The following is a 56322-nucleotide window of genomic DNA, read 5'->3' as shown; positions in this document are numbered from 1 at the left end:
TCACGGCCGCCCTCCGCCATCAGCCGCTCGCGCAGCTCCGCGGCGGCGGCGCCCAGGGTCGGCGGGTGCACGACCAGAACCTTGCGCACTGCGGGATCCAGCGCGGCACCGACCAGGTCGAGGATGCCGCGCCCGATGGTGATGTCGTAGCCTGCGTCCCCGGACACGGAGATGGTGGTCGTTTCGGTCATGCGTCCTCCTCGGCGCTCTGCGTGTTCTGCGCCCACGCCGCGATCGCGGCGACGACGGCGGCCAGCGGACCCGAGGAGGTGTCGAAGGTGACGTCGGCGACCTCCTCGTACAGGCCGCGGCGTTCGGCGAAGATCCGCTGCCAGCGGGCGAGCGGATCGGCGTCGGCCAGCAGGGGCCGGTCGCTGCCGTGCAGGCGGGCGGCCACGATGTGCGGCGAGACCGTCAACAGCACGACCCGATGCGCGGACAGATCCGCCCGGGTGTCGGCGTCCAGGATGGCGCCACCGCCGAGGGCGACCACGCCGCCGTGGGCCAGGGCTTCCGAGACGGCCGTCCGCTCGATCTCACGGAAGCGCGCCTCGCCGAAGCGGTCGAAGAGCTCAGGGATCGGCCCGTGGTCGCGCACGATCGCCTTGTCCGTGTCGGTGAAGGTCTGCCCCAGCGCGCGTGCCACCCGGCGGCCCACGCTGGTCTTGCCCGCACCCATCGGTCCGATCAGGACGATCGCGCTATCGGGCGAGGTCATGCTCGATGAGCGCGGGATCGCTCGTGCTGCGCGTGCGCAGGGTCTCCGGGATGGCGGCCAGGTATCCCTCGAGGTTGCGTCGCGTCTCGGCGACGCTGTCCCCGCCGAACTTCTCCAGCACCACTTCTGCCAGGACGAGGGCGGCCATCGCCTCGGCGACGACGCCCGCAGCCGGAACCGCGCAGACATCGGATCGCTGGTGATGGGCCGAAGCGCTCTCGCCGGTGGCGACGTCGATGGTGCGCAGCGAATGCGGCACCGTGGCGATCGGCTTCATACCGGCGCGGATGCGCAGGACGGTGCCGGTGGACATGCCGCCTTCGATGCCGCCGGCGCGGTCGCTGGAGCGGGTGATGCCCCGCTCGGTGGCGAACAGCTCGTCGTGGGCGGCGGATCCGCGCCGCGTGGTGGTGAGGAATCCGTCCCCGACTTCGACGCCCTTGATCGCCTGGATGCTCATCAGCGCCTGCGACAGCTTGGCGTCCAGGCGGCGGTCCCAGTGCACGTGCGAGCCCAGCCCGGGCGGGAGGCCGTAGGCGAGCACCTCCACGATGCCGCCGAGCGTGTCGCCGTCCTTGCGCGCGTCGTCGACCTCTTCGACCATGAGGGCGGAAGTGGCCGGGTCGAAGCAGCGCAGCGGGTCGGCGTCGAGCTGCCCGACGTCGTCGGGGGTGGGCAGCGGCGCGTCTTCGGGGACGCGGACCGGACCGATGGAGAGCGTGTGACTGACCAGCCGGATGCCCAGTTCGGCCAGGAATGCCCGCGCGATCGCTCCCAGCGCGACGCGCGCGGCGGTCTCCCGGGCGCTGGCGCGCTCGAGGATCGGACGCGCCTCGTCGAATCCGTACTTCTGCATGCCGACCAGGTCGGCGTGGCCGGGCCGGGGCCTGGTCAGGGGGGCGCCGCGTCCGCGGGACATGTCGGTCAGATCGACCGGATCGGGATTCATCACCTCGACCCACTTGGGCCACTCGGTGTTGCCGATCCGCAGCGCGATGGGGCTGCCCAGGCTGGACCCGTGCCGGACGCCGCCGGAGATCGTGAGTTCGTCCTCTTCGAACTTCATGCGCGAGCCGCGGCCGTAGCCGAGCTTCCTGCGGGCGAGGTCGGCTTGGATCGCGGTGCGCGACACGGGGACGCCGGCGGGCAGACCCTCCATGATGGCGACCAGTTCGGGGCCGTGGGATTCACCGGCCGTGAGCACGCGGAGCATTCCCCTAGTCTCCCACGACGGCCGAGTGCATTTCGGCGAGCACCAGGCTCTCGCCCTCGAGGGCGTCCTCGGTGCCCCCGGTGACGAAGACGCGCACCTGAAGGAGGGCCTGATGCAGCAGCATCCCCAGCCCGGAGGTCGCCGGACGGCCGGCGCGCTCCCACGCGGACGCCAGGACGGTGGGCCAGTGGCCGTACACGACGTCGAACAGGAGGCCGCCGGACCGGGCCAGCGCGTCCGCAGCGGCGAGGGGCACCTCGGCGTCGCCGGGGAGGGTGGCGATCGTGACCGTCGCGTCGGTGTGGACGGGCGCGTCGAAGGACACGCCGATGACCTCGAGGCCGAGCGTCGTCCCGAGCCGGGCGAGCGGCGCAACCGCTGCGGGGCGCCGCGCGACGACCTCGACACGGTCTGCGCCGAGCTCGCTGAGCGCGACGAGAGCCGACATCGCCGTGGCTCCGGCGCCGACGATGCGGCCGCGGTCCACCTCGTGGACGCCGTCGTCGCCGAGCGCGCGCACGATCCCGCCGACGTCCGTGTTGAATCCGCGGGGCACGTCGTCGGTCAGCAGCAGCGTGTTGACCGCTCCGGTCAGTTCCGCGCGGCGGTCTCGCTGGGCGGAGGCGTGGAAGGCCTGCCCTTTCAGCGGCATCGTCAGCGACAGGCCCCGCCAGCGGTCGGAGAGCCCGGCCAGCTCTCCGGTGAAGGCTGCGGCGGTGACGCGGCGCCGCTCGTAGGTCCAGTTCAGCCCGAGTGCGCGGTAGGCCGCTGCGTGCAGCTGAGGCGAGCGGCTGTGGGCGACGGGGTCGCCCCATACCTCCAGGCGTGTGGCGTCGGGTGTCAGCATCCCGAATCGGGGTTCTCGCTGCACCACGCCTGCCACTGGGCGACCGCACGGTTGTGATCCGCGAGGTTCGACGTGAAGACCGTCTCACCCGTGTCGAGGTTGACCGTCACGAAGTACAGCCAGTCGCCGTCGGCCGGGTGCATCGCGGCGTCGATGGCCGTGTCACCCGGGTTGGAGATCGGTCCGATCGGCAGGCCGGGGTGCACATACGTGTTCCACGGGTTGTCGTTGAACTGCGCTTCCTCGGACGTGCTGGCCGTGCCGTCCGCCTCGCCGTACCCGTACTGGGCGGTCGAGTCCATCTCGAGCTTTCCGAAGGTCTGCTGGTTGTCCGGGGACAGACGGTTCTGGATCACGCGGGAGACCTTGTAGAAGTCCGCCTCGAAGCGCGCCTCGCGCTGGATGATCGAGGCGATCGTCAGCACCCGCTGCCGGTCATCGACGGGCACCGCCGCGGCATCCAGGGATTGCACGGTGCGATCGACCAGCGTCCTGACGATCTCGGGCGCGCTGGCACCGGGGTCGAACGTGTACGTCGCGGGGAACAGCCATCCTTCGAGGCTGTCCGCCGCAACGCCGTAGTCCGCGGGGTTGGCCACCGCCGCCTGGAAGTCCTCGACGGGCAGCCCGGTGCCTTCGGCCAGGATCGGCAGCGACTGCTCCACGGTCAGCCCCTCGCGGAGCTGGGCGCTGTTCTCCAGCTTGTTCGCGGGATTCAGCAGCGCTTCCAGCGCGGCGGCCGAGGTCATCTGCTTCTGCAGCTTGAACACGCCCGGGACGAAGGGCGGATTCTGGCCGGTGTCGATCAGGTAGTCGTAGAAGGCGCCGGGTGTCTTGGTCACGCCCGCGTCGAACAGGCTCTGGGAGATCGGCGCACCGGTGTCGCCGGAGGCGATCGTCACGAACGCCTCGCCGTCGGCCAGGCCGGGGTCGAAGTCCTTCGGTTCCTGCCAGCCCATCACCTCGCGGATCTGCGGCTCATACGTGTTCCAGACCCACAGCCCTGCTCCGGCGATACCGCCCAGCAGGACCAGGACGACCCCGAGCGCGATCCATGCGCCGGTGCGGCGCTTGCGCCGCTTGCCCGACGGCGGCTCCTGCCCGAGGCTGTCGGTTCTCTGCTCGCCGGTGAAGAGGTCCTCCAATGTCGCGGTCGCCGCCGGGCGGGGGGCAGCGGACTCGCCGCTCCGGCTGTACGGCGGCGGGGATGCCGCGCCGGCGGCGACGGGCCAGTCGTCCGCGTCGTCGACCGGCAGCACGGACGGGGAGGAGAGGGCGGACGCTGCCGGCACGGACCGCGCTGCCGGCGCGGCGGCCGATGGTGCCGCGGGGGCGGGAGCTTTCGCGGGGGTCGCGGTCCGTGAGTCCTCCGCGGGAACCTTGTGCGCAGCGGCCTGGCGTGCGGCTGCCTCGCGGGCCTCGCGGCGAGAGAGCGGGCGACCCCCTGCCGGGGTGCGTCCGCCGGTCGGCGTCAGGGGTTCGGAGGTGCCGCGCGGGGCGTCCTCGCCCGACGCACGTCGCTCACGCGGATCGGGGAGTTTGCCGAACAGGTCCGCGAACGGATCATCGAACGGCGATTTCGCTTCGGGCATGTCAGGTGGGCTCCTGGGCCGGGGGAACGGGTGATCCGGCCGGTCGTCCCGTGCTCTTCTCGACATCGAGTGCTTGCTGGAGGAGAACGACGGCGGCGACCTGGTCAACAATGCTACGAGATGAACGCTGGGTTCTACCCGAGTCTCTCAGCGCAGCGTGCGCGGAGACCGTGCTCAGCCGTTCGTCGACCAGGCGGACCGGCAGGCCGGATGCCGCGGCCAGGTCCGCCGCGAAGGCTCGCGCGTCCGTGGTCGAGGCGGTGTCCTCGCCGCGCATGTTCAGCGGTAGCCCGACCAGGAGTTCGCGCGCCTCGTGCTCCCCGGCAAGCGCGACGATCCGCGGAATCGACGCCTCGTTGCGGGGAACGGTCTCCACCGGAGTCGCGAGCATCCCGTCCGGGTCGCAGCGTGCCACACCGACCCGCGCGCGGCCGACATCGATGCCGAGCCGCACCCCCCGCCTGAAGTCCGTCACCGGGAACCGAGCGCGGCCTTGACGGCGTTCAGTGCGGCCGGCAGGGCCGTCGCGTCCGTGCCGCCGCCCTGGGCGACGTCATCGCGGCCACCCCCACCGCCGCCGAGAGCGGTCGCGGCGACCTTGGCCAGCGCTCCGGCGCGTGCACCGGCCTGGCGGGCCGCCTCGTTGGTGGCCACGAGCACCACAGGCCGGCCGCCGACCTCGGCGCCGATCGCGACGATGCCGGGTTCGGTGCCGAGCCGGTCGCGCACGCCGAGGGCCAACGACCGCACGTCATCGGCCGAGGAGGCTGTGCCGATCGTCTCGGCGACCACCCGATGCGGCCCCACCGTCTCGGCGTTGGCGGCCAGGGCGGGGATGCGCTCGGTCAGTGCACGGGACTCGAAGGCGGCGATCCGCTTCTCCGCCGCCTTGAGGCTGGCGGTCAGCTCGGCGATGCGCGCGGGCAGCTGGTCGCGCGGGGTCTTCAGCGTGGAGGTGAGCTGCGAGACGATGGCCCGCTCGGCGGCGAGGTCGCGGAACGCATCCAGCCCGACCAACGCCTCGACGCGACGGTTCGAGGCGCCGACCGAGGATTCGCCGACGAGGTTCACCAGCCCGATCTCTGCGCTGGAGGAGACGTGGGTTCCCGCGCACAGCTCACGCGACCAGGGGCCGCCGATGTCCACCATGCGCACCGTGTCACCGTACTTCTCGCCGAACAGGGCCATCGCGCCGAGGGACTTCGCCTCGTCGAGGGACACCACCCGCGTGGTCACCTCGAGGTTGTCGCGGACGGCGTTGTTCGCGATCTCCTCGATCTCGGTGCGCGTCTCCGGCGACAGGGCCTGGCCCCAGGTGAAGTCCAGGCGCATGTACCCGGCGCGGTTGAGAGAGCCGGCCTGCGTGGCGCTCTTGCCGAGCGTGTCCCGCAGGGCGGCGTGGACCAGATGGGTCGCGGAGTGCGCCTGACGCGCGGCCCGGCGGTTGACCGCATCCACGACGGATGTCGCCGGCTGGCCGACGCCCACGTCGCCGGAGGTGACCTGGACGGTGTGACTGATCAGGCCGGGCACCGGCTTCTGCACGTCGAGCACTTCCAGCTCGTACCCCGGGCCGACGATGATGCCCTTGTCGGCGACCTGGCCGCCGGATTCCGCGTACAGCGCCGTGTCGGCGAGGATCACCTCGGCGATCTGGCCGGCCGTCGCGCGGTCCACGGACACGCCGTCGACGAGCAGCCCGAGGATCGTGGACTCGGTCTCCAGGTCGGTGTACCCGGTGAAGACCGTCTCGCCCTTGGCGCGGAACTCCCGGTAGACGCCGTGGTCGGCCAGAGCCCGCTTGCGGGAACGGGCATCCGCCTTGGCCCGCGTACGCTGCTCCAGCATGAGCGTGTCGAACGCGGCGCGGTCGACCGTGAGTCCGGCCTCTTCGGCGATCTCGAGGGTGAGGTCGATCGGGAAGCCGTAGGTGTCGTGCAGGAGAAAGGCTTCGGAGCCTGCGATCGTGGTGCCGCCGGACTTCTTGGTCTCGGCGACCGAGAGGTCCAGGGTCGTGGTTCCCGCCGCCAGGGTGCGCAGGAAGGTCTCCTCCTCGGCGATCGCGTACGCGGACAGCCGCGGATACTCCGTCTCCAGCTCGGGGTACACGTCCTTCATCGCGTCGCGCGACGCGGCGAACAGCTCCGGGAAGGTCGGCCCGTCCACGCCGAGCAGGCGCATCGAGCGGATGCCGCGGCGCATCAGACGGCGCAGGATGTAGCCGCGCCCCTCGTTGGTGGGGGTCACGCCGTCGGCGAGCAGCATCAGCGAGGAACGGACGTGGTCGGCGATGATGCGCATGCGCACGTCGTCCCCGTGGTCCGCTCCGTAGCGCCGCCCGCTCAGTTCGGATGCCAGATCGAGCACCGGCCGCACCTGGTCGGTCTCGTACATGTTCTGCACGCCCTGCTTGATGAACGCGATCCGCTCGAGCCCCATGCCGGTGTCGATGTTCTTCTGCGGGAGCTCGCCGACGATGCGGAAGTCGTATTTCGAGGTGACGTCGTCGATCGCGTACTGCATGAAGACGAGGTTCCAGATCTCCACGTACCGGTCATCGTCGGTGGCGGGACCTCCGTCCACGCCGTAGGCGGGACCCTGGTCGAAGAAGATCTCCGAGCACGGGCCGGCCGGCCCCGGAAGCCCGGTGCTCCAGTAGTTGGTGTCCTTGTCCAGCCGCTGGATCCGCTCCTCGGGCAGGCCGGCGATCGTGCGCCACAGCCGGGCGGCCTCGTCGTCGTCCTTGTAGACGGTGACCCAGAGGTCCTTCGGGTCGAATCCGAGTCCGCCGTCCGACTCGGAGGAGGTCAGCAGCTCCCACGCGTACGTGATCGCGCCCTCCTTGAAGTAGTCGCCGAACGACCAGTTGCCGAGCATCTGGAAGAACGTGCCGTGGCGCGGAGTCTTGCCGACCTCTTCGATGTCGTTGGTGCGGATGCACTTCTGGATATCCGCAGCACGCGGGTACGGCGCCGGAACCACACCGCTCAGGTACGGGATGAACGGGACCATGCCGGCCACCGTGAACAGCAGCGCAGGGTCATCGGTGACCAGCGACGCCGAGGGCACGATGGTGTGGTCGCGCTTCTCGAAATAGCGGAGGAAACGGTCGGCGAGCTCTGCGGTTTTCATGGGAATCCTCGAACAAGGGCGGCGTCCCCCATCGGGGGACACCGCCGGGCGGGTCGATCAGTCGGTGAGCTTCTTGGCGGCGGACTCGCCCGCATCAACGGTGCGGGATGCCGCATCCGCAGAGGCTGCGACCGCATCCGTCGCGCCGTCCTTCACCGCGTCCACTGCGTCAGCCGCGGATGCCTTCGCGGCGCCGTACGCGTCGCTCGCGGCATCCTTGACCTCGTCCACGATCCCGGAGAAGCGCGCTTCCTGCTCGCGATAGGCGTCGCCGATCCGGTCGGTGAACTCCGTGATGCGAGCGTCCACATCGGCGAGGACTTCGTGGCCGCGGGGGTCCTTGTTCATGAGGTGTGCGGCGACGAAACCGCCGATCACGCCGAACAGGAACCACAGCAGGCTTTTCATGTCACCACTTTCCTCGTCCGCAGGGCGCGGCACTCCCCCATCGTAGGGGTGCGCCGGTACGCTCGCAGGCTCGATCTTCGAGAACCGAGTGTACGCGCACGCATGCAGAAGGGCGCCGGGTCTCCCCGGCGCCCTTCTGCAGAAACGCGCTATCGCGCGGCGTAGTACTCCACGACGAGCTGGACGTCACCGGTGACCGGGACCTCAGCGCGCTTGGGACGACGCAGCAGACGTGCGTGCAGCTTGTCCAGCTCGACCTCGAGGTAGCCCGGAACCGGGGGCAGGACCTCGGCGTGACCGCCGGCGGCTGCGACCTGGAAGGGCTCGGTGCCCTCGCTCTTGGCCTTGACGTGGATGAGCTGTCCCGGCTTGACGCGGAACGACGGGCGGTCGACGAGCTGGCCGTCGACGAGGATGTGGCGGTGCACGACGAGCTGGCGGGCCTGAGCCGTGGTGCGGGCGAAACCGGCACGCAGCACGAGCGCGTCCAGACGCATCTCGAGGAGCTCGACCAGGTTCTCACCGGTCAGGCCCTGGGTGCGGCGGGCCTCGTTGAAGGTGTTGCGCATCTGCTTCTCGCGGATGCCGTACTGCTCGCGCAGACGCTGCTTCTCGCGCAGACGCACGGCGTAGTCGCTGTCCTGCTTGCGCTTGGTGCGGCCGTGCTCGCCGGGCGCGTACGGGCGCTTCTCGAGGTACTTGGCGGCTTTCGGCGTCAGCGGGATGCCGAGCGCGCGCGACAGGCGGACCTTGCGGCGGTCCTGGGACTTCGTGGGCACGGATGTGTCCTTCCAAAATGACATGGCCGCGTCTTTCGCGACTCATGGACGTATCTGCTGCCCTTCCCATCCGGGGCGCACGTCGGGGCGCACCGAAGGTGTGTTGGGGGCAGGAGATACCCGAAAACTGGGTTTCGAGCCGGTCCAGCTTAGCAGGTGCGGGCTGTGGACCCGCTCAGGAGCCGGACCCCAGGATGCGGCGGATCTTGTCCAGGCGTGCCTGGACCTCGCGTTCCTGACCGTGGTTGGTGGGCTCGTAGTAGCGCCGCCCGGCCAGTTCCTCGGGAAGGTACTGCTGTGCGACCACACCCACGTCCGAGTCGTGCGGATATCGGTAGCCCTTGCCGTGGCCGAGCCGTTTGGCGCCGGGGTAGTGCGCGTCGCGCAGCGGCGGGGGCACGCGGCCGAAACCTCCGGCTCGGACGTCCGCGATCGCCTTGTCGATCGCCAGGTACGCGGCGTTCGACTTCGCGGTGGTGGCCAGGTATGCGGTCGCCTCGGCCAGCGGGATGCGTCCCTCCGGCATCCCGACGAACTGCACCGCGTCGGCGGCCGCGACCGCGAGCGGCAGAGCCTGCGGGTCGGCGAGCCCGATGTCCTCTGCTGCGGAGATGATCAGCCGTCGTGCGATGAACCGCGGATCCTCCCCCGCCTCGATCATGCGCGCGAGGTAGTGCAGCGAGGCATCCACGTCCGATCCGCGGATGGACTTGATGAAGGCGCTGATCACGTCGTAGTGCTCGTCCCCCTGCCGGTCGTAGCGGAGCAGGGCCCGGTCCACCGCATTGGACACGTCGTCGGCCGTGATCTCCGGGGGCGCGACGGCCTCGTGCGGCTCGTCCCCCGGCTCGGCGCCCTCGTCGCTGACGGGTTCGGCGAGGGATGCCGCCGCCTCGAGCGCCGTCAGCGCGCGGCGGGCATCGCCCGACGCAAGTCGCACGAGAGCGTCACGGGCCCCCGGCAGCAGCGTCACGGCCCCGCCGAGGCCCCGGGGATCGGCCACGGCGCGGTCAAGCAGCATCCCGAGGTCATCGTCGGTGAGCGGCTGCAAGGTCAGCAGCAGCGACCGGGACAGCAGCGGAGAGATCACCGAGAAGGACGGATTCTCGGTGGTGGCGGCGATCAGCACCACCCAGCCGTTCTCGACACCAGGCAGGAGCGCGTCCTGCTGAGCCTTCGTGAAGCGGTGGATCTCGTCCAGGAACAGGATGGTGGACTGTCCGTACAGGTCGCGTTGGGTCAGCGCCTCCTGCATGACCTCGCGGACGTCGCGGACGCCGGCGGTCACGGCCGACAGCTCGACGAAGCGGCGTCCGGAAGAGCGGGCGATGGCCTGGGCGAGGGTGGTCTTGCCGGTTCCGGGCGGTCCCCACAGGATCACCGAGGACGCGGCCCCCGTGGACACATCCGGCCGCGCCAGCAGCACGAGCGGGGAGCCGGGGCGCAGGAGGTGCGACTGACCGGCCACTTCGTCGAGGGAGGTCGGTCTCATGCGCACCGCGAGCGGGGTCTGCCCTTGGAAGAGCGCGGTGGAGGTCACCGATCAAGGCTAACCGGCCCCTGCGACTCCGGCGCGGTGGTTGGTTTGGCGGCGCTCCGGCCCGCGCCGTAGGATCAAGCCGGCCGGGACGACCCGGGAACGAGGGAGGTCCCGTGGCGCCGGGTGGAAAGCAGCGTGACACGCGTGCGGAGCGGGAACGCGCCCGTGTCTACCAGGCACGCCGGGCGTTCCACGAGGGGCGGGCGCGGCGACGCACGCGCGACAACCTCATCGCCGGCATCGGCGGCGCAGTCCTGATCCTCGCGGTCATCGCCGGTCAGGCCGCGTACTTCATGTCCGGGCCGGGAGCTCCCACTCCGACCCCCTCTTCCTCGACCTCGCCGGCGCCGACGTCGACTCCGGCGCCGGGCGGTTCGCCGGCCGTGACGCCGGCCCCGAGCGACTCGTCCGTGCCCGTCCCCACACCCACCACAGCTCCCTGACGAGTGCGAGCCGGGCGCCCGCGCTCTCGGTTGCCCGGCCCCGCCGTACTAGGCTGGGGCCGTCCATCCCCCACAGGCGGCGAGAGCCGCGATGAGGTGCATCCCGTGACTGCCGCAGCAGAGTCCACTCCCCCGTCCACCACCGATTCCGAGCCGGAGAACGATCCCGGCGCCGAAGCGGACCAGACCGCGGCGCCCGCCGACGCCACACCGGCCGACGCGCCACCGGCAGACGCCGCGCCCACCGACGTGACGCCCACCGACGTGACGCCCACCGACGTGACGCCCACCGACGTGACACCCACCGACGTGACACCCACCGACGTGACACCCGCCGGCGCACCTGCGGTCCCCGCACCCGGCAAGGCCATGCCCTCCCCGGCGAAGGCCATGCCGTCGCCCGCGGACGCCGCACCGCCGGAGGCCGAGACGGAACCGTGGGGCCGCGTCGAGGACGACGGCACCGTCTCGGTGCGCGAGGCGGACGGCTGGCGCGTGGTCGGACAGTATCCGGACGGATCCGCCGAAGAGGCGCTCGCGTACTACCGGCGCAAGTTCTCCGACCTGGCAAGCGAGGTCGCGCTGCTCGAGGTGCGCTCCCGTCGTGGCGGTGTATCGCCGTCCGACCTGCGCGCGACTGCGCGCGCCCTGCACGCCAAGCTGCAGGACGCGGCGGCGGTGGGCAACCTGGCGGCGCTGGACGCGCGTGTGCTCGCGCTCACCGGTACGCTCGCCGCAGCATCCGAATCCGAGGCCGCCGCATCCCGGCAGGCCGTGGAGGAGGCCGTGCGCGTTCGCACCGAACTCGTGGAGAAGGCCGAGGCCCTCGCCGCGCGCGACCCGCGCACCGTGCAGTGGAAGCAGGCCTCGGTCGACCTCGCGTCGATGTTCGACGAGTGGCAGTCGCAGCAGCAGAACGGCCCACGCCTGCCGAAGTCGACCGGTCAGCAGCTGTGGAAGCGATTCCGCGACGCTCGCGCGACCGTGGACAAGCACCGCCGCGAGTTCTACGCCGAGCTGGACGAGGCGCACAAGACGGTGCGGGACCAGAAGGCCAAGCTCGTCGAGAAGGCCGAAGCGCTCGCCCCGAAGGGCGAGGACGGCATCACCGCCTACCGCGAGCTGCTGGATCAGTGGAAGTCCGCCGGTCGCGCCGGCAAGAAGGCCGACGACGCGCTGTGGGCGCGGTTCAAAGCCGCCGGCGATGCCCTCTACAGCGCGCGCGGCGCGCGCGAGGCCGCGGACGAAGAGGAATCCCGCGAGAAGATCGACGCCAAGCGGGCGCTGTTGGAGCAGGCACGCAGCATCGCTGACGAACGCGACCTGGTCCAGGCGCGAAGTGCCCTCACCGCCATCCAGCGCCAGTGGGATGACATCGGCCGGATCTTCCCCCGCGACAAGGAACGCGTCCTGGACGACGATCTGCGCAGGATCGAGACCGCGCTGCGCAGTCGCGAGGAGACGGATTGGAAGCGCAACAACCCCGAGACCAAAGCGCGCGCCAACGACATGACGCGACAGCTCACCGAAGCAATCGCGAAGCTCGAGGACGAACTCGCGAAGGCGCAGAAGTCGGGCAACGAGGCGGCCATCGCGAAGGCGACCGAGGCGCTCCAGGCGCGCCGGGCGTGGCTCAACGCGCTCGGCGGCTGAGCGCTCCTCCCTGCTGATCGGACGGACGGGTTCTCCACAGAGTCCGCGGCTCGCCACCCGCGGTTCACCGGCATGAGCCACAGTGGCTGCCATGTCCTCGCCGTTCCTCTACTTCGCGGACGGGCGTCTGTCGCAGGCTGAGTTGTCGGCGGCGCGTCTGGACGGCCACCTCGTCGAACTCGGGGACGCGTACATCCCCGCCGACGCCGTCGAGACACGGGAACTGCGTGCCGGATCGCTGCGGGCAATCCTCGGAGACACCCTCGCCGCGACGCACCTGAGCGCAGCATGGGTCCACGGCGGCCTCCATGTCCCGCCGGCCCGCCATACCGTGCAACGGGCTGTGCCGCGCCGGCTGCACCAGGTGATGGGCCGCCGGCTGCTCTACCGCGACCTCAACGTCGACCCGGTCGATCTGATGCGCATCAGCGGCGTGTGGGTCACCGACCCGGTGCGCACTCTCGCAGATCTGTCACGAGTCGTCGACGACGAGCACGCGCGCGCCGCGCGGCTGCTGGCCGATGCCGTTCCCGGACTGCCCGCGCGGGCGATCGCCTGGATGGCAGCGCACGGCGCGCTGCCGAACAAGCGATCTGCGCTGGCATTCCTGCGGGGCCTGGCGGCGCGGGGTGCGGTGGATCAGGAGGAGGTGACGCGGTAGACGTCGTAGACGGCGTCGATGCGTCGCACCGCGTTCAGGACCCGCTCGAGGTGGACGATGTCCCCCATCTCGAAGACGAACCGGCTCAGCGCCAGTCGATCGTTGGTCGTGGAGACGGTGGCAGAGAGGATGTTCACATGATGCTCGCTCAGCACGCGCGTGACGTCACTGAGCAGACCTGACCGGTCCAGCGCTTCGATCTGGATCTGAACCAGGAACACGCTCTTGCTCGTCGGCGCCCACTCGACCTCGATCAGCCGCTCCGGATCCTGCATCAGGGAGCTGATGTTGGTGCAGTCGGTGCGGTGCACCGAGACGCCGCTGCCGCGTGTGACGAACCCGACCACTTCGTCGCCGGGCACGGGGGTGCAGCATTTGGCGAGCTTGACCAGGATGTCCGGCGCTCCGCGCACCAGCACACCGGAGTCGCCGCCGCGCTGGGCTCGCGACCGGCCCACCTGCGGAAGGTCGATCGGTCCGGTCGAGGTGTCGTCCGCGCTGACCAGCGCCGTCACCTTCTCGATCACGGACTGCGTGGAGACGTGGCCCTCGCCCACTGCGGCGTACAGCGCCGAGACGTCCTCGTACTTCAGGGACTGCGCGACCTCGGCGAACGAGTCCTGGCTCATCAGCCTCTGCAGGGGCAGATTCTGACGGCGCATCGCGCGGGCGATCGCCTCCTTGCCCTGCTCGATCGCCTCCTCGCGCCGCTCCTTGGTGAACCAGCCACGGATCTTGCTGCGCGCACGCGTGCTCTTGACGAAGGTCAGCCAGTCCTGACTGGGTCCGGCATCCGGGTTCTTCGAGGTGAAGACCTCGACCACGTCGCCGCTTTGCAGTTCGGTCTCCAGCGGCACCAGCCGGCCGTTGACCTTCGAGCCCATCGTGCGGTGCCCGATCTCGGTGTGCACCGCGTACGCGAAGTCCACCGGCGTGGCGCCGCTGGGCAGGCCGATGACCCGGCCCTTCGGCGTGAAGACGTAGACCTCTTTCGCGCCGATCTCGAAGCGGAGCGAGTCCAGGAACTCTCCCGGGTCCGCCGTCTCGGCCTGCCAGTCGGAGATGTGGGCCAGCCACGCCATGTCGGTGTCCATCGACTTCGCGTCCGGCTTGCCGCCGATCAGGCGTTCCTTGTACTTCCAGTGCGCGGCCACGCCGTACTCGGCCTGCTGGTGCATCTCGTTGGTGCGGATCTGGATCTCCACCGTCCGCCCACCCGGGCCCATCACCGTGGTGTGCAGCGACTGGTAGAGATTGAACTTCGGCGTCGCGATGTAGTCCTTGAACCGGCCGGGCAGAGGAGTCCAGCGCGCGTGGATCGCGCCGAGGACCGCGTAGCAGTCCCGGACGCTGCCGACCAGGACCCGGATGCCGATGAGGTCGTAGATGTCGTCGAACTCGCGGCCGCGGACCACCATCTTCTGGTAGACGGAGTACAGCTGCTTGGGCCGTCCCAGCACGCGTCCGCGGATGCGCAGCTCACGCAGGTCGCTGTCCACCGCCTCGATGACGTTCTGCACGTATTGCTCGCGCTGGGGTGTGCGCTGCTTGACGAGACTTTCGATCTCGGCGTACAGCTTGGGATGCATGACCGCGAAGGACAGATCCTCGAGTTCGGATTTGATGGTCTGGATGCCGAGCCGGTGCGCCAGCGGAGCGTAGATCTCCAGCGTCTCGGTCGCCTTCTTGCGCGCCTTCTCCGGGGGTACGAAACCCCACGTCCGAGCGTTGTGGAGGCGGTCGGCGAGCTTGATCAGCAGCACCCGGATGTCGCGGGACATCGCGACGATCATCTTGCGGACGGTCTCAGCCTGCGCGCTCTCGCCGTACTTGACCTTGTCGAGCTTGGTGACCCCGTCCACCAGCATCGACACTTCGTCGCCGAACTCGGCCGTCAGCGTGTCCAGTGCGTATGCGGTGTCCTCGACCGTGTCGTGCAGCAGCGCGGCGGCGATCGCCTTGGGACCCAGCCCCAGGTCGGCGAGGATCTGGGCGACCGCGAGCGGGTGGGTGATGTACGGCTCGCCGCTCTGGCGGGTCTGCCCGGAGTGGGCCTGATCGGCAACGGTGTACGCACGCTCGATGATCGACAGATCGCCCTTGGGGTGGTGCGTGCGCACCGTGCGAAGCAGCTGCTCGACGTCGTCGCGCCGGGCCGAGCGGGAGAAGATGCGCGGTACGAGCCGTCGCAGCGACGAGGACTGGGCGGGGGGAACGGTCTCGGTCATCGATTCCTCCCCTCCCCCGATCCGTCAATCCTATGCCCGTGGCCAGCAGCGGCAGCCGCGCCGGGAGGCCGGTCTAGACCGGCTGCCCGGCACGTTCGCGCGCCGCCAGCACGCGGGCGTCGCGTGTCTTGATGTTCGGCTCGTTCTCGCGCAGCAGCGAATACAGCGGTGCGGCCACGAACACGGTCGAGTAGGCCGCCACGATGGTGCCGACGAAGATCGCCAGCGAGATGTCGGTGAGGGTCTGCGCGCCGAGCCACAGCGCGCCGATGAACAGGATCGCACCGGTCGGCAGGATCGCCACCACGGTCGTGTTGATCGAGCGGATCAGCGTCTGGTTCACCGCGAGGTTCACGGACTCCCCGAAGGTGCGGCCGGACACTTCGCCGTCCTCGGTCGTGTTCTCCCGGATCTTGTCGAACACGACAGTCGTGTCATAGAGCGCGTACGAGAGGATCGTCAGGAAGCCGATGACCGCCGCCGGGGAGATCTCGAATCCGCAGAGGGCGTAGACGCCGACCGTGATGACGAGCACGTCGAGCAGGCCGATGATCGAGGCGGCCGACATCTTCCACGTCCGGAAGTACAGGGCGAGGATCAGGAAGGTCAGCGCGAGGAAGATCGCCAGACCCCACAGCGACTGCCGGGTGACATCGGCGCCCCAGCTGGGCCCGATGAAGGACGAGGTCACCTCGGTGACCGGAACGGCGTAGATCTCAGCCAGCGCGTCGGTCACCTGCTGGGTCTCGCCGGGCGTCAGCTGGTCGGTCTGGACGCGGACGTTGCTGTCCCCGACCGTGGTGACCTTCGTCGTCGCATCGGGCACCACGGAGTGGACAGCCTCGGTGGCCAGCTGCTGGTCCGGGGCGGTGACGTTGGTCACCGTGAACTGGGACCCGCCGGTGAATTCGATCGAGAACTGGATGGGCCGCACGAGCGGAACCAGCGCCGAGCCGATCACCAGGATCGCCGCGATGATGAACCACAGACGGCGACGCCCGACGAACGGGAAAGAGGTCTTGCCGGTGTAGAGGTCGTTTCCGAGCTGACTCATGGAACGCATCAGAGCTCTCCCTCCTTCTCGCGCGGGGACGGTTTGCCGCTGGCCGGAAGCTCGGCCAGCTCCGCCTGTTTGCGCTCGGCGATGGTCTGACGCCGTTCGGCCTCACCGCGTGAGCGGGACGCTCGTCGTTCCGCCGCGGTCTTGGTCGACGCGACCGCCGGTGCGCGGAACTGCGCGCGCCCTCGGTACACCGCTCCCAGTGCTGCCGGATCCATGCCGGAGAGCGGGTGACCGGAACCGAAGAACCGCGTGCGGGCGAGCAGCTGCATCACCGGGTGCGTGAACAGGATGAAGATCAGCACGTCGATGACGGTGGTCAGACCGAGGGTGAACGCGAAGCCCTTCACGGTGGCGTCGGCCAGGATGTACAGCACGACGGCGGCGAGCACGTTGATCGACTTCGAGATGTAGATGGTGCGCTTGGCGCGGCTCCAGCCGTCCTCGACCGCCCCGGTGATGGACTTGCCGTCGCGCAGTTCGTCCCGTATTCGTTCGAAGTAGACGATGAACGAGTCGGCGGTGAAGCCGATGGAGACGATCAGGCCGGCGACGCCGGCGAGCGAGAGGCGGAAGCCCATGCGCCAGGCCAGGATGCAGATGGTGACGTACGTCAGCACACCCATCACGATCAGGGAGGCGATGATCACCATCCCGAGGGCGCGGTAGACGATCAGGGAGTAGATGGCCACGAGTGCCAGGCCGATCAGCCCCGCGATCAAGCCGATCTGCAGCTGTTGCGATCCGAGGGTCGCCGAGATCGTGTCCGAGCTGACCACTTCGAAGCTGAGCGGCAGCGCCCCGTACTTGAGCTGGTCGGCGAGCGTCTTGGCGGTCTCCTGAGTGAAGCTGCCGGTGATGCTCGGGTCGCCGCCGAGGATGATGGCGTTCATCGAGGGGGCCGAGAGCACACTGCCGTCCAGGACGAACGCGAACTGGTTCAGCGGCGTGTTCGCGCCGAACAGCCGCTGACTGATCTGACCGAACGTCTTGGTGCCCGCGTCGTCGAACTTGATGTTGACGGCCCAGCGACCGGTCGTCTGCTCCAGCCCGAACGTCGCGTCCGAGATGGACGAACCGTCCAGCTCCACCGGTCCGAGGATGTACTTGACGGTGCCGTCCACGTCGCAGGTGATCAGCGGCTGGTCCTTGGGAGCGTTCGCCGGATCGTTGTCGGGGTTCGCGCAGTCGTAGGCCTGGAACTGCGCGAACAGCGCCTCGGTGATCCACGCGGGATCGCTCCCGTTCGTCGGCTCGGTCGTCGGCGTCGCGTTCAGCGAAGGATCGGGCGTCGGGAACGGCGTGGACGTGCCGTCCGGGCCGACGAATGTCGTCGCCGGCTGACCGGTGTAAAGGACCCCGCGCAGCTGGAGCTGGGCCGAGGCCTCGATCCGCTGGCGGGTCTGCTCATCGGCCTGGCCGGGGATCTGGACGACGATGTTCCGGCCGCCCTCGGTCGTCACGTCGGCCTCGCCGACACCGGACGCGTCCACCCGCTGGCGGATGATCGTGACCGCCTGGTTCAGCTGCTCGTTCGAGGGCGCCGCCCCGTCGGCGGTCTGCGCCTCGAGGATGATCTGCGTCCCGCCCTGGAGGTCGAGCGCGAGCTCGGGGGTCCACGAGCTGGCTTTGAAGACATGGACGCCGAGCGCGTTGATGCCGAACAGCACCGCGGTGACGATCAGAAGACCGGTCAGCGCGCGCCAGGCATGACGGACGGGGGTGGAAGTCGCCACGAGGGGTCAGCTTTCTGGGAGCCCGGGAGGGCGAGCGGGTCAGGCCTTGGGCTTGTTGTCCAGGTCGGTGTCGGGGTCGACGGGCGGCAGCGGTTCGGCCGCGCGGTAGTCGTCGCTGATCGAGCTGATCGAACCGCTGGCGACGCCGTCGATGTAACCGGCCTCGCTCTCTTCGGCCTCGATGAGCTCGTCCTCGGTCACGACGCCCTCGGCGGGGTCCACGACGCGGAGGATGGCCTGGCTGTGCACCTTGATCTGGACGCCGGGCGCGATCTCCACGAGCGCGGGCTGGTCGAGGTTCTCCGGGTCGAAGGCGACGATGGTGCCGTAGAGACCGCCCTGGAGCAGCACCTCGGCGCCGGGAACGGTCTGGCGGGCCTTCTGCTCCTGCTCGGTCTTCTGCTTCTGCATCCGCCGACGCGAACTCCAGAACATGAAGACGAGGAGGACGACCAGCAGGATGATGAGGCCGTAATTGCCGAAGAACGTGGCGATGTCCATGGAGGCGAGAGCACCTTTCGAATCAGGCGCGCGCCGTTGCGGCGCTGCCTTGCATGAGGAGGGTAGGCGAGAGCCTCCAGCGATTATAGATCATTGAATCTGAGCGCAGAGTCTGCCTGCCGAACGCCCAGGTGTGCGAAGGCCGACGGCATCGCCACGCGCCCGCGCGGCGTGCGACCGATGAAGCCGATCCGCACGAGGTAGGGCTCCACGACCGACTCGATCGTCTCCGGCTCCTCGCCGACCGCCACGGCGAGCGTGCTCAGGCCCACCGGGCCACCGCCGAAGCGACGCACGAGGGCATCCAGCACGGCGCGGTCGAGGCGATCCAGTCCGATCGCGTCGACGTCGTAGAGGTCCAACGCGGCGTCGACGGTCGCCGTGTCGCCACCACCACCGCGCACGATCATGAAGTCGCGGACACGCCGGAGAAGTCGGTTCGCGATCCGAGGTGTCCCCCGCGACCGGCGGGCGATCTCGGCGCGTGAGGCCGGTGGCAGGTCGACCGCGAGCATCACCGCGGACCGCTCGATGACCCGCTCCAGCTCGGCGGGCTCGTAGTACTCGAGGTGACCGGTGAAGCCGAACCGGTCGCGCAGCGGGTTGGGCAGCAGCCCCGATCGGGTGGTGGCGCCGACCAGCGTGAACGGCGCCAGGTCCAGGGGGATGCTGGTGGCCCCGGCACCCTTCCCGACCATGATGTCGATGCGGAAGTCCTCCATGGCCAGATACAGCATCTCCTCGGCGGAGCGGGCCATCCGGTGCACCTCGTCGATGAACAGGACCTCACCGGGCGTCAAGCTGGACAGCAGCGCCGCCAGGTCGCCGGCGTGCTGGATCGCGGGCCCGCTGGACAGGCGCAGCGGCCGGCCGCTCTCGTGCGCGACGATCATCGCCAGCGTGGTCTTGCCCAGCCCCGGGGGTCCGGACAGCAGGATGTGATCCGCCGGACGCTGCTGGATGCGGGCGGCGTCCAGCAGCAGCTGGAGCTGCCCGCGCACCTTCTGCTGCCCGACGAACTCGGACAGTGAGGCCGGACGCAGTGCTCCCTCGATCGCCAGCTCGATGTCGTCGACCGGCTCGTCGGCGTCGCGGACGTCATCCACCGGCGTGCTCCTTGCGGGCGGGGCCCAGGGTGGCCAGGGTCAGGCGCAGCAGCGACGGCACGGCCGCCCGCTCAGCCGGTGAGGCCTGCTCCGCGGCGGCGGAGACGGCTTCGGCGGCGGCGCGCTCGTTCCAGCCCAGCCCGACCAGCGCCTGCATGACCTGGGCGGCGACATCGGGAGCGGCATCCCGACGCCCAGCCCCCGAGGGCGACGGGGCGGCGATCTTGCCGGCCAGCTGCACGACGATGAGCTTCGCCGTCTTCGGGCCGATGCCCGAGACGCGCCGGAACGGCGCGTCGTCGTCGGAGGCGACCGCGTCGGCGATCTGCGTCACGCTCAGGGCGGCGAGGACTCCGAGCGCGGATTTGGGACCGACTCCGGTCACGCTGAGCAGCTGGGTGAAGACGAGGAGCTCGTCGCGGCTTTCGAAGCCGAACAGCGAGAGCGCGTCCTCCCGGACGATGAGGTGGGTGTGCAGGGACACCTCGTCCCCGACGTCGGTGGCCGCCGCGACGTGCGGGGTAACGGCGATCGTGAGCCCGACGCCGCCGACTTCCAGGACGAGCGAGTCGGTCTCAACGTGGGCGGCCCGACCGCGCAGGGAGGAGATCATGCGACGAGCCTACGAGGCTGTTCGCAGTTTTGTTCGACCGACACACTCATCGTCGGGCAAGGCGCTCCGCGTCCGCCCACGCGCGCTGCGCGGGCGTGAGGGTTCCGCCGGTCGGAGCCTGTGCCGTGCCCCCGCGCCACGCATGGCAGAGCGCGAGCGCGAGCGCGTCGGCGGCGTCGGCCGGCTGCGGCACTTCGTCCAGGCGCAGGATGCGGGCGATCATCGCCTGCACCTGGCGCTTGTCGGCTGCGCCGTAGCCGGTCACCGCGGCCTTGACCTCGGTCGGCGTGTGCGTCGTGGCCGCGAGCCCGCGCTCGCCCGCGATCAGCAGGGCGATGCCGCTCGCCTGTGCCGTGCCCATCACGGAATGGCGGTTGTTCTGCGAGAAGACGCGCTCCACTGCCATGACCGTCGGCGCATGCAGGTCGATGACGGCGCGGATGCCGGCGGCGATCGTCGCGAGACGCCGTTCGATCGGCTGGCCCGGGTCGGAGCGGACGACACCGACGTGCACCAGTGTCGCGGACCGGTCGCGGGCGACATCGACCACGCCGACGCCACAGCGGGTCAGGCCCGGGTCGATGCCGATAACGCGAAGGGCTGTCACTCCCCCACGCTAAGCGGGCTCGACCGGCGGGCGCCGACGGCGCGCCCGGCGAGCGGCAGTTGTCGCCTACTCGTCCGCTTCCAGTTCGGCCTGCACGTCGGCGGTCAGGTCGAAGTTGCTGTAGACGTTCTGCACATCGTCGCTGTCTTCGAGCGCGTCGATCAGACGGAAGACCTTGCGCGCCGTGTCGGCGTCCACCTCGACCTTCAGCGTCGGGACGAATTCGACGTCCGCCGACTCGTAGTCGATGCCCGCCTCCTGCAGCGCGGAGCGGACCGTGACCAGCTCGGACGGATCGGTGAGGATCTCGAAGCCCTCCGCGTGCGGCTCGATCTCCTCCGCACCGGCCTCCAGGACGGCCAGCATGACGTCGTCCTCGCTGGTCCCCTCGCCCGAGACGACGATCACGCCCTTGCGATGGAAGTTGTAGGCGACACTGCCGGGGTCGGCCATCGTGCCGCCGTTGCGCGTCATCGCGGTGCGCACCTCGGCGGCCGCACGGTTGCGGTTGTCGGTGAGGCACTCGATCAGGAGGGCGACGCCATTCGGCCCGTAGCCCTCGTAGAGGATCGTCTGATAGTCGACGGACTCACCGGTCAGCCCGGCACCGCGCTTGACCGCGCGGTTGATGTTGTCGATCGGAACCGAGGTCTTCTTGGCCTTCTGGACGGCGTCCTGAAGGGTGGGGTTTCCCGCGAGGTCCGCGCCGCCGATCTTGGCTGCGACCTCGATGTTCTTGATGAGCTTGGCGAACGACTTGGCACGGCGCGAATCGATGATCGCCTTCTTGTGCTTCGTGGTCGCCCACTTGGAGTGGCCGGACATTCCCCCAGTTTACGTGGCTGCGGTCGCAGTCACGTGCGCGGATGCGCGCCGGTCCTCTCGCGCCGTGCGTCAGGCCGCCCGTACGGTCTCGAGGAAGAGGCTGTGGAAGCGGTGTTCGCCGGTCACCTCGGGGTGGAAGGAGGTGCCCAGGAGGGTGTCGGTACGCACCGCGACCACCCGGCCATCCTCGAGACGGGCGATCGCCTGGACCCCCGCCCCCACGGCGACCACCAGGGGGGCGCGGATGAAGACCGCGTGGACCGGCGGCCCGTCGAGCACCGGCACGTCCAGATCGGTCTCGAAGGACTCCACCTGACCGCCGAACGCGTTGCGCTGCACGGTGACGTCGAGTCCGCCGAAGCTCTCCTGCCCCTCGATGCCGTCGGTGATGCGATCGGCCAGCAGGATCAGTCCGGCACACGTGCCGTAGACCGGCATGCCGGCAGCGATCGCGTCGCGGATCGGACGCTGCATTCCGAACGCGCGCGAGAGCTTGTCGATCACGCTGGATTCGCCGCCCGGCAGCACCAGCCCCTGCACGTCCGCCAGCTCATCCGGACGCCGCACGAGCAGGACGTCCGCGCCGAGATCGGTCAGCACGCGAGCGTGTTCGCGCACGTCGCCCTGCAGCGCGAGCACGCCCACGCGGGGTCGCTCAGCCATTCCCCGACCCAGCCTGAGGTCGCCGCTACCAGCCGCGCTCGGAAAGGCGGTGCGGGGCGGCGAGGTCGGTGACGTTGATGCCGACCATGGCCTCGCCCAGGCCGCGTGAGACCTCGGCGATGACCTTCGCGTCGTCGTAGAAGGTGGTGGCCTTGACGATCGCTGCGGCGCGCTCCGCCGGATTGCCTGACTTGAAGATGCCGGAGCCGACGAACACGCCGTCCGCGCCCAGCTGCATCATCATCGCGGCATCCGCGGGGGTGGCCACGCCGCCGGCGACGAACAGGACGACGGGCAGCTTGCCCGTCTCGGCGATCTCGGCGACCAGCTCGTAGGGCGCCTGCAGATCCTTGGCGGCGACGTAGAGCTCGTCCTTCGTCAGCGAGCGGAGGTGGTTGATCTCCCCCGAGATCTTGCGGATGTGCTTGGTGGCCTCGGAGACATCCCCGGTGCCGGCCTCCCCCTTGGAGCGGATCATCGCCGCGCCCTCGTTGATGCGGCGCAGCGCCTCGCCGAGGTTGGTCGCACCGCACACGAACGGGACGGTGAACTTCCACTTGTCGATGTGGTTGACGTAGTCGGCGGGCGAGAGCACCTCGGACTCGTCGATGTAGTCCACGCCGAGCTGCTGCAGGACCTGCGCCTCGACGAAGTGGCCGATCCGGGCCTTGGCCATCACGGGGATCGAGACGGCCTCGATGATGCCGTCGATCATGTCGGGGTCGCTCATGCGCGACACCCCGCCCTGCGCGCGGATGTCGGCCGGAACCCGCTCGAGCGCCATCACCGCGACCGCACCGGCATCCTCGGCGATGCGGGCCTGCTCGACTGTGACGACGTCCATGATGACGCCGCCCTTGAGCATCTCGGCGAGTCCGCGCTTGACGCGGCTCGATCCGTGCTGAGCGGATGAGGGCGCGGGTGTGGTGCTGTCAGTCATACTTCCTGATCTTAGTTGGGCCGCCGCGTTGCTCTCCGCCGCAGGCACCAGGCCACCGGCGGTCTGCAGGACCGGTGCATGGGTGGAGAATCGAGCGGTGAAGATCCTCTCGATCCAGTCCGCCGTCGCGTACGGTCACGTCGGCAACTCCGCCGCAGTCTTTCCGCTCCAGCGGATCGGGGTGGAGGTGCTGCCGGTGTACACCGTGGCCTTCTCCAACCACACCGGCTACGGCTCGTGGCGTGGTCCGATGCTCAGTCCGGATGATGTGCGCGAGATCATCGTCGGCATCGAGGAGCGGGGCGTGCTGGGGCAGATCGATGTGGTCCTGTCGGGGTATCAGGGCGGCGAGGGCATCGCGGATGTCATCCTGGACGCCGTCGCGCGTGTGAAGGCGGCCAATCCCGACGCCCTGTACGCCTGCGATCCGGTGATGGGCAACGCGAAGTCGGGATGCTTCGTCGCACCGGCGATCCCGGTGCTGCTGCGCGACCGGGTCGTTCCTGCGGCCGACATCATCACGCCCAACCAGTTCGAGCTCGGCTTCCTCACCGACACGCAGCCCGACACTCTGGAATCGACTCTGGAGGCGGTGGACCTCGTGCGCGCCACCGGCCCTCGGGTCGTGCTGGTCACCAGCGTGGAGCGCCCGGACCGCGAAGCCGACACCATCGAGATGCTCGCGGTCGACCAGACCGGTGCCTGGATCGTCCAGACCCCGCTGCTGCCGATGAAGGCGAACGGGTCGGGCGACGTGACGGCGGCACTGTTCACCGCCCACTACCGACGCAGCGGGGATGCCGCGGATGCACTGGCACGGACAGCATCCAGCGTGTTCGACCTGCTGGAGCGCACCCATCTGTCCGGTGAGCGCGAGCTGCAGCTCGTCGAGTCGCAGGAGGCCTACGCGCACCCGCGCATGCAGTTCGGGGTCCGTCGCGTCCGCTGATCCGGGCGTTCAGGCGTTCCAGGCGTCGGCCACGACCCGGCGCACCTCGCCGAGCAGCTGGGGCAGCGCCTTGGTCTTGGCGATGATGGGGAAGAAGTTCGCGTCGGCCGTCCACCGCGGCACGATGTGCTGGTGCAGGTGGCCGTCGATGCCCGCACCGGCGACGTGCCCCTGGTTCATCCCGATGTTGAAGCCGTCGCACCGGGAGACCTCGCGCAGCACCCGCATTCCGCGCTGCGTGAGCGCGCCGATCTCGGCGACCTCCTCAGCCGTCGCCTCGTCGTACTGCGAGATGTGCCGGTACGGGCACACCAGCAGGTGGCCCGAGTTGTACGGGTAGAGGTTCAGCAGCACGAAGGCCGTCTCGCCGCGCGCCACGATCAGCGCGTCCTCGTCGGACATCTTCGGGGCGGCGCAGAACGGGCACGCGTCCCGCAACGGCTGCGGACCCGCCTGGATGTATGCCATCCGGTGCGGGGTCCACAGTCGCTGGAACTCGTCCGGCACGCCGGCCAGCGTGGCGGCATCCACCAGCTCGGCATCGTCTGTCACGCCAGATCCTCCGCGGTGTTCACCAGCACCCTCGTCGAGATGGACGTCAAGATGCGCTGCACGGCGTCGTCGATCGGGACGCCGTTCTCCTGCGAGCCGTCGCGGAACCGGAAGGACACGGTGCCGCCGGCACGGTCCTGCTCCCCCGCGATGAGCTGGAGCGGCACCTTCTGCGTCGTGTGCGTGCGGATCTTCTTCTGCATGCGATCGTCGCTGGCGTCGAGCTCTGCGCGCACGCCCTGGCGGCGCAGTGCGACGATCACGTCGTTCAGATAGTCCGCGTACTCCTCGGCGACGGGGATGCCGACCACCTGCACGGGTGCCAGCCAGACCGGGAACGCGCCGGCGTAGTGCTCGAGCAGGATCGCGAAGAACCGCTCGATCGAACCCATCAGCGCGCGGTGGATCATGACCGGGCGCTTCTTGGTCCCGTCACGGTCCGTGAACTCGAGATCGAACCGCTCCGGGAGGTTGAAGTCCAGCTGCACGGTGGACAGCTGCCACGTGCGACCGATCGCATCCCTGACCTTCAGGTCGATCTTCGGGCCGTAGAACGCCGCCTCGCCGGCGACCTCGGTGAGCTTCAGACCGCTGGCCATGGCCACGCGACGCAGCGCGTCGGTCGCCTCGGCCCAGTGCTCCTCATCGCCGATCCACTTCGACTTCTCGTCGTCGCGCATCGACAGCTCCAGTTCGAAGTCGCTGAGCCCGAAGTCGCGCAGCAGCGACAGGACGAACTCCAGCACGTCGGCGACCTCGCCCTCGAGCTGCTCGGGCGTCACGAACAGATGCGCGTCGTCCTGGGTGAAGCCGCGAACGCGGGTCAGGCCGTGCAGGGCGCCGGAGAGCTCGTTGCGGTAGACCGTGCCGTTCTCCGCGAGCCGCATCGGCAGATCGCGGTAGCTGCGCGCGCGTTCCCGGTAGATCAGGATGTGCATCGGGCAGTTCATCGGCTTGAGGTAGTAATCCACGCCCTGCTTGGTGATCTCACCGTTCTCGTCCCGCTCTTCATCCATGTGGATGGGCGGGAACATGCCTTCGGCGTAGGTGACCAGGTGGTTGGACTCGATGAAGAGGTCCTTCTTCGTGATGTGCGGCGTGTACACGTAGCTGTAGCCGGCTGCACGGTGACGGTGCAGCGCGTGCTGCTCCATCTCCTGACGCACGATGCCGCCGCGCGGATGCCACACCGACAAGCCGGAGCCGATCTCGTCGGGGAACGAGAACAGGTCCAGCTCCTTGCCCAGACGCCGGTGGTCGCGCTTGGCGGCCTCCTCGAGACGCTGCTGGTAGGCGCGCAGCTCGTCCTTCGACGGCCACGCCGTGCCGTAGATGCGCTGCAGCTGCGGGTTCTTCTCGCTGCCCCGCCAGTACGCGGCGGCGATGCGGGTCAGGTCCCAGCCGTTGCCGATCAGCCGGGTGCTCGGCAAGTGCGGACCGCGGCACAGGTCCTTCCAGACGACGTCGCCGTCGCGGTTCACGTTGTCGTAGATCGTCAGTTCGCCCGCGCCCACCTCGACGGAGGCGCCTTCGGCGGCTTCCTTGCCCGAGCCGGTGCCGCCCTTCAGGCCGATCAGCTCCAGCTTGAACGGCTCCGCGGCCAGCTCGGCCCGTGCTTCCTCGTCGCTGACGACCCGTCGCACGAATCGCTGGCCTTCGCGGATGATGCGCTGCATCTCCTTGGCGATGGCCTTCACATCCTCGGGCGTGAACGGCTCCTGCACGCCGAAGTCGTAGTAGAACCCATCGGTGATCGGCGGGCCGATGCCCAGGTTGGCCTGCGGGTTGATCCGCTGCACCGCCTGGGCGAGCACGTGCGCCGCCGAGTGGCGCAGGATCGCAAGACCGTCGGGACTGTCGATCGCCACGGGTTCGACGGAATCGGCCTCCGTGACCGTGGTGGCGAGGTCCTTCAGCTCACCGTTGACGCGCAGCGCGACGACGGAGCGGTCGGGGAAGAGGGCGAATCCGTCGGCGGGATAGGTCACGTCCGGCGGGAGGGCGGCGTCAGTCAAGGGACTCTCCAGGGGTGGCTCGGATCAAGGCTACTCAGCTTCGGGCGCGTGGCGCCCCGCCCGCTCAGGCGCCGAGCGTTCGCGTCCCGGCCGCGACGACGGTCGCAGTCGGCGAAACGCGCAATCCCATGCGTCCCAGTCTAGTTGCGGTGCGTCAGAGGTGCTTGAGCGCTTCACGCCGGCTGAGCGGGCTCAGCTCGTGCGTCTCGGCGTAGGCGCGCACCCATTCCGGATGCACCCGCGCACACTCCCGCAGCGCCCAGCCGATCGCCTTTCTGATGAAGAACTCGCGGTCGGCGAGGTTCGGCTCGATCACCGCCGCGAGCAGATCGAGGTCGACGCGATCGCGCCTGCCCAGTTGCGAGATGATCGCGATCCGCCGGATCCACATGTCGGGATCGGTGCTCCACCTCCGCACGAGATCGGCCGTGGCGGCGGGTTCGCGATCGTGCAGAGCGGCGAGGCGGTGCGAGAGCTCGTCGGTGTAGTCCCACCACCTTCCGGTCCGCACCATGTGCTCGATGATCGGCACGACGGCCGCGTCGGCAGCGGCGCCGTCCACGGCCAGGAGGGCGGCCGCCGCGTAACGCTCCTCGCGATACTCCGCGTCGTCCCACAGCTCCCGGGCGGCATCCCGAAGTGCCGCCGGGTCAGCCGCCCCCGCCGATTCCACCGCCGCCCGCGTGAGGCGCCGCACATCGGGCAGGCGCACTCCGCGGAACGGGATCGTCGATTTCATGTACGCCTGCTGCCCGGCCGCGCGGGTGGGGTCCGCTGCGGAATGCAGGGCAGCCCGGATGCGGTCGGCGAGCTCGCTCATGCGGCTCTCCTTTCCGGCTTCGGGGGCGGCTTCAGGTCCGGCGTCAACGCTAGCGGGAGAGGCGCTCCGGACGCTCCGGTGAGGCCGTTCCGGGCGTCGTGCTCCTCGTGCCGGATGTCGGTGGCCCCGGTCAGAATGGATACATGAACAGCCCCGCGATCGCCGCGAAAGAGCGGGCGGATGCGCGGTTGGCGACGTTGTTGCCGCAGCTGGCGGACGCGCGGCGGGAGATGGCGCGGCTGCAGGCGGTGGAGGCACAGCTGCTGGCGGACGCCCAGCGGATCGCGGCGGACTGGGCGGCCGAAGAGGACCCGGCAGCGACCAGTGCCGCGGAGTTCCCGTATCGGTCGGTCGCGGCGGAGATCGGGGCGGTATGGCGCGTCAGCGACCGGTCCGTGCAGCGCCGGCTGGGTGAGGCCGCCGCCCTGGTCGGCGGATACCGCGAGACGCTGGCGGCGCTCGCGGCCGGTGAGATCTCGGCCGCCCACGCCCGGATCATCGTGATGGCCGGAACGGTGATCGACCGGCCGGAGCTGCGGGCCGAGTTCGAAGGGTCTGTGCTGGAGTTCGCCAAGACCGAGTCCGCGTCGAGGCTTGCCCCGGTCGCGAAACGACGTGCCGAGTGGTTCGCGGAGTCCACCATCGATCAGCGGCATCGTCGCGCCCGCGGGCAGCGGCGCGTGTGGGTCACCGACCTTGATGATGCGATGTCCGAGGTGCACGGGATCGTCCCGTCGGTGATCGCCCACGGCATCCGGGACCGCCTCACCCAGCTCGCCCATGCCGTCCAAGACGGTCGCGATCCGGTCGGCCCCGCCGATGCGGTGCAACCCGCGGGGGGTGGCTGGGGCGAGGCCGTGCCGAGCCGCGCAGAGGTCGACACCCGGGGTGTCGATGAGCTGCGGGCGGACATCTTCGCAGACCTGCTGCTGGCCACCGATCCGACCGCGCACACCGGGCCGACCGGACTGGCCGCAGTCCACGCCAGCGTGACCGTGACCGTTCCCGTGCTGACGCTGATCGGCGACGCTGTCGCCGACCCGTTCGAGATCGGGATGCTGGAGGGGCACTCCCCGATCGATGCCGAGACCGCCCGGATCCTGACCGCGAACGCCCCCGGGTGGGACCGCGTCCTCACGCACCCCATCACCGGTGAGGTGCTGGCCGTGGACCGGTACCGGCCCGGCGAAGAGCTGCGCCGGCACCTGCGCGTCCGCGATCAGCACTGCCGCTTTCCCGGATGTCGCATGCCGGCTCGCCGGTGCGACACCGACCACACCGTCGACCATGCCACCGGCGGCCCGACCACGGCGCAGAACCTGGCGCACCTGTGCCGTCGACATCATTCCCTGAAACACCACACCGCATGGCGGGTCCGACAGCGGGGCGGCGGTGTTCTGGAATGGACCAGCCCCACCGGCCGGACCTACACCGACATCCCGGTCAGCACGGTGGCCTTCGCCCCTGACCCGGAATGCGACCTTCAACCCGCACCTTTCTGATTGCCAGACTGCGATTGCCAGACTGCGCCGGGGGCGTTCCCCAGCCCACGCCTCGCATTCCGGCAGAGGTGCGAGTGGACAAGGGAAGCACCGTGCCGGAATCTTGTGCGATGTGCGCCGGTGCTGCGGTGAAGGTCGTCACGGTGGTCGTCGCGGTCAGCGCGTTCCTGGCGGAATGCTCCCCCAGCGGGGCGGCACGTCCGCACGAGGGGTCGACCATGCCCGCTGACACCGTCGTCGAGGAGCTCCGCGTCGACGTCGACGACCTCTTCGATCCCGGGCCGCCGGCATTCAGGCAGCGTGACCCGCTGCCATCCTGCGGAACCGTGGAGCTGACCCAGGGCGAGCAGACGCCGGCGGACGCGATCGCTTGCGTCGACGGTGCGGGTGCGGCCGGGGCGGAGCTGGTGGTGACCGCACCGACTGTCGAGGGAGATCCCGTCACGACGTATTTCCGGGCGCTCCCGGGCGGCGGCATCGAGATGTTCGTCGATCTTTCGGAGGACATGTTCGCCGGTGAGCGCTCGTCGTGGCTTCACGTATCGTGCCCGCTCGCCACCTCCATTCAGACGGCCCGCGGCGCGAACTGCCGGAGCGACGAGCGGTGAATCCCATCAGGTCAGGCGGCGGGTGGTGAGGAGGTGCTGGAGGATCGAGCCGGCCGGCACGGATGCGGGATCGTATTTGTAGCTGAGCTTCTGCACGATGGAGATCTGGTCGATCACTCCTGCCACGTCGGCAGACCAGGGCTCCATCATGCTCAGCTGGAGGACGTGGCTGGACGCGCTCGAGAGATGGCCGGCCTCGGACCATTGACCACGGAACTCGGGGATCAGTGCCCGCAGGGCCTCGAAGATGCGGTGGTAGAGGAAGTAGTCCGGCAGATCGTCCCGCTCTGCCCACCACATCTCCAGCGCCGCGCGCTGCAGCCGGATGACGAGCGAGCCGGGGACGGCCGCGATGAACCAATTGCCGATCTGTCCGGTGGCCCAGCGCGGGTAGAGCACGCCCCCGCTCAGGAGCGGTCGGATCACCTCGCCGAGCGGGCGGGGCACCCAGCAGGTCGCGTCGACCCAGATCCCGCCGTAACGGTCCAGGAGCGCGCTCCGCACGTAATCGGCGAAGTGTGCAGGACGGTCGCGCTCCAGGACGGTGTGGATGCGCGAGGGGATGTCGATCAGCTCCCGCACGCTGACAGCATCCAGGAGTCGAACGCCGGGATGCATCCGTTGGAGTTGGGCGGTGCACGCGCGGACGATGTCCGGAGCGTCGTGCGCACCGGTGTTCCAGTAGGAGTACACCGCAAGCGGCACGTCGCGCGAACGAGCCAGGTCTTGCGCGGCCAGTCGCCTGCCCAGGGCGGAACTTCCCGGTCCGGCCGGAAGCCCCGCTGCGTGGCGAAGCGCGTCCCTGCGCTCGCGGAAGAACTCCGTGACGAGGCGACTCCCCCGGCGCACTGCCGCCGGGTCCAGGATGTCCTTGAACTTCTCGACGCGTGCGAGCTGGGCCGCCAATCCAGCCAGGAACGACGAGGGCGCCCCATCCTCCCCCGCGCCGGTGCGGTCGAGGTCAGCCATGGTCCAGTGTTCCACGAGCATCCGCGCTACGTTGGCGAGACTTCAACGAAAGGCACCGTCGAATGGATGACTACGGCCCCGGCGTCGCTGCCGGTTTCGCCTTCATCGTCCTGGGGATCGTTCTGTACCTCGGCACCATCGCGCTGGTGCTGTGGATCGGATATCTCATCATGCGTACCGCCGTGAAGAACGGCATCCTTCTTGCTGATGCCGAACGCGGTCGCCCGACGCTCGGTGGCGGACCGGGTCCCTCTGCGCCGGCAGGCTGGTACGACTCCAGCCAGGGCCGTCGCTATTGGAACGGTCAGCAGTGGACAACACCGCCGCCGGTTCCCGGCAGGTGAATCCCGAAAAACAGAAACCCCCGGTATCCCGGGGGTTTTCTCTGTGCGCGAGGTGGTCAAGGTCATCAAGATCGACGAGGCGTCCATCGGACAGGCCGGCAACGCGTACAACGCGAACACCGCATGGCGGGGACGTGCCGGGTGAACAACCACGACTCTGAGAGTGAAGCGCATGAGCATAAACGGCTTCGGCCTGAGCAAAGACGGCGTGACAAACGAAGGCGCAGCAGAGGAGGAAGCACAGCACCTGGCGGCACTGATCATCTCAGGCTCAGCGCCGGCAAACGAACTGCGCCGCCTTCTTTACGCCAGCAAGCCGACGGAGTCGTAGAGCCGATCCCAGGAGGGCCCCTCCAGCCTTCCCGCAAAACCTTCCGGGTATAGGCATCTTCTCTCTCCCGAAAAGGCGACAGCGTGAAGGGCCCGCGCCTCGGCTACGACCACGATGACTACAAGGGTCGCAATGTCGTCGAACGCGGCTTCAACGACACGAAGCAATGGCGTGGTCTCGCGACCCGTTATGACAAACTCGCGCCCACCTACCGCGGCGGTGCCGTCCTCCGTGCAATCACCCTCTGGCTGCGTCGGTTGGACAGTCTGTCACGATGAGTGGATGAACTCTTCTGGGGCTGACCCCGCACTCGTACCCGAGCTGCTGGTCCGCGACACGCTGAAGAGCATCCAATTCTGGTGCGGGCTCTGCGGGTTCGAGATCGACTATCAGCGCCCCGAGGAGGGCTTCGCCTACGTCTCGCTAGGCTCCGCGCACATCATGCTCGAGCAGCGCGGCGTCGGGCGAAACTGGATCACCGCGCCGCTGGAACCGCCACTCGGACGAGGAATCAACTTCCAGATCAGCGTCCCAACCGTTGACCCAATTCTCACGTCACTTCGCGACGCCAACTACCCGCTATTCATGCCGCCCGAGACGAAGTGGTACCGCATCGGAGACCTCGACGAAGCCGGAGTCACCCAATTCCTCGTCACGGACCCCGACGGATATCTCGTTCGCTTCCAAGCATCCCTGGGCCACCGACCAATCGTGCATTAGGGAGACTCGCCCTAGGTCGCCAGCGCCCGGCACACCTGTAGTCGCGTATACGGTCAAGACCCCGTCGTCGCGTGGAGCCGTCCTGGACACCGTCGAGGATCTCGTGGAGCTCTGACGAAAAGTTCCTTCGAGTCGGCGCCCTTGTCGGGCTAGTGACGCAGGATCCGTCTTGAGGGGATACAAAACCGGTACGAGTGTGGTGCAGTTGAATCCTGAGGTTCATAGTCGTCACGCTTGAAGGGGGAAAGTGTGCAGAATCATCGCGCTCCGCGATTGCGCCCGGCACTGCGACTGATCTCCGGCATCGCGATTACTGGGATCATTGCGGCCACAGTCTGGTTCGGATTCGCGGCCGTCAACGAGTCCGGCGCTCAGATGGCCGCAGCCAGCGCGACGGCAGCAGCTTTGGTAAGCGGTTGGTCCGCGGCATTCGCAGCCATCAAGGCCAAGTTGAAGTCGCCCGAGGCAGCACGAGCCTAGTCGTCGCTATCCGGCTCCCCATTGACTATTCGCTCCCCTCGCTCTTCTTTGGCCGAGGCACCAGGAGCGTCGCTCAACCTCTGTCCCCAGGCGATGACGGCGTTTTAGGACGACGGCGGCGCGGTAGATGACGGCGTGCTGTCGAAGCGGGTGGCGAGGCCGCGCCACTGCTTCAAGCGCGCGTAGCCGCGCTCGATTACGTTGGGTGGGCCCGGTAGACCGTGGAACGTGCGACGCCGAACAGCTCCGCGATCGCGGATGGTGTGGGTTCCGTGGCGGTGCAGGTTCACCAGATGTCTCTCTTGCGCAGCCGAGAGTTTCGGCTCCTTACCGCGGAGGCGACCTTTGGCCTTGGCGACGGCCATGCCTTCGCGGGTGCGCATCCGGATTAGGTCGGACTCGAACTGTTTAGCATTTCGCGGGACACCCGACGCCCCGCATAGCTGACTGCTGAAGCGCTTCGCGCGCGATCCGCAAGCGGATCCTCCCGAGGGGCGAATGTGTGTGAACGGAGCGTACTGGTTAGCCTCGGAGGGTGGCGCATCGAGGCATCTTCGTGGAGGTCGAGATCGACGCACCTCTCGAACAGGTGTGGGACGTAACCCAGCATGCTGAGCAGCACGGCCGGTGGGATCTCCGTTTCTCCAGCATCCGGCCCGCCGGCACTGACGAGCACGGCGCAACGAGCTTCGCTTACACCCGCAGGGTCCCGTTCCACACGGTTGCCGGGGTGGGCGTAAGCCTCGGTGAGCGATCACGACCCGATGGAACCCGCACCTCGGCATTGCGGTTCTCGACCACAGATCGGTTCTCGCCAATCCGTAGCGGTCGCGGGTATTGGCGGTATGCGCCCGTGGAGGGCGAACGAACACGGTTCACCACGGGGTATGACTACACGCCCGGATGGGGACGCCTCCTCGACAAGGTGGCCCGACCATTGCTGGGGTGGGCGACCGCGTGGAGTTTCGACCGCCTCCGCATCTGGATCGAATGCGGGGAAGAGCCCGAGAGATGGCCCGTGCACAGCATCCTGTGGTTCTGGAACCCGGGCAGGCCACGGGCATCCCGCTGCCGCCGCGCACCGTTGGGCGGGTCCCGACGCGACGATCACCTTCGTGACGCGCCGCCCACGCTCGCGACACTGCCCGACCCGGCGGCTATCTGATGAGTTCCATCTTCGAGGAAGCCATGGGCAGGGATTTTGAGCGTCTGCACCCGATGTTGCAACGCCGCTTCGGGGTCGGAGTCGACCGGGGTGAAGCGTGCGTCGGTCTCGGGACAATGACCCAGATCCGACGCGGACCCTGGTGGACGGTCCCTTTCCTGCAGATCGGACGGCTCCGCAACATCCTGATCCCGGACACCGGCACCGACATCCCGTTCATCATCGAGAACTATCCGTATCGGGACCCGTTCGGTCGAGAGACTGTCACCTTCGTGCGCGAGTACACGATCAACGACCACCGAAGCCGATTCGACGCGACGATGGTGCTCGCGGACGGGCGCATTGTGGACTACCTCGGCACCCACCAGCACCTCGCCGTCGACCTCGCCCTGACCGTCGATGAGACCGGAGCGCTCATCCTCACCTCTGACGCTCAACGTTTCTACGAAGGACCGATCGCCTTCCGTTTCCCCATGATCTTCAGCGGGCGCGCACGCCTCAGGGAATCATTCGACGAGCGAACCAACACGTTTCACGTCGACCTGGAAGTCCACAACGACCGGTTCGGGTTCCTCTTCGGCTACACCGGGTCCTTCACTTGCGAATGGATCCCCGTCATCGACGCCCCCGAACGCCTCAAGCCCAAACGCCACGAGAACCGGATCTAACCGATAGCGGATCCCGTGCGGGCACAACTCGGGCTGAGTAACGGTGCTCGAACGCGTTACAGCGTCGCGGTGACGGACCGGCTTCCGGGCGGGACGCCGGCGCGGTTTAATCGCGAAGGGGCGCTGGGTGCCAGCCGTCAATCTTGGATGAAGGAATGCAGAGTCGACATCAGTTGGGTCTTCTGCGAGCCGATCCAGAAGAGGTGACTTGGGGAACTGAGTTCGACGAGGTCGGCGTCGGGGATGACGCGCGCGAAGTCCTCCGCATGGGTGAACGACACCCCACCGTCGCTTCTGGAGGCCGTCACCATGGTCGGGCACTTTACGGCTGACATCGCCTTACGCCGCGCGTCAGCCCCGCGGGGATGCGCTTGGCGCAGGTCATTCGTGAAGCCGGAATCCGAGCGCATGGCACGGAACAGGCTCTGGGCCTCATCCTTGTCGGCCACACTCATCTGATCCCACCACTGGCTGGTGGGGAGGCTCGATAGCTGGGACAACATCATTCGTAACCCGGCGTCGGACCGCACGACACTTCGCACCAAGCCCCAGACCGCACCCTGCAAGAGAGGCGAGAACACCACCGGGCCGAGGAGCGCCTCTGCGCGGGTGTCGGGGTATTGCTTGGTCGAGGGTGCGCAACTGTGAAGAATCAGGCGCTGCACGGTCGGCCCGCCGCCAGCAGCGACGTGCACCGCCTGCAGTCCCCCGAACGAAACCCCCACAGAGGCAGCGACCGAGGAAATCCCGAGCTGTTCACACACCTCCCCCACCAGCGGGGTGAACTCCGCAGCGGTGAGCCGGCCAACCCGGGTACCGCCATAGCCGGGACGTGAGAACGAGATGACCTCGTGGCCCAACCCGGCATACAAGCTCCGCCCGCAGTCCGTGGTCGCGCGGCAATGACCACCGGGAAAGAACAGCACCGCTGACCTGTCCCCGGGCACGTGCAGGATCTCCACCGCCCCTGCGCTCGTCGAAACGAGCCGCGTGCCCACCATCGCCCCAGTGTGGCGGTGTTCGAAACTGCGCGGTAGTCGACCGGCGTGCGGTCGGTCTGCGAGGCCTTTCTATCGGCGTGCCCTCAGGCACCTCCGGGCGGCAAGACTCCCACGATGACGAGGGGGACCAGCACGACCCCGATGATCACGAACATCAGGCCAGCAATACGGTTGAGGTGGACCTGCAGTCGTCCTGTCCGCTCGGTGTAGCCGATCCGCTGACCCAAGTGGGAGGCCGTGCGCTCCAGCGCGAAAGGGCGCAGGGCGAAGAATGCGCCCATCCCGATCGCAGCAATCGCCCACAGGAGGACGAAGATCGCTGAGCCGCTCACGTCTGCAGCGATACGCACCCCTTCCTCGATAGACCTCACGGTCCCATCTACGAAACGATCGTCGACGATTCGGGGCCATTCACGCTAAAGGACCGGCTTCGCACTCGAGGCACGTTCGACCCGGGCTAATCAAAGGCATCCTCGGGTAGAAGGATGTCGTCGGGGCGTAGCGCGCCGCCGATCGAATAGATCCGCCACGGTCACGAAGGCCTCGACGTGCCGTTCGGGCTGAGTGCGGCCGGGCACCACGTCGGTGACATGCGGCAGGGTTGAGGGCATGACCTTGACGACGCCCACGCAGACAGAGGCACTCGATGTCCTGCGCGCCCTCGTCGGGCGCGACGACGCCGACTTCCACGACGGCCAGTTCGAGGCCATCGATGCCCTCGTCGACGGTCACCGCCGCGCGCTCGTGGTGCAGCGCACCGGGTGGGGGAAGTCGGCGGTCTACTTCGTCGCGACCCTGCTCCTGCGCCGGCGCGGCGCAGGGCCCACCGTGCTGGTCTCGCCCCTCCTGGCGCTCATGCGGGACCAGATCGCCGCGGCGCAGCGAGCGGGTGTGCGGGCAGTCGCGATCAACTCGACGAACGCGCACGAGTGGGCTGATGTGCTTGCGCAGCTCGACCGCGACGAGGTCGACGTGCTGCTGGTCTCTCCCGAGCGACTCAACAACCCATCGTTCCGCGACGAGCAATTGCCACAGCTGGTGGCACGGATCGGGCTTCTCGTCGTCGACGAGGCACATTGCATCAGCGACTGGGGTCACGACTTCCGCCCCGACTATCGACGACTTCGCGACCTCATCGCGCGCATACCCGCGGGCGTCCCGGTGCTGGCGACGACCGCGACCGCCAACAGCCGCGTCGTGGCGGATGTCGCCGAGCAGCTCGGCGTGCCCGACGAGAGCACCGGCTCATCCGAGGTCCTCATCATCCGCGGGGCCCTCGCTCGCACGTCGCTGCGGCTCGGCGTGCTCCGCCTGCCGAACGCGCCGACCCGACTCGCGTGGCTTCTCAGCCATCTCGGCGAGCTCCCCGGCTCCGGAATCATCTACACGCTCACCGTTGCGGCGGCCAACGACACGGCCCGGCTGCTGCGCGACCGCGGGTACGAGGTGCGTGCGTATACCGGTCAGACCGATCCGGACGAACGCGAGGAGTCCGAGTCGCTCTTGAAGGACAACCGGGTCAAAGCCCTCGTCGCCACCAGCGCTCTGGGCATGGGATTCGACAAACCCGACCTCGGGTTCGTCATCCATCTCGGTGCGCCCTCATCGCCGGTGTCGTACTACCAGCAGGTCGGCCGCGCAGGGCGCGCCACCGCCTCCGCCCATGTGCTCCTCCTTCCCGGCGTCGAAGATCGCGACATCTGGCACTACTTCGCCACCGCGTCGATGCCCGACCGAGACCGGGCCGAGCGCGTGCTCTCGGCCCTTTCGGCCGCGGGAAGCCCGCTGTCGACGCCGTCCCTGGAGGCCATGGTCGACATCCGGCGCACGCCGCTGGAGCTGCTGCTGAAGGTGCTGGATGTCGACGGGGCGGTCGCCCGCGTGCGGGGCGGATGGATGGCGACCGGCCGACCGTGGACGTACGACGAGGACCGCTACCGACGGATCGCCGCGGAACGCGTCGCCGAGCAGCAGCACATGATCGAGTACGAGGAGACCACCTCGTGCCGCATGGATTTTCTGCAGCGCTCCCTGGACGACGACACCGCGACGCCGTGCGGACGCTGCGACAACTGCGCCGGAGCGTGGTTTCCCACCGCGATCGGCGACGACGCCACGGAAGCTGCATCCGCCGCCCTCGACCGTGTCGGCGTGCCGCTCGAACCGAGGCGACAGTGGCCGACCGGCGCCGACCGGCTCGGCGTGCCCGTTCGTGGCCGCATCCTCGCTGAGGAGCAGGCCGACGAAGGCAGGGCGCTTGCCCGGCTGACCGACCTCGGATGGGGTGGAACCCTGCGCGAGATGTTCGCGGCAGGCGCCGCGGACAGCCCGATCCCGCCGAACGTGCTCGCCGCCTGCGTCCGAGTGCTGGCCGGCTGGGGGTGGGCCGAGCGTCCGGTCGCCGTGGTGGCGATGCCCTCCCGATCGAGGCCGCAGCTCGTGGACTCCCTGGCGCGCGGAATCGCCGACATTGGGCGGATGCCGATGCTGGGAGCCTTGGACCTGGTGGAGGGCGGGCCCAGCGGCGGGCCGGGCGGCAACAGCGCCTTCCGGCTCGCCGGGGTTTGGGAGCGGTTCAGCGCGGCCGCCCTGGCCGTTCCGACCGGTCCCGTGCTGCTCGTCGACGACCTCGTCGACAGCAGGTGGACGGTGACGGTCGCGGCGCGTGAGCTGCGCCGAGCCGGGGCGACCGCGGTCCTTCCGTTCACCCTCGCGCTCCGGGGATGACCATCGCCGTCTCGAGAGTGGCGATTCCGGTCGTTGCGTACCTCGCCGCCAGCGCCAGCATGTCCGGTCCGGTCGCAGGACTGCGCCGCGGCCAGCCTCACACTCACGTCGAGGATCAGTTCAGGTCTTCGGTATCGGAGCGCTTACCCGCGACGATGTCCGTGAAGATCTGGCCGAGTCTCTCCGCGCGCGTGAGGATCGTGTCGCCGGGCTGCAGGTACACGCCGGCCGCGTGGGCGTCGCGAACGTAGACCTTCAAAGCGGAGCGACCGTCAGCCGAGAATCCCGCCGAACAGCAGCGACACCATCATCGCGACGATCACAGTGTTGAACGTGAAGGCGAAGAGGACGTTGATACGGACGACCGTCCACGCTCGACGTGAGCGGATCGTCGCCGACACCGTCGCCGCCATGGTGGAGACCAGGATCGCGAGGGTCAGATAGTCGGTGAAGCGTGGATCGCCGTCGATGTTGATATCGATGGGGACGTCGTCGTCTTCGTCCGTGAAGGCCAGGCGAAGATACTCGAGCGCGAAGGAGTAGACCATCATCGCCCATGAGCTGGCGACCGTGAGAAGACCGAGGAGGATGAACAGCCAATCCCCCTGGAACGCCGGGTTCTGAGCGACGACGATGGTCAGCATGACGGCGACCAGCGCGCCGGTCAGGGCCCAGTTCGAGGCGCCACCGTACCCCAGGATGCGGGTCCACCAGCGTCGCAGGGATCGAGTCTCTTGCCGGGCCACCGTCGCGAGGCCCCTCGGACCGCGTTGAGCATAAACGACATGTGTCCACGCCAGATAAATCGCCACGAACGCCGGCCATGCCACAAGGTAGAACGCGATGGCCACCGTTGCCGGGTCGCGCTCGGCGGGGTCGTTGCGCGAGAGCACGATGAGCACGGCCAGAGCGACTCCCACCGCGCCGGAGATGAGTGAGCTCCAATTCGCTCTCGCGAGATCGCTCACATATCGGACCGCCACGGCACCATGGTCGCACAGGGGTGTGCCCTTCCCGCCAGCGTGAAGCCCTATGCGCGCCCACTCGCACGCGTGGTGGCCCCTACGTTTTGGGCTTTCAGAAGGGCAAACTTTGAAAGTTTACGCGAAAGTTGCGCGAAGATCGCCCTATTGCGATGGCCCGGAAACGAGAAAACCCCCGGGATCCCGGGGGTTTTTCTCTGTGCGCGATACTGGGATCGAACCAGTGACCTCTTCCGTGTCAGGGAAGCGCGCTACCGCTGCGCCAATCGCGCCCGTGCAGGGCTGTTCAGTTGTGAGTGGAGGTGGCGACGGGATTCGAACCCGTGTAAACGGCTTTGCAGGCCGGTGCCTAGCCGCTCGGCCACGCCACCGCGTGTGGTTTGACCCCACGTGCCATGGTCCCTCCGGAGAGGGACCCAACACTCGAGCGGATGACGAGACTCGAACTCGCGACCCCAACCTTGGCAAGGTTGTGCGCTACCAACTGCGCTACATCCGCGTTTCCGGATTGCTCCGGGCACTTCCATGACTTTAGCCGATGCACGGCGCCGTGCAAAACCACGCGGAGCTCGCGCGTGTCACCTGCCCCGGGCGTTCGTCGGAGCCCGGCGCATCCGGTAGGCTCGGAAGCCGACCCCGCAAGGTCATGGGCGATTGGCGCAGTTGGTAGCGCGCTTCCTTCACACGGAAGAGGTCATCAGTTCGAGTCTGGTATCGCCCACCACGGACCGCAGGTTCAGCTCTCCACCTCCCAGCCGTATCGGTGATGCAGCGCGTCGGCGACGCGGGAGAACCGCTCGCGATCCAGCGCGGATGCCTCGCGTCGCATGCCGTCGGTGTGCACGCTGTAGATCTGATCGATGTCGACCCATGAGGCTCGCCCCTGGGCATCCCACGGACCCGCGCCGATGCTGAGGAAGTCCCGGTCCCCGTCGTGCGATCTGCTCGTCAGCCGCACCGCGAAGACACGTGATCGGTCGGCCTGCCGACCGATCACCAGCACCGGGCGGTCCTTGCCGCGGCCGTCGTTCTCGGTGTACGGCACCCACGTCCAGACGATCTCCCCGGCATCCGGTTCGCCGTCCCGGTCGGGCGCATAGCTGATCCGCAACCCTCTCGCGGAGGGGGGTTCGATCTCGATGGTCGCGGTGGCGGCATCCTGTCCGGGTGTCCCCGCTCGTGAGCGGATCGGCTCGGGCGCTCGCGCGGGTCGGAACAGGCGCTTGAGGGCGCTGAGGATGCCTCGGGGTTCGGTCACGGCTTCACACTAGGCGCCGTCCGCCGGGCACAGCGAAGGGCGCCGCGGCTGCCCGCGACGCCCTGCACTGTGCTGATGATGGTCAGTCGACGAGGGCGTAGCCCTCTTCGCCGTGCACCACGGTGTCGACGCCGGCGATCTCATCCTCGTTCTTGACCCTGAAGCCCATGGTCTTCTCGATCGCGAAGCCGATGAGCAGCGCGACGATGAAGGAGTAGACCATGACCCCGAGTGCGGCGATGACCTGGAGGACCAACTGCTCCCAGCCGCCACCGAGGAACAGGCCGGTATCCGTGGCGAAGAAGCCGAGGTAGACGGTTCCGATCAGACCACCGACGAGGTGGATGCCCACCACGTCGAGCGAGTCGTCGAAGCCGAGCTTCCACTTCAGCTCGATCGCCAGTGCGCACACCGCGCCGGTGACCACGCCGAGCAGGAGCGCCCAGCCGGGTGCGAGGTTCGCGCAGGCCGGGGTGATCGCGACGAGGCCCGCGACGGCGCCCGAGGCGGCACCCACAGAGGTCGCCTTGCCGTCCTTGAGCTTCTCGACGATGAGCCAGCCGATGATGGCAGCCGCGGTTGCTCCGATGGTGTTGATCACGATGAGACCGACGCTGGAGTCCTCGGTGCCGAGCAGGTTGAACGTGCCCTCGGCGCCGGCGTTGAAGCCGAACCAGCCGAACCACAGGATCGCCGCGCCGAGCATGACCAGCGGAACGTTGTGCGGCTTGTGGATGCCCTTCTGGAATCCGATGCGCTTGCCCAGCACGAGCGCCAGGGCCAGTGCTGCGGCGCCGGCGTTGATGTGGACTGCGGTTCCACCGGCGTAGTCGATGACGCTCGTGGAGAAGCCGAAGGTCTCGCCGAGGCTCATGATCCAGCCGCCGCCCCAGACCCATGCGGCGACCGGGAAGTACACCAGCGTGACCCAGACACCGGCGAAGATCAGCCACGCGCCGAACTTCGCCCGGTCCGCGATGGCACCGGAGATGAGCGCGACGGTGATGATCGCGAACGTCGCGCCGAACGCGACGCCGACCAGCGTGTCGCTGTCGGCCGTGGCCAGGCCGAAGTCGGAGAAGGGGTTGCCGGCGAATGCCCACGGGGAGCCGACCGCGCTCATGTTGAACCCGTAGAGGATCCAGAGCACGCTCACCAGGCCCAGTGCCCCGAAGCTCATCATCATCATGCTGACGACGCTTTTCGCCTTGACGAGGCCGCCGTAGAAGAAGGCCACGCCCGGTGTCATAAAGAGCACTAGTGCTGTCGCAGCGACAGACCAGGCCAGGTTTCCGCTATCCATGAGAGTCCTCATCCATGTGTCGTGTTACTCAGTGGCCCGAGGCCGCCGCGGAGTCGGGTCGCGGCTGTTCGGGCCAGGCCAGTCTGACGAGCGGGGGTTTCCGGCGACGGGCAGGTCGTGTTTCGCGTCTGTTACGCGAGGTCGCTCAGCGTAAACATCACGTTTCGCCGGCGTGAGAACTCGACGTGAATCAGCGGATGAGGCTCAGTCGAGAGTCGAGGCGATCAGCCGCGAGATGGCGCGCAGGTACTTCTTGCGGTACCCGCCGGCGAGCATCTCCTCGGGGAAGACCAGATCGAGGCTCTCCCCCGTGGCTCTGATCGGCAACTGAGCGTCGTAGACGCGGTCGATGAACGCGACGAAGCGCAGGGCCGCGGACTGATCGGTCAGCGGCGCGACGTCGCGCAAGCCGACCAGCGACAGGCCGTCGATCAGACGGATGTACCGCGAGGGATGCACCGTCGCCAGGTGCGCCACGAGTGCCGGAAAGGCATCGTCCGAAACGAGGCCGGTGGTGGCGGCACCCGCGATCGTCGCCTGGTAGTCGGCCACCGTGAGCACGGCGGCATGTCCATCCAGGGCGCGATGCCGGTAGTCGGTGCCGTCGATGCGCTGAGTCTGGAAGCTCGCGGCCATCGCGTGGATCTCCCGCAGGAAGTCCTGCGCGGCGAAACGCCCTTCGCCCAGGGCGTTCGGCGGAGTGTTGGATGTCGCGGCCAGCCGCGTGCCGGATGCCACGAGTTCGGCGAGCAGCCGTGTCATGACCATCGTGTCGCCGGGATCGTCCAGCTCGAACTCGTCGATGCAGAGCAGATCGGAGCCGCGGAACAGCTCGACGGTGTTCTGATATCCGAGTGCCCCGACCAGCGCGGTGTACTCGATGAACGAACCGAAGTACTTCCGGCGAGCCTGCATCGCGTGATAGATCGATGCCAGGAGGTGCGTCTTGCCGACACCGAACCCGCCATCCAGGTAGACGCCCGGCTTGAGCTCGGGCCCCTTCTTGGCTCGCCGGAACAGGCCGGTCCGCGCCGCCGGCGCAGCGACGCCGGAGAACGCCATCAGCGCGTCCTTCGCGTCCTGCTGTGACGGATACGCCGGGTCGGCGCGATACGACTCGAACGTCGCGTCGGTGAACTGCGGCGGAGGCACCAGCGAGGCGACCATTTCCGCACCCGAGATCTGCGGGGCGAGTTCGGTGAGGTGAACGATTCCCGTGCGGGTCGCGGTGGGTGTCATCCTGCTGATCCTGTGTCGGGGTCTTACGGAGTGTGTGCGCTCCCGCGCCCGGGAATCTAGGCTCGGAGAGACGGTCCCACCCTACGCCGTCCATCCCGCCACCCCGACCGAGGAGCCCCGGTGCCCGTCGACTTCGACACGTCATCCCCCAAGTTCGCCGAGTACTCCGAACCGGGGCGTCTCGTCACCGGCGAGTGGCTGGAGGCGCGCCTGAACGAGCCCGGCCTCGTCGTGGTCGAATCCGACGAGGACGTCCTCCTCTACGAGACCGGCCACATCCCCGGCGCGGTCAAAGTCGACTGGCATACCGAGCTGAACGACCCGGTGGTCCGGGACTACGTGGACGGCGAGGGCTTCGCGAAGCTGCTCAGCCGCAAGGGCATCTCGCGCGACGACACGATCGTCATCTACGGCGACAAGAACAACTGGTGGGCCGCCTACGCGCTCTGGGTGTTCTCACTGTTCGGCCACGAGGACGTCCGGCTGCTGGACGGCGGCCGCGACAAGTGGATCGCGGAAGGTCGCCCGATCACCACCGATGCGCCGACCCGGCAGCCGACGGACTATCCCGTCGTCGCGCGCGATGACAGCAGTCTGCGCGCCTATAAGGACGATGTACTCGCGCACCTGGGCGAGCCGCTGATCGATGTCCGCTCCCCGGAGGAGTACGACGGAACGCGGACCACCGCACCGGCCTACCCCGAAGAGGGGGCGCTGCGGGCGGGACACATCCCGACGGCCAAGAGCGTGCCCTGGGCGCGCGCGGTGGCGCCAGACGGCGGTTTCAAGCCGCGCGCGGAGCTGGACGCCATCTATCGCGGCGAGGTCGGCCTCTCCGACGGCGACGACGTCATCGCGTACTGCCGGATCGGAGAACGTTCCAGTCACACCTGGTTCGTCCTGCGGCATCTGCTCGGGTTCGACAACGTCCGCAACTACGACGGGTCGTGGACGGAGTGGGGCAGCGCGGTGCGCGTGCCGATCGTGATCGGCCCCGAGCCTGGGAGCCTTCCGGCCTGAGCGATCTCGCGATCCGTCCGGGTCGGATCGGGCCGTGGGAAGATGGAGGAGATGACCACGCACGTTCTGCCCGACTCTCTCGCGGAGATCCGCGACGAGTTCCTCGAGCTGCCTGAAGCCGACCGCCTGCAGCTACTGCTGGAATTCTCCAACGAGCTGCCCGCCGTACCGTCTCGGTTCGACGAGCACCCGGAGCTGCGCGAGCGCGTGGCGGAGTGCCAGTCCCCCGTCTACATCGTCATCGATGTGGACGACGATGGCACGGTCGCCATGCACGCCACCGCACCCAAGGAGGCGCCCACCACGCGCGGATTCGCCAGCATCCTGGTCCAGGGCATCACCGGGCTGACGGCCGATCAGGTGCTCGCGATCCCCGACGACTTCCCGCAGAGCATCGGCCTCACCCGGGCCGTCTCCCCGCTGCGCATCGCCGGCATGAGCGGCATGCTCCGGCGTGCCAAGCGCCAGGTCGCCGCCAAGCGCGCTGCCTGACCGAAGTCGCCGCTGCGGCGGTCAGGACGCGGTCAGTCCCTGACGCTCCAGCCAACCGCGGATGCTCTGACTCCACCGCTCCTGGTCGTAGTTCCACAGCTTCGTGTGGCGCGCCACCTCGAAGACCTGCATCTCGACCAGATCCGGCCGTGCCAGCGCGAGGTCGTGGGACGCGTCCGACGGGACGAAGCCGTCATCGTCGCTGTGCAGGATCAGGATCGGATGCCGCAGCTCGGATGCGCGGGCGACCACGTCCAGACGGTCGAAGGGGATCGCCGCACCGACGCCCGTCATGGGCGTCGCCCACTCCGTCTTCAGCGCGCCGATCGCGATGCCGGTGACGGCGGCGGGGAGCCGCATCAGCTTGGCCTGGTACCCCAGGACGGCCCGCCAGTCCACGACCGGGGACTCCAGGATCAGTCCCGCGATCGCTTCGCGGTGTGCGGAGTTCAGCTCGAGCTGCAGGGCGATGGCGCCGCCCATCGACCAACCCATCAGGATGATCCGGCGGGCTCCGCGGCGCCGGGCGAAACCGACAGCGGCATCGACGTCCCGCCACTCGGTCGCCCCCAGCGCGTACGTACCGGTGCGGCTGCGCGGCGCCTCGCCGTCGTTGCGATAGGACACCACCAGCGAGGTGATGCCCAGGGCGTGGAAGACCGGTACCGCCCTGAGGCATTCGGCTCGGGTCGTGCCGCGCCCGTGCACCTGGATCACCCAGACCTCGCCGTCGCCGGCGGGGAACAGCCACGCCGGACACGGTCCGACGCTGGATCCGATGAGCTCTGCGGTGAAGGGGAGGTGCAACTCCCCCGGCTGGTCGTAGTACCACCCGCTGAAGGCCGCATCCGGTGAGATGCGGGTCTGCGTGCCGATGTGGGTCAGCAGCTTGCGTTTGACGCTGGTGGCGTCCTCGGCCAGGACGGAGCCGAGCTTGACGTAGCTCTCGGTGCCATCGGTGAAGAGGCCGTATCTGCCCGGCAGCTCGGTGTCCGGTGTGCGGGCCAGGGTGATGGTCTGGGCCGCGGTGTCCAGCGAGAGGATCCGGGTGTCCGCCACCCGCACGGCCGGCGTGACGACGCGGCGTGCGATGCGCAGGGAAAACACCGTGAGCGCGGAGAGCACGACGGCCAAGGCGGCGCTGATCACGGTGAGCGCGGCCTTGACTCCGAGAAGGAGTGCGGGAGAAGAGGCACCGCGCATCGCGGCGCGCCTGAAGACGACCATTGGGGCCCCACTCTAGTCTTTCGGCGTGGCTGCCCATCGTCCCCCGACCGAGCCGCCGTCGTTCGAGCGTGCGACGGCGGACCTGCGATCGACCGTGTTCCGCAGTGATCTCTCGGTCCGGGAGATCCCCGCGCCGGCCGGTCTCGCACCCGAGTGCATCGCCCTGGCCGGCGACGTCCGCCCGGAGCAGGAGGGCGTGGACTCGCCGTACGGGACGGGGCGGTTCATCCTGCTCCACGACCCGGACGAGCCGGAACCGTGGGGCGGTGCGTGGCGCATCGTGTGCTTCGCACAGGCGCCGCTGGAACCTGACATCGGTGTGGACCCGCTCCTGGCGGATGTGGCATGGTCGTGGCTGATGGACGCCCTGGATTCCCGACACGCCCGCTACCACTCCGCCTCAGGCACCGCGACCAAGACCCTCTCGAAGGGCTTCGGCGGGCTGGCCGCGGAAGGCGACGGCGCGCAGATCGAGCTGCGCGCATCCTGGACGCCCGAGGGCAGCATGAGGCCGCACGTGGAGGCCTGGTCCGAGTTGGTGTGCATGCTCGCCGGTCTGCCGCCGGGCTCCGAGGACATCGCTGTGCTCGGCTCGCGCAAGGCTGCGCGTGGCTGAGTACACCGTCATCACCGACGCCGCCGGGTACGCGGATGCCGTCGCCAGGCTCTCCGGCGGAACCGGCCCGGTCGCCGTCGATGTGGAACGCGCCTCGGGCTTCCGCTACTCGCAGCGCGCCTATCTCGTCCAGATGTTCCGCCGCGGGTCCGGCGTGTTCCTGTTCGACCCGCCCGCCGTCGGAGACTTCAGCGCGCTGCAAGAGGCGATCGGCTCGGTGGAATGGGTCCTGCACGCCGCCAGCCAGGATCTGCCCTCGCTGCGTGAGCTCGGGTTGGAGCCGGAGACCATCTTCGACACCGAATTGGCCGCACGGCTGCTCGGTCACGCGCGCGTCGGGCTCGGCGCCGTCGTGGAGGACACGCTCGGGATCAGCCTGGCCAAGGCGCACTCCGCCTCGGACTGGTCCACTCGCCCACTCCCGCAGTCCTGGCTCGAGTATGCGGCGCTGGATGTCGAGCATCTCGTCGACGTGCGAGACGTGCTGGTCGCCGAACTCGCCGAACAGGGCAAGACGGAGTTCGCGGCGGAGGAGTTCCGCGCCGTGCTCGATCGCATCCCGAAGCCGGCACGGGAAGAGCCGTGGCGGCGTCTCAGCGGGCTGCACGCCGTCCGGGGCCGCCGGGCGCTCGCCGTCGCACGGGCGCTGTGGACGGCGCGCGAGGACTACGCACGAGAGCAGGATGTCTCGCCGGGCCGTCTCGTTCCCGACCGTGCACTGCTCGCGGCGCTCATCGCCGACCCGAAGAGCAAGCAAGAGCTGGCGCAGATCAAGGAGTTCACCGGCCGGGCGAGCCGGACTCAGCTGGACAGATGGTGGGCCGCCTTCGAGGCCGGACGCGCCGACCCCGATCTCCCGCTCGAGCGCGCGAGCGGTGGGGATTCGATCCCGCCTGCGCGCGCGTGGCCTGATCGCAATCCCGAGGCGGACGCGCGGTTGAAGGCCGCACGACCGGTCGTCGAGGCGCGCGCCGAAGAACTCACGATGCCCACCGAGAACCTGCTCACGCCCGAACTGCTGCGGCGGGTGGCCTGGGCGCCTCCGGTGCCTCTGACCGCGGCATCCGTCGGCGAGATGTTGGCCGAACTCGGCGCTCGCCCGTGGCAGATTGCGCAGACTGCACAGCTGATCGCGGATGCCTTTGTGCAATCCGTGCAAAGCCCTGCTCCGGACCCGGAGAACGCTTCGTAGGTTCGACCCAACCGATACCGGGCCTTTCGACCCGCCTCCTAGGCTGAGATCATCCCTAATTACGGAGGCAGAGTGGCCGAGATCTCGGACGTCTTTTTCGTCGATGGTATGCGTACGCCCTTCGGGCGCGCCGGCGAGAAGGGCATGTATTGGAACACCCGAGCCGACGACCTGGCGGTCAAGGCGAGCATCGGGCTCATGGAGCGAAACCCGAACGTTCCCGCGGAGCGCATCGACGACGTCGCGATCGCCGCGACCTCGCAGACAGGTGACCAGGGCCTGACCCTCGGCCGCTCCGTGGCGATCCTCGCCGGCCTGCCCGTGACGGTGCCCGGCTTCGCGATCGACCGGATGTGCGCGGGGGCGATGACCAGCGTCACCACGATGGCCGGATCCATCGGCATGGGCATGTACGACCTCGCCCTGGCGGGCGGCGTCGAGCACATGGGTCGCCACCCGCTGGACGGCAGCAACGTCGACCCGAACCCGAGGTTCGTCGCCGAGAAGCTCGTCAGTGCGGACGCCCTGAACATGGGTCTCACCGCCGAGCGCATTCACGACCGCTTCCCCGACCTGACCAAGGAGCGCGCCGACCGGTTCGGAATGCTCAGTCAGCACAAGGTGCAGGCCGCCTATGAGGCCGGCAAGTTCCAGCCCGACCTGGTGCCGGTGGCGATCAAGGACGCCGACGGTACGTGGGGGTTGGCCACCGAGGACGAGGGCCGGCGTCCGGAGACCACGATGGAGGGTCTCGCCGGGCTGAAGACGCCCTTCCGCCCGCACGGTCGGGTGACGGCGGGGACGTCGTCGCCGCTCACCGACGGCGCGACGATGTCGCTGCTGGCCGGCGGCACCGCCGTGAAGGAGCTCGGACTGACGCCGAAGATGAAGCTCGTCTCGTTCGCGTTCGCCGGAGTGCAGCCCGAGATCATGGGCATCGGCCCGATCCCGTCCACCGAGAAGGCGCTGCGCAAGGCGGGCCTGACCATCGAGGACATCGGCCTGTTCGAACTGAACGAGGCGTTCGCCATCCAGGTGATCTCGCTCCTTGACCACTTCGGAATCGCGGATGACGACCCCCGCGTCAATCAGTGGGGCGGCGCGATCGCGCTGGGACACCCCCTGGCGGCATCCGGTGTGCGTCTGATGATCCAGCTCGCGGCGCAGTTCGCCGAGCGTCCGGACGTGCGCTACGGTCTGACCGCCATGTGCGTCGGTCTCGGACAGGGCGGCTCGGTCATCTGGGAGAACCCCTTCTACAACGGCAAGCGGAAGAAGTGAGCAGCGCGACGATGACCAGCACCGCATCCGATCAGTACGCGAAGGTCGACTTCTCGCCCCTGGACGCCCTCGCCGACGGAGAGGTGGTCACTCACTCCCGCGCACGCGACATCCGCCTCGGCTCGGGAAAGGTGCTCGCACTGATCACGCTGGACAACGGCCGCGACCACACTCGCCCGAACACACTCGGGCCGTCCACCCTGAAGGAGCTCGGCACCGTCCTTGACGGGCTGAAGGCCCGTGCGGCGGCCGGCGAGATCCACGCGGTCGGGATCACCGGCAAGCAGTACATCCTCGCCGCCGGAGCGGATCTGTCCGACATCAGCCGCGTGGAGTCCAAGAAGACCGCGCGGCTGGTCGCGCAGCTCGGACACTCGGTGCTGGGCAGGCTCTCCGAGCTCGGTGTCCCGTCGTTCGCGTTCGTGAACGGGCTCGCCCTCGGCGGCGGGCTCGAGATCGCGCTGAACTCGACCTACCGCACGGTGGATGCGTCGGCGGCCGCCATCGCGTTGCCGGAGGTGTTCCTCGGCATCATCCCCGGGTGGGGAGGCGCGTACCTGCTGCCCAACCTGATCGGCATCGAGAATGCGCTCGAGGTGGTCATCTCCAATCCGCTCAAGCAGAACCGAATGCTCAAGCCGGCGCAGGCCTTCGACTACGGCATCGTCGATGCGATCTTCCCCGCGTCGAATTACCTCGAGGACTCGCTGAAGTGGGCGGACGGGGTGCTCGGCGGCAAGATCAAGGTCGACCGCAAGCAGGAGCCGGGCAAGATCGAACGCCTCACGAAATGGCCGATCGCGATCAAGATGGCCCGCGGCATGCTGGAGAGCCGGATCGGTCTGATTCCCAGATCGCCGTACGCGGCGCTCGAGCTGCTCGACAAGGCCAAGAGCGGCACGAAGGCGGAAGGCTTCGCGCGCGAGGACGAGGCGCTGGCCGAACTCGTGACCGGCGACCAGTTCGCCGCGTCGATGTATGCGTTCGATCTGGTGCAGAAGCGTGCGAAACGGCCCGTCGGGGCACCGGACAAGGCACTCGCGAAGAAGGTCACCAAGGTCGGCATCATCGGCGCCGGGCTCATGGCCGGCCAGTTCGCGCTGCTGTTCCTGCGCAAACTGCAGGTTCCCGTGCTGATCACCGACCTCGACCAGGCGCGCGTGGACAAGGGGATCGCCTCCATCCATGAGGAGATCGGCAAGCTCGAGGCCAAGGGCCGGCTCGACGGCGATGCGGCCAACCGTCTCCGTGCCCTCGTTCGCGGCACCACCGACAAGGCCGAGTTCGCGGACTGCGACTTCGTCATCGAGGCCGTGTTCGAAGAGGTCGGCGTCAAGCAGCAGGTCTTCGGCGACATCGAGAAGATCGTCGCCGATGACACGATCCTCGCGACGAACACCTCGTCGCTCTCCGTCGAGGAGATCGGCGCGAAGCTGGCCCACCCAGAGCGGCTCGTGGGCTTCCACTTCTTCAACCCGGTCGCCGTCATGCCCCTGATCGAGATCGTCACGACGCCGCAGACCACCGATGCCGCCCTGTCGACCGCGTTCGTCGTGGCCCGCGGGCTCGGCAAGAGCGCGGTCCTGACCGCCGACGCCCCGGGCTTCGTGGTCAATCGTCTGCTGGCCAAGGTGATGGGCGAAGCCGCGCGGGCCATCTACGAGGGCACTCCGCTGCTGACCGTCGAGAAGGCGTTTGCGCCGATCGGGCTGCCGATGACCCCGTTCCAGCTCATCGATCTGGTCGGCTGGAAGGTCGCCGCGCACGTGCAGGACACGATGGCGCACGCCTTCCCCGGGCGGTTCTTCGCGTCGGAGAACTTCCACCGGCTCGCCGAGCTTCCCGACGTGGTCGAGAAGGACAAGAACGGCAGGGTCACCGGATGGACCAAGGCGGCCGAGAAGGTGCTCAAGGGCGCCGTCGGCTCCACGCCCGCGACCGAAGCCGAGATCCTCGGCCGGGTGCAGGACGGTCTGGCGCAGGAGATCAAGCTGATGCTGGACGAGGGGGTCGTCCCCGCGGTCGAGGATATCGACCTGTGCCTGATCCTCGGGGCGGCCTGGCCGTTCATCGATGGTGGGGCCTCGCCCTACCTGGACCGCGAGGGTGCCTCCGAGCGTGTCTTCGGCGACACCTTCCATCACCCGATGATCAAGGGGATCGCAGGATAGAGCCTGCGCACGCAAGCGCCCGTCCTCGTTGTGAGGACGGGCGCTGTGCGTTGCGGCGAGGGATGCCGAGACTGCCGGTTACGCGTCGCGCACCTCGTCGTCGGGCGTGGGAACGCCGGCCATCCAATCGGGATGCTGCTCGGTCGGGCGCGCCACCGGTATGCGGGTGCCCAGCACCTGCGATACCACGTCCTGCGCGATCTTCGCGGGCGTGAGCCCGGCATCCTCCAGGATCTGCTCCCGCGTCGCGTGCGGGATGAACTCGTCGGGGAGCCCCAGTTCGTCCACGGCGGTGTCCACCCCGGCTTCGCGCAGCACCTGCCGTACGCGCGTTCCGATGCCGCCCACGCGGATCCCGTCCTCGATGGTGATCACCAGGCGATGGGATGCCGCCAGCTCCACGATGGACGGCTGCACGGGGACGACCCACCTCGGGTCCACGACGGTGGCCCCGATCCCCTGCGCGCCGAGCCGGCGCGCCACGTCGACCGCAAGATGCGCCATCGGGCCGATGCCCACGATCAGCACGTCCTGCGCGTCGGATCGAACGAGCACGTCCACGCCGTCGCGAAGGCGCTCCAGCGCCGGCAGCGTAGGGCTGACCGTGCCCTTCGGGAACCGCACGACGGTGGGTGCATCCTCCACGCCGACCGCTTCGCGCAGCTCCTCGCGAAGCCGCTCCGCGTCGCGCGGGGCGGCGATGCGGATGTGCGGCACGAGCTGCAGCATCGCCAGATCCCAGATCCCGTGATGGCTGGGACCGTCCGGCCCGGTCACTCCGGCCCGGTCCAGGACGAATGTGACGCCCGCGCGGTGCAGCGCGACATCCATCATCACCTGATCGAAGGCACGATTCATGAACGTCGCGTAGAGCGCCACCACGGGGTGCAATCCGCCGTATGCCAGCCCCGCCGCAGATGCGACGGCGTGCTGCTCGGCGATGCCGACGTCGAGGACGCGATCGGGGAAGCGCTGGGCGAACGGAAGCAGCCCGGTCGGACGCAGCATCGCCGCCGTGATGCCGATGATCTCGGGGCGCTCCTCCCCCACGGCGACCAGTTCTTCTGCGAAGACGTCGGTCCACGCTGTGGCGGAGGACGCGCCGACCGGCTCGCCGGAGGTGGGGTCGATGCGACCCACGGCGTGGAACTGGTCGGCTTCATCATCCCGGGCCGGCTGGTACCCGCGGCCCTTCTCGGTGATCGCGTGCACGATGACAGGCGCGCCGAAATCCTTCGCCAGCTGCAGTGTCTCCAGCAGCACGGGCAGGTCGTGGCCGTCGACGGGGCCGAGGTATTTGATGTCCAGATTCGAATAGAGCGCGGCGTTGTTCGTGAAGCGCGACAGGAAGCCATGCGTTCCGCCTCGCACCCCACGGTAGAAGGCGCGCGCGGCCGGGCCCAGCCGTCGGGCGAACGAGTCCGAGCTCTGATGCAGGGTGCGGTAGCTGTCGGCCGTGCGCACGCGGTTGAGGTAGCGGGCCATGCCGCCGATGGTCGGCGCATACGATCGGCCGTTGTCGTTGACGACGATGACCAGGTTGCGGTCGTTGTCGTCGGAGATGTTGTTGAGCGCTTCCCAGGTCATCCCGCCGGTGAGGGCTCCGTCACCGACGACGGCGACGACATGCCTGTCCAGGCGTCCGGTCCGCGTCAGTGCGCGCGAGACTCCGTCGGCCCAGCTGAGCGAACTGGAGGCGTGCGAGGATTCGACCACGTCGTGTGGGCTCTCCGACCGCTGCGGGTAGCCGGCCAGTCCCCCGCGGGCACGCAGCCCGGTGAAGTCCTGGCGACCGGTCAGCAGCTTGTGCACGTAGGACTGATGACCGGTGTCGAAGATCATCGGATCGTTCGGGGAGTCGAACACCCGGTGCATCGCGATGGTCAGCTCGACCACCCCGAGGTTGGGGCCCAGGTGACCGCCTGTGCGGGAGACGTTCTCGATGAGGAAGTCACGGATCTCGTCGGCGAGCTGTCCCAGCTGCTCGATGCTCAGCGCATCGAGGTCCCGGGGTCCGGACACGGACGACAGCAGCGACATTCGTGCTCCTTTCCGAGCCATGGCAGGGTCCTGGAAAGTCTACCCGCGGCCGGGACGGCGGAAGGGCCGGGCGCATGGCACCCGGCCCTTCCGCTCTGCGCTCAGACCAGCGAGCGCAGCACGTACTGCAGGATGCCGCCGTTGCGGTAGTAGTCCGCCTCGCCGGGTGTGTCGATCCGCACGACCGCATCGAATTCGACGGTCTGCTTGCCGGGCGCGGAGAATTCGCTCGGCGCGGCCGAGACGCGGACGGTACGCGGGGTGACCCCCTCGTTCAGCTGCTCCAGACCGGTGATCGAGACGATCTCGGTGCCGTCGAGTCCGAGCGATTCCCAGCTCTGACCGTCGGGGAACTGCAGCGGCACGACGCCCATCCCGATCAGGTTGGAGCGGTGGATGCGCTCGAAGCTCTCCGTGATGACGGCCTTCACACCGAGCAGGCTGGTGCCCTTGGCTGCCCAGTCGCGGGACGAGCCGGACCCGTACTCCTTGCCGCCGAAGATGACGAGCGGAAGTCCCTGCTCCTGGTAGTTCTGGCTCGCGTCGTAGATGAACGACTGCGGTCCGCCCTCCTGGGTGAAGTCGCGCGTGAACCCGCCCTCGACCTGCGCGCCGGCGTTGACCGAACGGACGAGCTGGTTCTTCAACCGGATGTTCGCGAACGTGCCGCGGATCATGACCTCGTGGTTTCCGCGACGCGAGCCGTAGGAGTTGTAGTCCTTCCGGTCCACGCCGTGCTCGTCCAGGTAGCGTCCGGCGGGACTGTCGCTCTTGATGTTGCCGGCCGGGCTGATGTGGTCGGTGGTCACCGAGTCGCCCAGCGTCGCCAGCACACGTGCGCCGACGATGTCGGTGACCGGGGTGAGCTCCATCGTCATGCCGTCGAAGTACGGGGGCTTGCGCACGTACGTGGAGTTCTCGTCCCACTCGAACACTGCGCCGGTCGGGGTGGGCAGCGTCTTCCACCGCTCGTCGCCTTCGAAGACGCTCGCGTACTGGTGGGTGAACATCTCCTTGTTGATCGACGAGTCGATGGTCGCCTGGACCTCCGCCGCGTCGGGCCAGATGTCCCTGAGGAAGACGTCATTGCCGTCGCGGTCCTTGCCGAGCGCGTCCATCTCGAAGTCGAAATGCATCGAGCCGGCCAGCGAGTAGGCGATCACCAGGGGCGGGCTGGCCAGGTAGTTCATCTTCACGTCGGGGTTGATCCGGCCCTCGAAGTTGCGGTTGCCCGACAGGACAGCGGTGACGGCCAGGTCGCTGCGGTTGATCGCCTCCGAGACCTCTTCGATCAGCGGGCCGGAGTTGCCGATGCACGTCGTGCAGCCGTAGCCGACCGTGTAGAAGCCCAGGGCTTCGAGGTCCTGCGTGAGGCCGGCCTTCTCGTAGTAGTCCGTGACGACCTTCGACCCCGGAGCCAGCGTGGTCTTGACCCACGGCTTGGCCTTGAGGCCCTTCTTCACGGCGTTGCGAGCCAGGAGGCCTGCCGCGAGCATCACCGAAGGGTTGGACGTGTTCGTGCACGAGGTGATCGCTGCGATCGTCACGGCACCGTTGTCGATCGTGTACGACGAGCCGTCGGCGGCCGTCACCTTGACGGGATTGGATGCCGCGGCCGGTCCGCCGCTGGAGATGTGCACCACGCGGGTGTCCTCCTGCTCGTCCCCGGGCGCTGGGCCGGGATCGGACGCGGGGAACGAGTGCTTCGACTCGAGGTCGACGATGTCGTCCGTGGTGCACGGAGTCGCGTAGTTGACGATGTCGGACTCGAACTGGGACTTCGCCTCCGACAGCAGGATGCGATCCTGCGGGCGCTTCGGTCCGGCGATCGAGGGCACGACGGTGGACAGGTCCAGCTCCATGTACTCGCTGAAGTTCGGCTCCCGCTCGGGGTCGTGCCAGAGGGACTGCTCCTTGGCGTACGCCTCCACGAGCGCGACCGCCTGCTCGTCGCGTCCGGTCAGTCGCAGGTAGTCCAGCGTCACGCCGTCGATGGGGAACATCGCGGCCGTGGAGCCGAACTCGGGGCTCATGTTGCCGATCGTCGCGCGGTTCGCGAGGGGAACCGAAGCCACACCCGCTCCGTAGAACTCGACGAACTTGCCGACCACGCCGTGCTTGCGGAGCATCTCGGTGATCGTGAGCACCACGTCCGTGGCAGTGACCCCGGCCGGGATCTGCCCGGTCAGCTTGAAGCCGACCACGCGCGGAATGAGCATCGACACCGGCTGACCGAGCATCGCCGCCTCGGCCTCGATGCCGCCGACGCCCCAGCCGAGCACGCCCAGGCCGTTGACCATCGTGGTGTGGGAGTCCGTGCCGACGCACGTGTCCGGGTAGGCGCGCAGGACTCCGCCGACCGTGCGGTCGTAGATGACCTTCGCCAGGTGCTCGATGTTCACCTGGTGCACGATCCCCGTGCCCGGCGGGACGACCTTGAAGTCGTCGAAGGCCGTCTGACCCCAGCGCAGGAACTGGTACCGCTCGCCATTGCGCTCGTACTCGATCTCGACGTTGCGCTCGAGCGCGTTCTCGCTGCCGAACAGGTCGGCGATCACCGAGTGGTCGATGACCATCTCAGCGGGTGAGAGCGGGTTGATCCGCGTCGGATCGCCGCCGAGAGCCGCGACCGCCTCGCGCATCGTGGCCAGGTCGACGATGCACGGCACGCCGGTGAAGTCCTGCATGACCACGCGCGCGGGCGTGAACTGGATCTCGGTGTTCGGCTCGGCGGCCGGATTCCACGAGCCGAGGGCCTCGATCTGCGCCCGTGTCACGTTCGCGCCGTCTTCGGTGCGGAGTAGGTTCTCCAGCAGCACCTTCAGGCTGAAGGGGAGCTTCTCGTAGCCCTCGACGGCATCGATGCGGAAGATCTCGTAGTCGGTGCTGCCGACCGTCAGGGTGCTCTTGGCACCGAAGCTGTCAACCGTGGACACGTGTGTCTCCTTCGTCGGCGGAGCGAGCTGCAAGGCCCGGCACTCCCCATCTTCCCCGTCACCGGCAGCACTGGCTAGTGAGGCCAGCCTTACCGCGTGGCAGGCAAATTTATCTTGATGTCAAGATAAATATATCACTTGGAGGTTGGCGGATAGAGTGCGCGCACCGCGAGCCATGTGACGGCCACGAGCGGTGCGAAAAGGGGCAGCCCCATGATCAGCTTCAGAGTTCCGAGCGCCGTCACATCCCCGGCGAAATACAGCGGCAGCTGAACGGCGAGGCGGACGGCGAACAGCGCGCCCCAGGCGAGGGCGAGCCAGAAGAACACCCGCCGTTTGCGCTTGTCGGCACGCCAGCGCGTTCCTTCGCCCATCAGGAAGCCCACCGCGATGCCGATCAGCGACCAGCCGATGACCGCCGAGACGAGGAAGGCCGTGCCGTACGCGG

At 68.5% G+C, this 56322-nt stretch carries 54 protein-coding genes, 4 tRNA genes and 1 pseudogene (2 of these 59 cut by a window edge); 20 read left to right on the top strand and 39 right to left on the bottom strand.

The features are described 5' to 3' along the window. The 10 genes from aroB to QNO12_RS08665 form a co-directional block, all read right to left on the bottom strand. On the bottom strand, positions 1 to 191 hold the beginning of the coding sequence (gene aroB / locus QNO12_RS08710) for a 3-dehydroquinate synthase (RefSeq protein WP_257503725.1). The gene continues 892 nt to the left of window position 1, outside the view; the window shows 191 of its 1083 coding nt (coding positions 1-191); the start codon lies at positions 189 to 191; its stop codon lies beyond the left edge, outside the window. Then, positions 188 to 718, bottom strand: coding sequence for a shikimate kinase (locus QNO12_RS08705; protein ID WP_257503726.1), 531 nt, complete (start codon positions 716 to 718; stop codon positions 188 to 190). Before QNO12_RS08705 ends, aroB begins: the two co-directional genes overlap by 4 nt. Next, positions 702 to 1931 carry a chorismate synthase gene (gene aroC / locus QNO12_RS08700; protein ID WP_257503727.1) on the bottom strand — a complete coding sequence of 410 codons (1230 nt, stop codon included), beginning with the start codon at positions 1929 to 1931 and terminating at the stop codon, positions 702 to 704. Before aroC ends, QNO12_RS08705 begins: the two co-directional genes overlap by 17 nt. 4 nt (positions 1932 to 1935) lie before the next feature. Then, entirely contained in the window at positions 1936 to 2778 is an 843-nt protein-coding gene (locus tag QNO12_RS08695; RefSeq protein ID WP_257503728.1) for a shikimate dehydrogenase family protein, read from the bottom strand. Next, entirely contained in the window at positions 2772 to 4370 is a 1599-nt protein-coding gene (gene mltG, locus QNO12_RS08690; RefSeq protein ID WP_257503729.1) for an endolytic transglycosylase MltG, read from the bottom strand. Before mltG ends, QNO12_RS08695 begins: the two co-directional genes overlap by 7 nt. Before the next feature lies 1 nt (position 4371). Further along, positions 4372 to 4845, bottom strand: coding sequence for a Holliday junction resolvase RuvX (gene ruvX, locus QNO12_RS08685; RefSeq protein WP_257503730.1), 474 nt, complete (start codon positions 4843 to 4845; stop codon positions 4372 to 4374). Continuing rightward, entirely contained in the window at positions 4842 to 7502 is a 2661-nt protein-coding gene (gene alaS, locus QNO12_RS08680; RefSeq protein ID WP_257503731.1) for an alanine--tRNA ligase, read from the bottom strand. The genes ruvX and alaS overlap by 4 nt, the downstream gene beginning before the upstream one ends. A gap of 57 nt (positions 7503 to 7559) precedes the next feature. Next, positions 7560 to 7910 carry an ATPase gene (locus tag QNO12_RS08675; protein ID WP_257503732.1) on the bottom strand — a complete coding sequence of 117 codons (351 nt, stop codon included), beginning with the start codon at positions 7908 to 7910 and terminating at the stop codon, positions 7560 to 7562. 149 nt (positions 7911 to 8059) lie between these two features. Next, positions 8060 to 8689: a 30S ribosomal protein S4 gene (gene rpsD, locus QNO12_RS08670; protein ID WP_257503733.1), complete on the bottom strand. Its 630-nt coding sequence runs from the start codon at positions 8687 to 8689 to the stop codon at positions 8060 to 8062. Positions 8690 to 8864: 175 nt separating this feature from the next. Beyond that, positions 8865 to 10181 carry a replication-associated recombination protein A gene (locus QNO12_RS08665; protein WP_257503874.1) on the bottom strand — a complete coding sequence of 439 codons (1317 nt, stop codon included), beginning with the start codon at positions 10179 to 10181 and terminating at the stop codon, positions 8865 to 8867. A gap of 161 nt (positions 10182 to 10342) precedes the next feature. Between QNO12_RS08665 and QNO12_RS08660 the strand changes: the two genes are divergently transcribed. From QNO12_RS08660 to QNO12_RS08650, 3 genes are all read left to right on the top strand, one after another. Further along, a complete protein-coding gene (locus QNO12_RS08660) occupies positions 10343 to 10672 on the top strand; it encodes a dioxygenase (RefSeq protein WP_257503734.1) in 330 nt (109 codons plus the stop codon). A gap of 390 nt (positions 10673 to 11062) precedes the next feature. Beyond that, the gene (locus tag QNO12_RS08655) at positions 11063 to 12325 is read left to right on the top strand and encodes a DUF349 domain-containing protein (protein WP_257503875.1); all 1263 of its coding nucleotides are present in this window, start codon (positions 11063 to 11065) and stop codon (positions 12323 to 12325) included. Between the two features lie 91 nt (positions 12326 to 12416). Beyond that, entirely contained in the window at positions 12417 to 12986 is a 570-nt protein-coding gene (locus QNO12_RS08650; RefSeq protein WP_257503735.1) for a hypothetical protein, read from the top strand. On the opposite strand, the gene QNO12_RS08645 is transcribed toward QNO12_RS08650, so the two are convergent. The 10 genes from QNO12_RS08645 to pdxS all read right to left on the bottom strand — a co-directional run bounded on the left by QNO12_RS08645 (position 12965) and on the right by pdxS (position 23265). Further along, positions 12965 to 15214 (bottom strand): RelA/SpoT family protein, encoded by a 2250-nt coding sequence (locus QNO12_RS08645; RefSeq protein WP_257503736.1) that lies wholly within the window; start codon positions 15212 to 15214, stop codon positions 12965 to 12967. The genes QNO12_RS08650 and QNO12_RS08645 overlap by 22 nt on opposite strands. 73 nt (positions 15215 to 15287) lie before the next feature. Then, positions 15288 to 16277: a protein translocase subunit SecF gene (gene secF, locus QNO12_RS08640; RefSeq protein ID WP_257503737.1), complete on the bottom strand. Its 990-nt coding sequence runs from the start codon at positions 16275 to 16277 to the stop codon at positions 15288 to 15290. Continuing rightward, positions 16277 to 18010, bottom strand: coding sequence for a protein translocase subunit SecD (secD, locus tag QNO12_RS08635; protein ID WP_257503738.1), 1734 nt, complete (start codon positions 18008 to 18010; stop codon positions 16277 to 16279). Before secD ends, secF begins: the two co-directional genes overlap by 1 nt. A gap of 39 nt (positions 18011 to 18049) precedes the next feature. Beyond that, the gene (locus tag QNO12_RS08630; RefSeq protein WP_257503739.1) at positions 18050 to 18511 is read right to left on the bottom strand and encodes a preprotein translocase subunit YajC; all 462 of its coding nucleotides are present in this window, start codon (positions 18509 to 18511) and stop codon (positions 18050 to 18052) included. An 83-nt stretch (positions 18512 to 18594) separates the two neighbouring features. Next, entirely contained in the window at positions 18595 to 19617 is a 1023-nt protein-coding gene (gene ruvB, locus QNO12_RS08625; RefSeq protein ID WP_257503740.1) for a Holliday junction branch migration DNA helicase RuvB, read from the bottom strand. After that, positions 19610 to 20230: a Holliday junction branch migration protein RuvA gene (ruvA, locus tag QNO12_RS08620; RefSeq protein WP_257503741.1), complete on the bottom strand. Its 621-nt coding sequence runs from the start codon at positions 20228 to 20230 to the stop codon at positions 19610 to 19612. The genes ruvB and ruvA overlap by 8 nt, the downstream gene beginning before the upstream one ends. A gap of 46 nt (positions 20231 to 20276) precedes the next feature. Next, complete coding sequence (gene ruvC, locus QNO12_RS08615; protein WP_257503742.1) at positions 20277 to 20837, bottom strand: crossover junction endodeoxyribonuclease RuvC; 561 nt, start codon at positions 20835 to 20837, stop codon at positions 20277 to 20279. A gap of 66 nt (positions 20838 to 20903) precedes the next feature. Beyond that, entirely contained in the window at positions 20904 to 21662 is a 759-nt protein-coding gene (locus QNO12_RS08610; protein ID WP_257503743.1) for a YebC/PmpR family DNA-binding transcriptional regulator, read from the bottom strand. Between the two features lie 69 nt (positions 21663 to 21731). Beyond that, the gene (gene pdxT / locus QNO12_RS08605; RefSeq protein ID WP_257503744.1) at positions 21732 to 22325 is read right to left on the bottom strand and encodes a pyridoxal 5'-phosphate synthase glutaminase subunit PdxT; all 594 of its coding nucleotides are present in this window, start codon (positions 22323 to 22325) and stop codon (positions 21732 to 21734) included. Between the two features lie 25 nt (positions 22326 to 22350). Further along, complete coding sequence (gene pdxS, locus QNO12_RS08600; protein ID WP_257503745.1) at positions 22351 to 23265, bottom strand: pyridoxal 5'-phosphate synthase lyase subunit PdxS; 915 nt, start codon at positions 23263 to 23265, stop codon at positions 22351 to 22353. A 97-nt stretch (positions 23266 to 23362) separates the two neighbouring features. On the opposite strand from pdxS, the gene pdxY reads away from it, so the two are divergent. Next, positions 23363 to 24214 carry a pyridoxal kinase PdxY gene (pdxY, locus tag QNO12_RS08595; RefSeq protein ID WP_257503746.1) on the top strand — a complete coding sequence of 284 codons (852 nt, stop codon included), beginning with the start codon at positions 23363 to 23365 and terminating at the stop codon, positions 24212 to 24214. Positions 24215 to 24223: 9 nt separating this feature from the next. Here the strand turns inward: pdxY and QNO12_RS08590 are convergent, their stop codons facing one another. The 3 genes from QNO12_RS08590 to QNO12_RS08580 all read right to left on the bottom strand — a co-directional run bounded on the left by QNO12_RS08590 (position 24224) and on the right by QNO12_RS08580 (position 27601). Next, positions 24224 to 24766, bottom strand: a complete 543-nt coding sequence (locus QNO12_RS08590; protein ID WP_257503747.1) for an HIT family protein — start codon at positions 24764 to 24766, stop codon at positions 24224 to 24226. After that, on the bottom strand, positions 24763 to 26781 hold the full coding sequence (thrS, locus tag QNO12_RS08585; protein ID WP_257503748.1) for a threonine--tRNA ligase: 2019 nt from the start codon (positions 26779 to 26781) through the stop codon (positions 24763 to 24765). The genes QNO12_RS08590 and thrS overlap by 4 nt, the downstream gene beginning before the upstream one ends. 154 nt (positions 26782 to 26935) lie before the next feature. After that, complete coding sequence (locus tag QNO12_RS08580; RefSeq protein ID WP_257503749.1) at positions 26936 to 27601, bottom strand: DNA alkylation repair protein; 666 nt, start codon at positions 27599 to 27601, stop codon at positions 26936 to 26938. Between the two features lie 143 nt (positions 27602 to 27744). Between QNO12_RS08580 and QNO12_RS08575 the strand changes: the two genes are divergently transcribed. Further along, a complete protein-coding gene (locus QNO12_RS08575) occupies positions 27745 to 29103 on the top strand; it encodes an HNH endonuclease signature motif containing protein (RefSeq protein WP_257503750.1) in 1359 nt (452 codons plus the stop codon). Between the two features lie 74 nt (positions 29104 to 29177). Further along, positions 29178 to 29711, top strand: a complete 534-nt coding sequence (locus tag QNO12_RS08570; protein WP_285178378.1) for a hypothetical protein — start codon at positions 29178 to 29180, stop codon at positions 29709 to 29711. Between the two features lie 6 nt (positions 29712 to 29717). Here the strand turns inward: QNO12_RS08570 and QNO12_RS08565 are convergent, their stop codons facing one another. Continuing rightward, entirely contained in the window at positions 29718 to 30680 is a 963-nt protein-coding gene (locus QNO12_RS08565) for a capsular polysaccharide synthesis protein (RefSeq protein WP_257503752.1), read from the bottom strand. A gap of 62 nt (positions 30681 to 30742) precedes the next feature. Between QNO12_RS08565 and QNO12_RS08560 the strand changes: the two genes are divergently transcribed. The 4 genes from QNO12_RS08560 to QNO12_RS08545 all read left to right on the top strand — a co-directional run bounded on the left by QNO12_RS08560 (position 30743) and on the right by QNO12_RS08545 (position 32075). Beyond that, complete coding sequence (locus QNO12_RS08560; protein WP_257503753.1) at positions 30743 to 31024, top strand: hypothetical protein; 282 nt, start codon at positions 30743 to 30745, stop codon at positions 31022 to 31024. Between the two features lie 172 nt (positions 31025 to 31196). Continuing rightward, positions 31197 to 31355 carry a hypothetical protein gene (locus tag QNO12_RS08555; RefSeq protein ID WP_257503754.1) on the top strand — a complete coding sequence of 53 codons (159 nt, stop codon included), beginning with the start codon at positions 31197 to 31199 and terminating at the stop codon, positions 31353 to 31355. Between the two features lie 83 nt (positions 31356 to 31438). After that, entirely contained in the window at positions 31439 to 31633 is a 195-nt protein-coding gene (locus tag QNO12_RS08550; RefSeq protein WP_257503755.1) for a transposase, read from the top strand. A gap of 4 nt (positions 31634 to 31637) precedes the next feature. Then, positions 31638 to 32075, top strand: coding sequence for a bleomycin resistance protein (locus QNO12_RS08545; RefSeq protein WP_257503756.1), 438 nt, complete (start codon positions 31638 to 31640; stop codon positions 32073 to 32075). 676 nt (positions 32076 to 32751) lie between these two features. Here the strand turns inward: QNO12_RS08545 and QNO12_RS08540 are convergent. Then, positions 32752 to 32962, bottom strand: a pseudogene (locus QNO12_RS08540) (helix-turn-helix domain-containing protein); the annotation flags it as partial. 128 nt (positions 32963 to 33090) lie between these two features. On the opposite strand from QNO12_RS08540, the gene QNO12_RS08535 reads away from it, so the two are divergent. After that, a complete protein-coding gene (locus tag QNO12_RS08535) occupies positions 33091 to 33720 on the top strand; it encodes an SRPBCC family protein (RefSeq protein ID WP_308209080.1) in 630 nt (209 codons plus the stop codon). After that, positions 33720 to 34388 (top strand): DUF4166 domain-containing protein, encoded by a 669-nt coding sequence (locus QNO12_RS08530; RefSeq protein WP_257503757.1) that lies wholly within the window; start codon positions 33720 to 33722, stop codon positions 34386 to 34388. The genes QNO12_RS08535 and QNO12_RS08530 overlap by 1 nt, the downstream gene beginning before the upstream one ends. Before the next feature lie 137 nt (positions 34389 to 34525). Here QNO12_RS08530 and QNO12_RS08525 read toward each other — a convergent pair whose 3' ends face one another. Together QNO12_RS08525 and QNO12_RS08520 are read right to left on the bottom strand one after the other, a co-directional pair. Further along, on the bottom strand, positions 34526 to 35389 hold the full coding sequence (locus QNO12_RS08525) for an alpha/beta fold hydrolase (protein WP_257503758.1): 864 nt from the start codon (positions 35387 to 35389) through the stop codon (positions 34526 to 34528). A gap of 83 nt (positions 35390 to 35472) precedes the next feature. Further along, complete coding sequence (locus tag QNO12_RS08520; protein ID WP_257503759.1) at positions 35473 to 35739, bottom strand: hypothetical protein; 267 nt, start codon at positions 35737 to 35739, stop codon at positions 35473 to 35475. Positions 35740 to 35998: 259 nt separating this feature from the next. Between QNO12_RS08520 and QNO12_RS08515 the strand changes: the two genes are divergently transcribed. Further along, complete coding sequence (locus tag QNO12_RS08515) at positions 35999 to 38116, top strand: RecQ family ATP-dependent DNA helicase (protein WP_257503760.1); 2118 nt, start codon at positions 35999 to 36001, stop codon at positions 38114 to 38116. Positions 38117 to 38231: 115 nt separating this feature from the next. Here the strand turns inward: QNO12_RS08515 and QNO12_RS08510 are convergent, their stop codons facing one another. The 5 genes from QNO12_RS08510 to QNO12_RS08490 all read right to left on the bottom strand — a co-directional run bounded on the left by QNO12_RS08510 (position 38232) and on the right by QNO12_RS08490 (position 39598). Next, positions 38232 to 38375 carry a hypothetical protein gene (locus QNO12_RS08510; RefSeq protein WP_257503761.1) on the bottom strand — a complete coding sequence of 48 codons (144 nt, stop codon included), beginning with the start codon at positions 38373 to 38375 and terminating at the stop codon, positions 38232 to 38234. Positions 38376 to 38388: 13 nt separating this feature from the next. Next, positions 38389 to 39099 (bottom strand): DUF1345 domain-containing protein, encoded by a 711-nt coding sequence (locus QNO12_RS08505; RefSeq protein WP_257503762.1) that lies wholly within the window; start codon positions 39097 to 39099, stop codon positions 38389 to 38391. A 200-nt stretch (positions 39100 to 39299) separates the two neighbouring features. After that, a tRNA-Val gene (locus QNO12_RS08500) sits at positions 39300 to 39371 on the bottom strand. Positions 39372 to 39396: 25 nt separating this feature from the next. Continuing rightward, positions 39397 to 39470 (bottom strand) — tRNA-Cys (locus QNO12_RS08495). A 55-nt stretch (positions 39471 to 39525) separates the two neighbouring features. Next, a tRNA-Gly gene (locus QNO12_RS08490) sits at positions 39526 to 39598 on the bottom strand. 149 nt (positions 39599 to 39747) lie between these two features. Here QNO12_RS08490 and QNO12_RS08485 point away from each other — a divergent pair. Further along, positions 39748 to 39823: transfer RNA gene (locus QNO12_RS08485), tRNA-Val, on the top strand. A 12-nt stretch (positions 39824 to 39835) separates the two neighbouring features. On the opposite strand, the gene QNO12_RS08480 is transcribed toward QNO12_RS08485, so the two are convergent. The 3 genes from QNO12_RS08480 to zapE all read right to left on the bottom strand — a co-directional run bounded on the left by QNO12_RS08480 (position 39836) and on the right by zapE (position 42899). Continuing rightward, complete coding sequence (locus QNO12_RS08480) at positions 39836 to 40357, bottom strand: type II toxin-antitoxin system PemK/MazF family toxin (protein WP_257503763.1); 522 nt, start codon at positions 40355 to 40357, stop codon at positions 39836 to 39838. A gap of 82 nt (positions 40358 to 40439) precedes the next feature. Beyond that, on the bottom strand, positions 40440 to 41660 hold the full coding sequence (locus QNO12_RS08475; protein WP_257503764.1) for an ammonium transporter: 1221 nt from the start codon (positions 41658 to 41660) through the stop codon (positions 40440 to 40442). 204 nt (positions 41661 to 41864) lie between these two features. Further along, positions 41865 to 42899: a cell division protein ZapE gene (gene zapE / locus QNO12_RS08470; protein WP_257503765.1), complete on the bottom strand. Its 1035-nt coding sequence runs from the start codon at positions 42897 to 42899 to the stop codon at positions 41865 to 41867. 120 nt (positions 42900 to 43019) lie between these two features. On the opposite strand from zapE, the gene QNO12_RS08465 reads away from it, so the two are divergent. Both QNO12_RS08465 and QNO12_RS08460 read left to right on the top strand, forming a co-directional pair. Next, positions 43020 to 43919, top strand: a complete 900-nt coding sequence (locus QNO12_RS08465) for a sulfurtransferase (protein ID WP_257503766.1) — start codon at positions 43020 to 43022, stop codon at positions 43917 to 43919. A gap of 51 nt (positions 43920 to 43970) precedes the next feature. After that, the gene (locus QNO12_RS08460) at positions 43971 to 44411 is read left to right on the top strand and encodes a SufE family protein (protein WP_257503767.1); all 441 of its coding nucleotides are present in this window, start codon (positions 43971 to 43973) and stop codon (positions 44409 to 44411) included. Positions 44412 to 44432: 21 nt separating this feature from the next. Here the strand turns inward: QNO12_RS08460 and QNO12_RS08455 are convergent, their stop codons facing one another. Next, entirely contained in the window at positions 44433 to 45638 is a 1206-nt protein-coding gene (locus QNO12_RS08455; RefSeq protein WP_257503768.1) for an alpha/beta hydrolase family protein, read from the bottom strand. Positions 45639 to 45663: 25 nt separating this feature from the next. Between QNO12_RS08455 and QNO12_RS08450 the strand changes: the two genes are divergently transcribed. From QNO12_RS08450 to QNO12_RS08435, 4 genes are all read left to right on the top strand, one after another. After that, positions 45664 to 46254, top strand: coding sequence for a DUF3000 domain-containing protein (locus QNO12_RS08450; RefSeq protein WP_257503769.1), 591 nt, complete (start codon positions 45664 to 45666; stop codon positions 46252 to 46254). Then, a complete protein-coding gene (locus QNO12_RS08445; protein ID WP_257503770.1) occupies positions 46247 to 47446 on the top strand; it encodes a ribonuclease D in 1200 nt (399 codons plus the stop codon). Before QNO12_RS08450 ends, QNO12_RS08445 begins: the two co-directional genes overlap by 8 nt. 72 nt (positions 47447 to 47518) lie before the next feature. Further along, the gene (locus QNO12_RS08440) at positions 47519 to 48727 is read left to right on the top strand and encodes a thiolase family protein (RefSeq protein WP_257503771.1); all 1209 of its coding nucleotides are present in this window, start codon (positions 47519 to 47521) and stop codon (positions 48725 to 48727) included. A gap of 11 nt (positions 48728 to 48738) precedes the next feature. After that, positions 48739 to 50898, top strand: a complete 2160-nt coding sequence (locus tag QNO12_RS08435; RefSeq protein ID WP_257503772.1) for a 3-hydroxyacyl-CoA dehydrogenase NAD-binding domain-containing protein — start codon at positions 48739 to 48741, stop codon at positions 50896 to 50898. A 78-nt stretch (positions 50899 to 50976) separates the two neighbouring features. On the opposite strand, the gene dxs is transcribed toward QNO12_RS08435, so the two are convergent. The 3 genes from dxs to QNO12_RS08420 form a co-directional block, all read right to left on the bottom strand. Further along, the gene (gene dxs, locus QNO12_RS08430) at positions 50977 to 52938 is read right to left on the bottom strand and encodes a 1-deoxy-D-xylulose-5-phosphate synthase (RefSeq protein WP_257503773.1); all 1962 of its coding nucleotides are present in this window, start codon (positions 52936 to 52938) and stop codon (positions 50977 to 50979) included. Between the two features lie 101 nt (positions 52939 to 53039). Then, positions 53040 to 55874 (bottom strand): aconitate hydratase, encoded by a 2835-nt coding sequence (locus tag QNO12_RS08425; RefSeq protein ID WP_257503774.1) that lies wholly within the window; start codon positions 55872 to 55874, stop codon positions 53040 to 53042. 134 nt (positions 55875 to 56008) lie between these two features. Next, a protein-coding gene (locus tag QNO12_RS08420; RefSeq protein WP_257503775.1) for a DUF3159 domain-containing protein crosses the window boundary here: on the bottom strand, positions 56009 to 56322 show its 3' end. 448 nt of this gene lie beyond the right edge of the window; 314 of the gene's 762 nt are visible here — the last part of the coding sequence; the start codon falls outside the window, past its right edge — the gene reads right to left on this strand; the stop codon is at positions 56009 to 56011.

Origin of the sequence: Microbacterium sp. zg-B185 (assembly GCF_030246885.1) — a bacterium.
GTDB lineage: Bacteria > Actinomycetota > Actinomycetes > Actinomycetales > Microbacteriaceae > Microbacterium.
This window is presented reverse-complemented; position numbering and strand designations above follow the sequence as displayed.

Bases quoted from the DNA above. Each gene is read 5' to 3' on its own strand.
- QNO12_RS08575 (WP_257503750.1), top strand. From the start codon at position 27,745: ATGAACAGCCCCGCGATCGCCGCGAAAGAGCGGGCGGATGCGCGGTTG.
- QNO12_RS08460 (WP_257503767.1), top strand. From the start codon at position 43,971: ATGACCACGCACGTTCTGCCCGACTCTCTCGCGGAGATCCGCGACGAG.
- QNO12_RS08630 (WP_257503739.1), bottom strand. From the start codon at position 18,511: ATGGACATCGCCACGTTCTTCGGCAATTACGGCCTCATCATCCTGCTG.
- QNO12_RS08650 (WP_257503735.1), top strand. From the start codon at position 12,417: ATGTCCTCGCCGTTCCTCTACTTCGCGGACGGGCGTCTGTCGCAGGCT.
- QNO12_RS08645 (WP_257503736.1), bottom strand. From the start codon at position 15,214: ATGACCGAGACCGTTCCCCCCGCCCAGTCCTCGTCGCTGCGACGGCTC.
- QNO12_RS08555 (WP_257503754.1), top strand. From the start codon at position 31,197: ATGAGCATAAACGGCTTCGGCCTGAGCAAAGACGGCGTGACAAACGAA.
- dxs (WP_257503773.1), bottom strand. From the start codon at position 52,938: ATGTCGCTGCTGTCGTCCGTGTCCGGACCCCGGGACCTCGATGCGCTG.
- zapE (WP_257503765.1), bottom strand. From the start codon at position 42,899: ATGACACCCACCGCGACCCGCACGGGAATCGTTCACCTCACCGAACTC.
- QNO12_RS08675 (WP_257503732.1), bottom strand. From the start codon at position 7,910: ATGAAAAGCCTGCTGTGGTTCCTGTTCGGCGTGATCGGCGGTTTCGTC.
- QNO12_RS08655 (WP_257503875.1), top strand. From the start codon at position 11,063: ATGCCGTCGCCCGCGGACGCCGCACCGCCGGAGGCCGAGACGGAACCG.
- QNO12_RS08665 (WP_257503874.1), bottom strand. From the start codon at position 10,181: ATGAGACCGACCTCCCTCGACGAAGTGGCCGGTCAGTCGCACCTCCTG.
- QNO12_RS08580 (WP_257503749.1), bottom strand. From the start codon at position 27,601: ATGAGCGAGCTCGCCGACCGCATCCGGGCTGCCCTGCATTCCGCAGCG.
- QNO12_RS08530 (WP_257503757.1), top strand. From the start codon at position 33,720: ATGAGTTCCATCTTCGAGGAAGCCATGGGCAGGGATTTTGAGCGTCTG.
- QNO12_RS08705 (WP_257503726.1), bottom strand. From the start codon at position 718: ATGACCTCGCCCGATAGCGCGATCGTCCTGATCGGACCGATGGGTGCG.
- QNO12_RS08455 (WP_257503768.1), bottom strand. From the start codon at position 45,638: ATGGTCGTCTTCAGGCGCGCCGCGATGCGCGGTGCCTCTTCTCCCGCA.
- QNO12_RS08545 (WP_257503756.1), top strand. From the start codon at position 31,638: ATGAACTCTTCTGGGGCTGACCCCGCACTCGTACCCGAGCTGCTGGTC.
- QNO12_RS08565 (WP_257503752.1), bottom strand. From the start codon at position 30,680: ATGGCTGACCTCGACCGCACCGGCGCGGGGGAGGATGGGGCGCCCTCG.
- QNO12_RS08560 (WP_257503753.1), top strand. From the start codon at position 30,743: ATGGATGACTACGGCCCCGGCGTCGCTGCCGGTTTCGCCTTCATCGTC.
- QNO12_RS08475 (WP_257503764.1), bottom strand. From the start codon at position 41,660: ATGGATAGCGGAAACCTGGCCTGGTCTGTCGCTGCGACAGCACTAGTG.
- QNO12_RS08515 (WP_257503760.1), top strand. From the start codon at position 35,999: ATGACCTTGACGACGCCCACGCAGACAGAGGCACTCGATGTCCTGCGC.
- alaS (WP_257503731.1), bottom strand. From the start codon at position 7,502: ATGAAAACCGCAGAGCTCGCCGACCGTTTCCTCCGCTATTTCGAGAAG.
- QNO12_RS08695 (WP_257503728.1), bottom strand. From the start codon at position 2,778: ATGCTGACACCCGACGCCACACGCCTGGAGGTATGGGGCGACCCCGTC.
- secF (WP_257503737.1), bottom strand. From the start codon at position 16,277: ATGCGTTCCATGAGTCAGCTCGGAAACGACCTCTACACCGGCAAGACC.
- QNO12_RS08435 (WP_257503772.1), top strand. From the start codon at position 48,739: ATGACCAGCACCGCATCCGATCAGTACGCGAAGGTCGACTTCTCGCCC.
- mltG (WP_257503729.1), bottom strand. From the start codon at position 4,370: ATGCCCGAAGCGAAATCGCCGTTCGATGATCCGTTCGCGGACCTGTTC.
- ruvA (WP_257503741.1), bottom strand. From the start codon at position 20,230: ATGATCTCCTCCCTGCGCGGTCGGGCCGCCCACGTTGAGACCGACTCG.
- pdxS (WP_257503745.1), bottom strand. From the start codon at position 23,265: ATGACTGACAGCACCACACCCGCGCCCTCATCCGCTCAGCACGGATCG.
- QNO12_RS08525 (WP_257503758.1), bottom strand. From the start codon at position 35,389: ATGGTGGGCACGCGGCTCGTTTCGACGAGCGCAGGGGCGGTGGAGATC.
- aroC (WP_257503727.1), bottom strand. From the start codon at position 1,931: ATGCTCCGCGTGCTCACGGCCGGTGAATCCCACGGCCCCGAACTGGTC.
- pdxT (WP_257503744.1), bottom strand. From the start codon at position 22,325: ATGGCTGAGCGACCCCGCGTGGGCGTGCTCGCGCTGCAGGGCGACGTG.
- QNO12_RS08610 (WP_257503743.1), bottom strand. From the start codon at position 21,662: ATGTCCGGCCACTCCAAGTGGGCGACCACGAAGCACAAGAAGGCGATC.